This is a genomic window from Streptomyces sp. NPDC058637 (assembly GCF_042717325.1).
Lineage (GTDB): Bacteria > Actinomycetota > Actinomycetes > Streptomycetales > Streptomycetaceae > Streptomyces.
Genome location: NZ_JBHXRD010000021.1, coordinates 1 through 53,241 on the forward strand (window position 1 = coordinate 1; position 53,241 = coordinate 53,241).

The 53,241-nt window shown below is 70.6% G+C and carries 58 protein-coding genes, 1 tRNA gene and 1 riboswitch; of the genes, 23 read left to right on the plus strand and 36 right to left on the minus strand.

What is annotated here, in order from left to right:
* Nucleotides 1-205: 205 nt before the first annotated feature.
* A complete protein-coding gene (locus tag ACFWVP_RS21570; RefSeq protein WP_384498840.1) occupies nucleotides 206-679 on the minus strand; it encodes a MarR family winged helix-turn-helix transcriptional regulator in 474 nt (157 codons plus the stop codon).
* 123 nt (nucleotides 680-802) lie between these two features.
* Here ACFWVP_RS21570 and ACFWVP_RS21575 point away from each other — a divergent pair, with 123 nt between their 5' ends.
* Nucleotides 803-1,681 (plus strand): DODA-type extradiol aromatic ring-opening family dioxygenase, encoded by an 879-nt coding sequence (locus tag ACFWVP_RS21575; RefSeq protein WP_384498842.1) that lies wholly within the window; start codon nucleotides 803-805, stop codon nucleotides 1,679-1,681.
* 78 nt (nucleotides 1,682-1,759) lie between these two features.
* Nucleotides 1,760-2,695 carry an NADP-dependent oxidoreductase gene (locus ACFWVP_RS21580; protein ID WP_384498844.1) on the plus strand — a complete coding sequence of 312 codons (936 nt, stop codon included), beginning with the start codon at nucleotides 1,760-1,762 and terminating at the stop codon, nucleotides 2,693-2,695.
* A 407-nt stretch (nucleotides 2,696-3,102) separates the two neighbouring features.
* Here the strand turns inward: ACFWVP_RS21580 and ACFWVP_RS21585 are convergent, their stop codons facing one another.
* Nucleotides 3,103-3,843, minus strand: a complete 741-nt coding sequence (locus ACFWVP_RS21585; RefSeq protein ID WP_384498846.1) for an SDR family oxidoreductase — start codon at nucleotides 3,841-3,843, stop codon at nucleotides 3,103-3,105.
* 171 nt (nucleotides 3,844-4,014) lie between these two features.
* Here ACFWVP_RS21585 and ACFWVP_RS21590 point away from each other — a divergent pair, with 171 nt between their 5' ends.
* Nucleotides 4,015-4,491, plus strand: a complete 477-nt coding sequence (locus ACFWVP_RS21590) for an RrF2 family transcriptional regulator (protein WP_384499024.1) — start codon at nucleotides 4,015-4,017, stop codon at nucleotides 4,489-4,491.
* Nucleotides 4,492-4,626: 135 nt separating this feature from the next.
* Here ACFWVP_RS21590 and ACFWVP_RS21595 read toward each other — a convergent pair whose 3' ends face one another.
* Together ACFWVP_RS21595 and ACFWVP_RS21600 are read right to left on the minus strand one after the other, a co-directional pair.
* Nucleotides 4,627-5,430 carry an SGNH/GDSL hydrolase family protein gene (locus ACFWVP_RS21595; RefSeq protein WP_384498847.1) on the minus strand — a complete coding sequence of 268 codons (804 nt, stop codon included), beginning with the start codon at nucleotides 5,428-5,430 and terminating at the stop codon, nucleotides 4,627-4,629.
* The gene (locus ACFWVP_RS21600; RefSeq protein WP_384499025.1) at nucleotides 5,417-5,986 is read right to left on the minus strand and encodes a PadR family transcriptional regulator; all 570 of its coding nucleotides are present in this window, start codon (nucleotides 5,984-5,986) and stop codon (nucleotides 5,417-5,419) included. Before ACFWVP_RS21600 ends, ACFWVP_RS21595 begins: the two co-directional genes overlap by 14 nt.
* 112 nt (nucleotides 5,987-6,098) lie before the next feature.
* Here ACFWVP_RS21600 and ACFWVP_RS21605 point away from each other — a divergent pair, with 112 nt between their 5' ends.
* Complete coding sequence (locus ACFWVP_RS21605) at nucleotides 6,099-6,683, plus strand: cysteine hydrolase family protein (RefSeq protein ID WP_384498849.1); 585 nt, start codon at nucleotides 6,099-6,101, stop codon at nucleotides 6,681-6,683.
* Between the two features lie 10 nt (nucleotides 6,684-6,693).
* Here the strand turns inward: ACFWVP_RS21605 and ACFWVP_RS21610 are convergent, their stop codons facing one another.
* Complete coding sequence (locus ACFWVP_RS21610) at nucleotides 6,694-7,506, minus strand: NAD(P)H-binding protein (protein WP_384498850.1); 813 nt, start codon at nucleotides 7,504-7,506, stop codon at nucleotides 6,694-6,696.
* Between the two features lie 85 nt (nucleotides 7,507-7,591).
* Here ACFWVP_RS21610 and ACFWVP_RS21615 point away from each other — a divergent pair, with 85 nt between their 5' ends.
* A complete protein-coding gene (locus ACFWVP_RS21615) occupies nucleotides 7,592-8,017 on the plus strand; it encodes a winged helix-turn-helix transcriptional regulator (RefSeq protein WP_384498851.1) in 426 nt (141 codons plus the stop codon).
* A gap of 157 nt (nucleotides 8,018-8,174) precedes the next feature.
* Here the strand turns inward: ACFWVP_RS21615 and ACFWVP_RS21620 are convergent, their stop codons facing one another.
* The 3 genes from ACFWVP_RS21620 to ACFWVP_RS21630 form a co-directional block, all read right to left on the minus strand.
* Nucleotides 8,175-8,729 carry a peptidoglycan DD-metalloendopeptidase family protein gene (locus ACFWVP_RS21620; protein WP_384498852.1) on the minus strand — a complete coding sequence of 185 codons (555 nt, stop codon included), beginning with the start codon at nucleotides 8,727-8,729 and terminating at the stop codon, nucleotides 8,175-8,177.
* A 394-nt stretch (nucleotides 8,730-9,123) separates the two neighbouring features.
* Nucleotides 9,124-10,422, minus strand: coding sequence for an RNA polymerase sigma factor (locus ACFWVP_RS21625; protein ID WP_384498853.1), 1,299 nt, complete (start codon nucleotides 10,420-10,422; stop codon nucleotides 9,124-9,126).
* Nucleotides 10,423-10,427: 5 nt separating this feature from the next.
* On the minus strand, nucleotides 10,428-10,778 hold the full coding sequence (locus ACFWVP_RS21630; protein WP_384498855.1) for a YciI family protein: 351 nt from the start codon (nucleotides 10,776-10,778) through the stop codon (nucleotides 10,428-10,430).
* Between the two features lie 144 nt (nucleotides 10,779-10,922).
* Here ACFWVP_RS21630 and ligD point away from each other — a divergent pair, with 144 nt between their 5' ends.
* Entirely contained in the window at nucleotides 10,923-11,882 is a 960-nt protein-coding gene (gene ligD / locus ACFWVP_RS21635) for a non-homologous end-joining DNA ligase (protein WP_384498856.1), read from the plus strand.
* 37 nt (nucleotides 11,883-11,919) lie between these two features.
* Here the strand turns inward: ligD and ACFWVP_RS21640 are convergent, their stop codons facing one another.
* Complete coding sequence (locus tag ACFWVP_RS21640; RefSeq protein ID WP_384498858.1) at nucleotides 11,920-12,948, minus strand: Ku protein; 1,029 nt, start codon at nucleotides 12,946-12,948, stop codon at nucleotides 11,920-11,922.
* A gap of 177 nt (nucleotides 12,949-13,125) precedes the next feature.
* Nucleotides 13,126-13,611, minus strand: coding sequence for a GNAT family N-acetyltransferase (locus tag ACFWVP_RS21645; RefSeq protein WP_384498859.1), 486 nt, complete (start codon nucleotides 13,609-13,611; stop codon nucleotides 13,126-13,128).
* Between the two features lie 167 nt (nucleotides 13,612-13,778).
* On the opposite strand from ACFWVP_RS21645, the gene ACFWVP_RS21650 reads away from it, so the two are divergent.
* Both ACFWVP_RS21650 and ACFWVP_RS21655 read left to right on the plus strand, forming a co-directional pair.
* The gene (locus tag ACFWVP_RS21650; RefSeq protein ID WP_384498861.1) at nucleotides 13,779-14,621 is read left to right on the plus strand and encodes a ketose-bisphosphate aldolase; all 843 of its coding nucleotides are present in this window, start codon (nucleotides 13,779-13,781) and stop codon (nucleotides 14,619-14,621) included.
* Between the two features lie 44 nt (nucleotides 14,622-14,665).
* Nucleotides 14,666-15,451 carry a DeoR/GlpR family DNA-binding transcription regulator gene (locus ACFWVP_RS21655; RefSeq protein ID WP_384498862.1) on the plus strand — a complete coding sequence of 262 codons (786 nt, stop codon included), beginning with the start codon at nucleotides 14,666-14,668 and terminating at the stop codon, nucleotides 15,449-15,451.
* 27 nt (nucleotides 15,452-15,478) lie between these two features.
* Here ACFWVP_RS21655 and ACFWVP_RS21660 read toward each other — a convergent pair whose 3' ends face one another.
* Nucleotides 15,479-15,997 (minus strand): hypothetical protein, encoded by a 519-nt coding sequence (locus ACFWVP_RS21660; RefSeq protein WP_384498863.1) that lies wholly within the window; start codon nucleotides 15,995-15,997, stop codon nucleotides 15,479-15,481.
* 278 nt (nucleotides 15,998-16,275) lie between these two features.
* Between ACFWVP_RS21660 and ACFWVP_RS21665 the strand changes: the two genes are divergently transcribed.
* Nucleotides 16,276-16,578 carry a hypothetical protein gene (locus ACFWVP_RS21665; RefSeq protein ID WP_384498864.1) on the plus strand — a complete coding sequence of 101 codons (303 nt, stop codon included), beginning with the start codon at nucleotides 16,276-16,278 and terminating at the stop codon, nucleotides 16,576-16,578.
* Nucleotides 16,579-16,974: 396 nt separating this feature from the next.
* Here the strand turns inward: ACFWVP_RS21665 and ACFWVP_RS21670 are convergent, their stop codons facing one another.
* Nucleotides 16,975-18,504, minus strand: a complete 1,530-nt coding sequence (locus ACFWVP_RS21670; RefSeq protein WP_384498866.1) for a DUF445 domain-containing protein — start codon at nucleotides 18,502-18,504, stop codon at nucleotides 16,975-16,977.
* Between the two features lie 140 nt (nucleotides 18,505-18,644).
* Here ACFWVP_RS21670 and ACFWVP_RS21675 point away from each other — a divergent pair, with 140 nt between their 5' ends.
* The gene (locus ACFWVP_RS21675; protein WP_384498868.1) at nucleotides 18,645-19,898 is read left to right on the plus strand and encodes an SGNH/GDSL hydrolase family protein; all 1,254 of its coding nucleotides are present in this window, start codon (nucleotides 18,645-18,647) and stop codon (nucleotides 19,896-19,898) included.
* Between the two features lie 36 nt (nucleotides 19,899-19,934).
* On the opposite strand, the gene ACFWVP_RS21680 is transcribed toward ACFWVP_RS21675, so the two are convergent.
* From ACFWVP_RS21680 to ACFWVP_RS21695, 4 genes are read right to left on the minus strand one after another with little or no spacing between them, the layout of a single operon-like run.
* Nucleotides 19,935-20,624 carry a DUF1707 domain-containing protein gene (locus tag ACFWVP_RS21680; RefSeq protein WP_384498869.1) on the minus strand — a complete coding sequence of 230 codons (690 nt, stop codon included), beginning with the start codon at nucleotides 20,622-20,624 and terminating at the stop codon, nucleotides 19,935-19,937.
* 48 nt (nucleotides 20,625-20,672) lie between these two features.
* Nucleotides 20,673-21,644 carry an ATP-binding cassette domain-containing protein gene (locus ACFWVP_RS21685; protein WP_384498870.1) on the minus strand — a complete coding sequence of 324 codons (972 nt, stop codon included), beginning with the start codon at nucleotides 21,642-21,644 and terminating at the stop codon, nucleotides 20,673-20,675.
* Nucleotides 21,645-21,653: 9 nt separating this feature from the next.
* Nucleotides 21,654-22,535: an ABC transporter permease gene (locus tag ACFWVP_RS21690; protein WP_384498871.1), complete on the minus strand. Its 882-nt coding sequence runs from the start codon at nucleotides 22,533-22,535 to the stop codon at nucleotides 21,654-21,656.
* Nucleotides 22,528-23,328 carry an ABC transporter permease gene (locus tag ACFWVP_RS21695; RefSeq protein ID WP_384498873.1) on the minus strand — a complete coding sequence of 267 codons (801 nt, stop codon included), beginning with the start codon at nucleotides 23,326-23,328 and terminating at the stop codon, nucleotides 22,528-22,530. Before ACFWVP_RS21695 ends, ACFWVP_RS21690 begins: the two co-directional genes overlap by 8 nt.
* Before the next feature lie 155 nt (nucleotides 23,329-23,483).
* Between ACFWVP_RS21695 and ACFWVP_RS21700 the strand changes: the two genes are divergently transcribed.
* Nucleotides 23,484-25,865 (plus strand): transglycosylase domain-containing protein, encoded by a 2,382-nt coding sequence (locus ACFWVP_RS21700; protein WP_384498874.1) that lies wholly within the window; start codon nucleotides 23,484-23,486, stop codon nucleotides 25,863-25,865.
* Between the two features lie 57 nt (nucleotides 25,866-25,922).
* On the opposite strand, the gene ACFWVP_RS21705 is transcribed toward ACFWVP_RS21700, so the two are convergent.
* The 3 genes from ACFWVP_RS21705 to ACFWVP_RS21715 form a co-directional block, all read right to left on the minus strand.
* Complete coding sequence (locus ACFWVP_RS21705) at nucleotides 25,923-26,243, minus strand: DMT family transporter (protein ID WP_384498876.1); 321 nt, start codon at nucleotides 26,241-26,243, stop codon at nucleotides 25,923-25,925.
* Nucleotides 26,244-26,278: 35 nt separating this feature from the next.
* A riboswitch (guanidine-III (ykkC-III) riboswitch) is annotated at nucleotides 26,279-26,353 on the minus strand.
* Nucleotides 26,354-26,408: 55 nt separating this feature from the next.
* Complete coding sequence (locus ACFWVP_RS21710; protein WP_384498877.1) at nucleotides 26,409-26,747, minus strand: GroES family chaperonin; 339 nt, start codon at nucleotides 26,745-26,747, stop codon at nucleotides 26,409-26,411.
* Nucleotides 26,748-26,808: 61 nt separating this feature from the next.
* Nucleotides 26,809-27,129, minus strand: a complete 321-nt coding sequence (locus tag ACFWVP_RS21715) for a DUF3618 domain-containing protein (protein WP_384498878.1) — start codon at nucleotides 27,127-27,129, stop codon at nucleotides 26,809-26,811.
* A gap of 129 nt (nucleotides 27,130-27,258) precedes the next feature.
* Here ACFWVP_RS21715 and bcp point away from each other — a divergent pair, with 129 nt between their 5' ends.
* The 5 genes from bcp (at nucleotide 27,259) to ACFWVP_RS21740 (ending at nucleotide 31,076) form a co-directional block, all read left to right on the plus strand.
* Nucleotides 27,259-27,726: a thioredoxin-dependent thiol peroxidase gene (gene bcp, locus ACFWVP_RS21720; protein WP_384498879.1), complete on the plus strand. Its 468-nt coding sequence runs from the start codon at nucleotides 27,259-27,261 to the stop codon at nucleotides 27,724-27,726.
* Between the two features lie 108 nt (nucleotides 27,727-27,834).
* Nucleotides 27,835-29,331 (plus strand): glycine betaine/L-proline transporter ProP, encoded by a 1,497-nt coding sequence (gene proP / locus ACFWVP_RS21725; protein WP_384498880.1) that lies wholly within the window; start codon nucleotides 27,835-27,837, stop codon nucleotides 29,329-29,331.
* A gap of 150 nt (nucleotides 29,332-29,481) precedes the next feature.
* Complete coding sequence (locus ACFWVP_RS21730; RefSeq protein ID WP_384498882.1) at nucleotides 29,482-30,108, plus strand: HNH endonuclease; 627 nt, start codon at nucleotides 29,482-29,484, stop codon at nucleotides 30,106-30,108.
* Nucleotides 30,105-30,947: an HNH endonuclease gene (locus tag ACFWVP_RS21735; protein WP_384498884.1), complete on the plus strand. Its 843-nt coding sequence runs from the start codon at nucleotides 30,105-30,107 to the stop codon at nucleotides 30,945-30,947. Before ACFWVP_RS21730 ends, ACFWVP_RS21735 begins: the two co-directional genes overlap by 4 nt.
* Nucleotides 30,948-30,992: 45 nt before the next feature.
* Nucleotides 30,993-31,076, plus strand: a tRNA-Leu gene (locus tag ACFWVP_RS21740).
* A 57-nt stretch (nucleotides 31,077-31,133) separates the two neighbouring features.
* Here ACFWVP_RS21740 and rdgB read toward each other — a convergent pair.
* The 4 genes from rdgB to ACFWVP_RS21760 form a co-directional block, all read right to left on the minus strand.
* On the minus strand, nucleotides 31,134-31,736 hold the full coding sequence (rdgB, locus tag ACFWVP_RS21745) for an RdgB/HAM1 family non-canonical purine NTP pyrophosphatase (protein ID WP_384498886.1): 603 nt from the start codon (nucleotides 31,734-31,736) through the stop codon (nucleotides 31,134-31,136).
* A 20-nt stretch (nucleotides 31,737-31,756) separates the two neighbouring features.
* A complete protein-coding gene (locus tag ACFWVP_RS21750; RefSeq protein ID WP_384498888.1) occupies nucleotides 31,757-32,146 on the minus strand; it encodes a hypothetical protein in 390 nt (129 codons plus the stop codon).
* Between the two features lie 102 nt (nucleotides 32,147-32,248).
* Nucleotides 32,249-32,986 (minus strand): ribonuclease PH, encoded by a 738-nt coding sequence (rph, locus tag ACFWVP_RS21755; protein WP_384498890.1) that lies wholly within the window; start codon nucleotides 32,984-32,986, stop codon nucleotides 32,249-32,251.
* A gap of 133 nt (nucleotides 32,987-33,119) precedes the next feature.
* On the minus strand, nucleotides 33,120-33,353 hold the full coding sequence (locus ACFWVP_RS21760) for a glucose PTS transporter subunit EIIB (RefSeq protein ID WP_014156020.1): 234 nt from the start codon (nucleotides 33,351-33,353) through the stop codon (nucleotides 33,120-33,122).
* A 221-nt stretch (nucleotides 33,354-33,574) separates the two neighbouring features.
* Here ACFWVP_RS21760 and ACFWVP_RS21765 point away from each other — a divergent pair, with 221 nt between their 5' ends.
* Nucleotides 33,575-34,894 carry a PTS transporter subunit EIIC gene (locus ACFWVP_RS21765; protein WP_384498893.1) on the plus strand — a complete coding sequence of 440 codons (1,320 nt, stop codon included), beginning with the start codon at nucleotides 33,575-33,577 and terminating at the stop codon, nucleotides 34,892-34,894.
* 254 nt (nucleotides 34,895-35,148) lie between these two features.
* Nucleotides 35,149-36,414, plus strand: a complete 1,266-nt coding sequence (locus ACFWVP_RS21770) for a PTS transporter subunit EIIC (protein ID WP_384498895.1) — start codon at nucleotides 35,149-35,151, stop codon at nucleotides 36,412-36,414.
* A 74-nt stretch (nucleotides 36,415-36,488) separates the two neighbouring features.
* Here ACFWVP_RS21770 and ACFWVP_RS21775 read toward each other — a convergent pair whose 3' ends face one another.
* Nucleotides 36,489-37,241 carry an MBL fold metallo-hydrolase gene (locus tag ACFWVP_RS21775; RefSeq protein WP_384498897.1) on the minus strand — a complete coding sequence of 251 codons (753 nt, stop codon included), beginning with the start codon at nucleotides 37,239-37,241 and terminating at the stop codon, nucleotides 36,489-36,491.
* Between the two features lie 171 nt (nucleotides 37,242-37,412).
* Between ACFWVP_RS21775 and ACFWVP_RS21780 the strand changes: the two genes are divergently transcribed.
* Nucleotides 37,413-37,883 (plus strand): type II toxin-antitoxin system PemK/MazF family toxin, encoded by a 471-nt coding sequence (locus ACFWVP_RS21780; protein WP_384498899.1) that lies wholly within the window; start codon nucleotides 37,413-37,415, stop codon nucleotides 37,881-37,883.
* A 103-nt stretch (nucleotides 37,884-37,986) separates the two neighbouring features.
* On the opposite strand, the gene ACFWVP_RS21785 is transcribed toward ACFWVP_RS21780, so the two are convergent.
* The 7 genes from ACFWVP_RS21785 to clpS form a co-directional block, all read right to left on the minus strand.
* Complete coding sequence (locus ACFWVP_RS21785; RefSeq protein WP_384498901.1) at nucleotides 37,987-38,937, minus strand: PLP-dependent cysteine synthase family protein; 951 nt, start codon at nucleotides 38,935-38,937, stop codon at nucleotides 37,987-37,989.
* Nucleotides 38,937-39,215, minus strand: a complete 279-nt coding sequence (locus ACFWVP_RS21790) for a MoaD/ThiS family protein (protein WP_384498903.1) — start codon at nucleotides 39,213-39,215, stop codon at nucleotides 38,937-38,939. The genes ACFWVP_RS21785 and ACFWVP_RS21790 overlap by 1 nt, the downstream gene beginning before the upstream one ends.
* Nucleotides 39,216-39,325: 110 nt before the next feature.
* Entirely contained in the window at nucleotides 39,326-39,439 is a 114-nt protein-coding gene (locus ACFWVP_RS21795; RefSeq protein ID WP_015577357.1) for a putative leader peptide, read from the minus strand.
* A gap of 122 nt (nucleotides 39,440-39,561) precedes the next feature.
* The gene (locus ACFWVP_RS21800) at nucleotides 39,562-39,996 is read right to left on the minus strand and encodes a Mov34/MPN/PAD-1 family protein (protein ID WP_384498905.1); all 435 of its coding nucleotides are present in this window, start codon (nucleotides 39,994-39,996) and stop codon (nucleotides 39,562-39,564) included.
* Nucleotides 39,997-40,111: 115 nt separating this feature from the next.
* The gene (locus tag ACFWVP_RS21805; RefSeq protein ID WP_384498907.1) at nucleotides 40,112-41,542 is read right to left on the minus strand and encodes an amino acid permease; all 1,431 of its coding nucleotides are present in this window, start codon (nucleotides 41,540-41,542) and stop codon (nucleotides 40,112-40,114) included.
* A gap of 320 nt (nucleotides 41,543-41,862) precedes the next feature.
* On the minus strand, nucleotides 41,863-42,453 hold the full coding sequence (locus ACFWVP_RS21810) for a DUF2017 domain-containing protein (RefSeq protein ID WP_384498908.1): 591 nt from the start codon (nucleotides 42,451-42,453) through the stop codon (nucleotides 41,863-41,865).
* A 42-nt stretch (nucleotides 42,454-42,495) separates the two neighbouring features.
* Nucleotides 42,496-42,804 (minus strand): ATP-dependent Clp protease adapter ClpS, encoded by a 309-nt coding sequence (gene clpS, locus ACFWVP_RS21815; protein WP_031100168.1) that lies wholly within the window; start codon nucleotides 42,802-42,804, stop codon nucleotides 42,496-42,498.
* Between the two features lie 88 nt (nucleotides 42,805-42,892).
* On the opposite strand from clpS, the gene ACFWVP_RS21820 reads away from it, so the two are divergent.
* Both ACFWVP_RS21820 and ACFWVP_RS21825 read left to right on the plus strand, forming a co-directional pair.
* Nucleotides 42,893-44,221 carry a nicotinate phosphoribosyltransferase gene (locus ACFWVP_RS21820; RefSeq protein ID WP_384498910.1) on the plus strand — a complete coding sequence of 443 codons (1,329 nt, stop codon included), beginning with the start codon at nucleotides 42,893-42,895 and terminating at the stop codon, nucleotides 44,219-44,221.
* A 272-nt stretch (nucleotides 44,222-44,493) separates the two neighbouring features.
* Nucleotides 44,494-45,078, plus strand: coding sequence for an isochorismatase family protein (locus ACFWVP_RS21825; protein WP_384498911.1), 585 nt, complete (start codon nucleotides 44,494-44,496; stop codon nucleotides 45,076-45,078).
* A 14-nt stretch (nucleotides 45,079-45,092) separates the two neighbouring features.
* On the opposite strand, the gene ACFWVP_RS21830 is transcribed toward ACFWVP_RS21825, so the two are convergent.
* Both ACFWVP_RS21830 and ACFWVP_RS21835 read right to left on the minus strand, forming a co-directional pair.
* Nucleotides 45,093-45,437: a hypothetical protein gene (locus tag ACFWVP_RS21830; protein ID WP_384498913.1), complete on the minus strand. Its 345-nt coding sequence runs from the start codon at nucleotides 45,435-45,437 to the stop codon at nucleotides 45,093-45,095.
* Between the two features lie 122 nt (nucleotides 45,438-45,559).
* Nucleotides 45,560-47,959 (minus strand): immune inhibitor A domain-containing protein, encoded by a 2,400-nt coding sequence (locus ACFWVP_RS21835; RefSeq protein ID WP_384498914.1) that lies wholly within the window; start codon nucleotides 47,957-47,959, stop codon nucleotides 45,560-45,562.
* A gap of 383 nt (nucleotides 47,960-48,342) precedes the next feature.
* Here ACFWVP_RS21835 and ACFWVP_RS21840 point away from each other — a divergent pair, with 383 nt between their 5' ends.
* Nucleotides 48,343-48,636, plus strand: a complete 294-nt coding sequence (locus tag ACFWVP_RS21840) for a hypothetical protein (RefSeq protein WP_384498915.1) — start codon at nucleotides 48,343-48,345, stop codon at nucleotides 48,634-48,636.
* 53 nt (nucleotides 48,637-48,689) lie between these two features.
* Here ACFWVP_RS21840 and ACFWVP_RS21845 read toward each other — a convergent pair whose 3' ends face one another.
* Together ACFWVP_RS21845 and ACFWVP_RS21850 are read right to left on the minus strand one after the other, a co-directional pair.
* On the minus strand, nucleotides 48,690-49,352 hold the full coding sequence (locus ACFWVP_RS21845; RefSeq protein ID WP_384498916.1) for an RDD family protein: 663 nt from the start codon (nucleotides 49,350-49,352) through the stop codon (nucleotides 48,690-48,692).
* 126 nt (nucleotides 49,353-49,478) lie between these two features.
* The gene (locus ACFWVP_RS21850; protein WP_384498917.1) at nucleotides 49,479-51,128 is read right to left on the minus strand and encodes an RDD family protein; all 1,650 of its coding nucleotides are present in this window, start codon (nucleotides 51,126-51,128) and stop codon (nucleotides 49,479-49,481) included.
* Nucleotides 51,129-51,344: 216 nt separating this feature from the next.
* Between ACFWVP_RS21850 and ACFWVP_RS21855 the strand changes: the two genes are divergently transcribed.
* Nucleotides 51,345-51,821 (plus strand): SsgA family sporulation/cell division regulator, encoded by a 477-nt coding sequence (locus tag ACFWVP_RS21855; RefSeq protein ID WP_384498919.1) that lies wholly within the window; start codon nucleotides 51,345-51,347, stop codon nucleotides 51,819-51,821.
* Between the two features lie 47 nt (nucleotides 51,822-51,868).
* Here ACFWVP_RS21855 and ACFWVP_RS21860 read toward each other — a convergent pair whose 3' ends face one another.
* A complete protein-coding gene (locus ACFWVP_RS21860) occupies nucleotides 51,869-53,236 on the minus strand; it encodes an FAD-binding oxidoreductase (protein WP_384498921.1) in 1,368 nt (455 codons plus the stop codon).
* Nucleotides 53,237-53,241 lie beyond the last annotated feature (5 nt).

Genomic DNA, 53,241 nt, shown 5'->3' on the forward strand with positions numbered 1-53,241 from the left:
GAGCGGGGCGGCGCCCGTGTCGGCGCGTCGGCGTCGGCCCTGCTCTCGTGGCATCACCCGTCCAGGTGGTGCACGGTCACGTCGCCGCGTACGGCTCCGCCGCCGATGAGGCCCGCACCGTCCACGGCGCCGACGGAGCCGACGGAGCTGATGGAGCCGACAGAGGTGACGGAGCCGACGAAAGCCCCCGCCCGAGGGGCGGCGCTCAGCCTCCTTCGGAGTCCTGGCGCACGGTGGCCGCGATGCGGGTGAGCGCGGCCCCCAGGTGGCGGCGCTGCGCGGCGCTGAGCGGGTCGAACACGAGCCGCTTCACCTGCGCGACGTGCGCCGGTGCGCTCTCGACGAGTTTCTGCCGGCCCGCGTCGGTCAGGGCCGCCAGGGTGTACCGCCCGTCGCCGGGGTCGGGGCGGCGGACCACCCAGTCGCGGGCTTCGAAGCGGTCCATCACCTTCGACAGGCGGGGCTGGGTGCTGTCGCAGACCCGGGCCAGGTCACTGAGCCGCATCGTGGCCTCGTCGGCCATGGACAGCTGGGCCAGGACCCCGTACTCGAAGTTGGAGATGCCCGCGTCTCGCTGCAGCTGGCGGTCGAGGGCCGCCGGGAGGGCGATGACGACCGTGAGAAGCGCCTGCCACAGATCCTGCTGGTCGTCGTCGAGCCAGGGCGACTGAGTGTCCATGAGCCCCATCATACTTGCCCAGGCAACTCGCATCACTTGCCTGGGCAACTCATGATGGGCTACCTTCTGACTTGCCTCGGCAAGTGAAAACACTTTCCCTGGCAAGTGAAGGAGTTGATCTCGATGACCTCCATGAGCAGCCCGGCCACGCCCTTCCCGTCGCACACACCAGCCGCGGCCTACGACGATCTCCTTGCCCGGGTCCTGCCACAGGCGCGCGAGCATCGGCTGTGGGAGCCCACCGACGGGCCTCTGCCCAGCCTCTTCGTCAGCCACGGCGCCCCGTTCACCCTCGACGATCCGCGGTGGCTCAAAGACCTCTTCGACTGGGCCCGGTCGATGCCCAAACCCCGGGCCGTCGTCGTCATCTCGGCCCACTGGGAACGGGCACCGGTCGCGATGTCCCGGGCCGGGGCCGGCACCCCGCTCCACTACGATTTCAGCGGCTTCCACCCCCGCTACAAGACCCTTCCCTACGCGACCCCGGACGCCACCGACCTGGCACGGCGACTCACGGGCCTGCTGGGCCGGACGCCGGTGCACGAGTTCGCCGACCGCGGCCTCGACCACGGCGCCTTCATCCCGCTCATGGCCATGTATCCCGCGGCCGACGTCCCGGTCGTGCAGTTGTCGATGCCCAGCCTCGACCCCGGCGCCCTGCTCGAACTCGGGGCACGCCTGCGGCCCCTGCGCGACGAGGGCATCCTCGTTCTCGGCTCGGGCTTCATGACGCACAGCTTCGCCGTCTTCCGCCGGCCGGAACTCGCCGCCGACACCGCGGCCTTCGACGCATGGGCCGTCGACGCCCTCGCTCGGGGCGACGCCGACGCCCTCACCGACTACCGCAACAAGGCACCCGGCGCCGCGGTCGCCCATCCGACGGCCGAGCACTTCGTCCCGCTGCTGCTCACCGTCGGCGCCGCCGACGACCCCGGCAGCGCCGTGAGCGCCATCGACCGCATGGTGATGGGCAACTCGACCCGGTCGATGCAGCTGACCTGAGCGCCTCGACGCGCTTCACCTTCCCGCCTGATCGCCCCATCCGTTGGCGACGGCATCGACACACCCTGGAGAAATGCCGTGAAGGCAGTACGTTTCCACGAGTTCGGCAGCAGTGAGGTCCTGCGTTTCGAGGACGTCGACCGTCCGGTACCCGGCACCGGGCAGGTGCTGGTGCGGGTGGCGGCCACCTCGTTCAACCCGGTCGACGACCACATCCGCGCCGGTGTCATGGCCGAGATGCTCCCCATCGCTCTTCCGTACGTGCCGGGGATCGACCTGTCGGGCACCGTCGCCGGACTCGGTGCGGACGTGACCGGACCGGAGATCGGTGACCGGGTCGTGGCGATGCTGCCGCTCGACTCCGCCGGAGGCGCGGCCGAGTACGCGCTCGTCCCGGCCGGGTCCCTGGCCCCGGCGCCCCGGACCATCGAACTGGTCGACGCCGCGGCGCTGTCGCTGACCGGCCTGGCGGCCTGGCAGACGGCGTTCGAGCTAGCCGAGCTGAAGCCCGGTCAGACCGTCCTGATCAACGGGGCGGGGGGCGCGGTGGGCAGCCTCGTGGTGCAGCTCGCCGTCGACGCGGGGGCGCGCGTGACGGCGGTGGACGCGCCGCAGCACGCCGACCGCCTCAAGGGCTACGGGGCGGACCGGGTCGTCGGCCCCCTCGACCTCGCCGCGGGCCCGGCCGCCGTGGGCGGTCCGTTCCAGGTCGTGGTCAACCATGTGCGGGTCTCCCCGGAGGAGCTCGCCCAGCTGACGGACTACGTCGCCGACGGCGGGGCCGCCGCCAGCACCGCCGGCCCGATTCCCGAGGACCCCGCCCGGGGGGTGCGCAGCGCGAGCCTGTGGGTCCGCAGCGACGGAGCCCAGCTGGCCGAACTGGTCGCCAAGGTGGACGCAGGCAAACTCCGGGTCCATGTCGCCGCCCGCCGCCCGGTGGCCGAGCTGGCCGCCGTGCACGAGGACGCCGGTGCCGGGCGGCTGCTCGGCAAGACGGTCGTGCTCGCTCCCTGATCACGCCCTGACCGCACCGACCGGGCCGCCCGCCGTTCGCTCTCCCACCGGTGGGCGGCTGCCCGGAGGTTCGACAGCGGCCGCACCCACGACCCGTCGGCATCGGCGAGGCCGTGCGTGCGGCCGTGCGTCGGACTGTGCTGTGCGTCAGGCTCCGCGTCACGCCCGCGCGTGAGCCCCGGCGCCGGCGCCGGGGCTCACGCATGTCGCCCGACCGGGTGGCCCCCGGTGTGTTGCGCGACCGGGGCACTGTCGGACCCGTCCGGCATGCTGCGGAACATGACCGACGTCGACTTCTGGCGGCTCATCGAGGCCTGCGGGGCCGCCGCCCCGACCCGGAGGCGGAGCTGCTCGCAAACGTTCCCGCACCCCGCGCGGAGGCCGACTGCGGGATGCGGGGCGGCTGTTCAGGAGGCGAGCCAGTCCCGGTAACGGGTGGGGGCGATACGGGCGTCGTCGCCGTCCTTGGGGATGATCGCGTCCCCCTTCACCGCGGCGAACATCCCGGCCCGGTCGTCCGTCGTGACGGTGCGCTTGTCGCCCCGGGCCGCGAGCGTGATCCGGCCGAGCTCGTCGAGCGGGAAGACGTCGGCGCCCGCCACGTGGCGCGTACCGCCGAGGGGACTGCCCACGGCCACGTCCGCGACGGCCTGGGCGACGTCCGCCGCCGCGATGGGCCGGAGCGGGGTGGCGGGCAGGCGGACGGTCTCCTCGTCGGCCGTCCAGGACAGCACGGCGTCCATGAACTCGAAGAACTGCGTGGCACGGACGATCGAGTACGGGACGGGCCCCGCCTTGAGGATGTCCTCCTGGAGGACCTTCGCCCGGTAGTAGTCGAGCTCCGGCACCAGCTCCACCCCGACGATGGACAGGACGACGGCATGCCCGACGCCCTCCTTCGCCGCGGCTTCGAGGAGGTTGTCCATCGTCTGCCGGAAGAAGGCCGAGGAGGCGTCGTCGAAGGTGGGCGAGTTCGTCAGGTTGACGACGACGTCGGCGCCCGCCAGAGCCGACGCAAGGCCCTCCCCCGTGAGGAGGTCGACGCCCGTGGACAACGCGTGGGGTTCCGCTTCGTGCCCGCCCGCCTTCAGGACCTTCACGACCCGCGAGCCGATGAGCCCGGTTCCGCCGATCACTGCGATCTTCATGTCGTACCTTCCGCTGCACTGCAGGAGGATTCCAGGAGACATCATGCATATGTCGGAATTATCCCGACCACATGACACCCTACCCCTAAACTCGGACAAGTTCTATCCGAGATACTACTCGGACAAACTTTGACCGGGTAGAAGGGGGGTGACTACTGTGAAGTGGTGAAGATGTCAGGTGGAGTCGAATGGGCGTTGCACTGCTGCGTCGTGCTCACGACCAGCAGTGACGCGGTCCCCGCCGCCCGGCTGGCCGAACTGCACGAGGTCTCGGGCAGCTACCTCGCCAAGCAGCTCCAGGCCCTCTCCCGGGCCGGTCTGGTGCACTCCACGCAGGGGAAATCAGGCGGCTACGCCCTGACCCGGGATCCGGAGACGATCACCGTGCTGGACGTCGTCCACGCCGTCGACGGAGCCGGACCCGCCTTCGTCTGTACGGAGATCCGGCAGCGGGGGCCCCTCGCGACCCCGGCCTCCGCCTGCACGACCCCGTGCGCGATCGCCCGGGCCATGGGCGCCGCCGAGGCCGCGTGGCGCGACGCGCTGGCGGCGATCACGATCGCGGATCTCGCCCGCGACGTCGACTCCGACTACGGCCCCCGGGCGATGACGGGCATCCGCACCTGGCTCACGGCCCAGGACGGCTGAAACCGTCCGTCCGGAGGGGGCCCTTCCCGTCCGGACGTTTGTCCGTCCGTCCGGAGGGAACGTCCGTCCCGTCCGGAGAGGGGACCCGCCCCGCCGTCCGGCCGGGGGAATCCGCGCCCCGGCCGGAAACCGGGTCTACAAGGAAGCCGACGGCGGGGCTGCCGCCGCGCCCAGCGGCAGGAGCTCCGGGCGCTTCGCCATGCGGCCGTCACCGGAGGACGTGCCGCGCAGTCGGCGGCCGAGCCACGGCCCGAGGAATCCGGCCGCCCAGCGCACCTCGGCGCCCGCCGCCGCCAGACCCCTCGGGTGCGCCTGGGCCGGCAGGGGCAGCGTCCACGACTCGTCGCTGCCCGGCAGCTGGAGGGCGTACGCGGCGGCGGCGGCGATCCGGGTGTGGCCCAGGGAGCTGGCGTGGAGGCGGTCCTCGCTCCACAGGCGCGGGTCGGTGGCGACGGCCAGCGGGGCGAAGTCGGCGACCGTGACGCCGTGCCGGGCTGCGGCGGCCCGGATGCGGGCGTTGATGTCGAACACGCGGGAGCGGACCGGCCGGGCGATCGGCGCGATCTTCGCGACGTCGGGGAAGGTCAGCGTGACCACATGGGCACCGGCCGCCGTCAGCGCGGCGAACATCTCCTCCAGGTGTCCGGCCACCTCCTCCGCGTCGAACTTCGGCCGGAGCAGGTCGTTGACCCCGGCGACGACGGACGCCAGGTCGGGGCGCATGGCCAGTGCGGGAGCGAGCTGCTCCGCGCGGACCTGGGCGGCGACCCGTCCGCGTACCGCCAGATTGGCGTACCGGACACCGGGGTTGACCGCGCCCAGGTGTTCGGCGAACCGGTCGGCCCAGCCGCGCAGGCCAACGGTGTCGTCCCCGTCACCGACGCCCTCGGTCTGGCTGTCCCCCAGGGCGACGTAGCGCAGGTACTCACCGTTCGGCATGACTGGTCTGCCTCTCTCTCAGTACGGCCGCGATCCGCAGGCACCACGCCCGGTGCTCCCGCTCGAAGGACAGGCCGCGCAGGCAGGTCAGATACGGGCCGATGCGCTCGCCGCTCCGCAGGAACTCGTCCTCGTCCGCGTCGCCGCGCAGCCGGAGCAGCAGTTTGTCGAGCATCTCGATCTTGGCGTCGGCGGCGGCGGCCCGCTCCTCCAGCTGCCCGATCACCGATGCCGTGCCGATGCGGTCGGCGGCCTGCACCTTGACCAGCAGGTCGTCACGGATGAACGAGGGCCTCGACACGTCGGCGGCGAACCGCTCCAGCTCGGCCTGACCGGCGTCGGTGACCCGGAAGAGGCGTTTGTTGGGCCGGGATTCCTGGATCACCTGCCGGCCGACGACCAGCCCTTCCTTCTCCAGCTTGGCCAGCTCGGTGTAGAGCTGCTGAGGCACGGCGTGCCAGAAGTTCGCCACGCCGATGTCGAACGCCTTCGCCAACTGGTATCCGCTGTACTCGCCGTCAAGCAGCGCCGCCAGCACGGCATGCCGCAGGGCCATCGCCGTACCCCTTTCGCTCTCCGTGTCCGTCACCCGGTCCCATCCTACTCAAGAATATGCCTAGTCATATGCTTGAGTACCGAGAATCGGTGTCCATGGTGATGATGACGGCATGAGAAACCGCTCGATTCCCGTAGAGGCACTGATCGTCGTGGACGTCCAGGCGGCATCCGTCACCGGCGACGGTTCACTGCCCGGGGCCGCCCGGCTGCTGGACCGGACGGCGGACCTGATCGCCCGGGCACGTGAGGGCGGGGCGGTCCTCGTCCACATCCAGAACGACGGTCCCGCCGGTGCGGGCGACGCGCCGCACACGCCCGGCTGGGAGCTCCACCACCCCGTCCGACCGGGCCCCACGGAGGCCGTGATCCGCAAGACGCACGACGACAGCTTCGAAAACACCTCGCTGGGCGGCCTGTTGACCGGCGCCGGCGTACGGTCGCTCGCGGTCTGCGGCCTGATGTCGGAGATGTGCGTCCAGGCCACGGCCCGTACGGCACTGGCCCTCGGATACCGCGTCGTCCTGCCGTACGACGCCCACGCGACGCACGACATACCGGCGGAGCCCGGTATCAGCGAGGCGGTCCCGGCCGCCGTGGTCTCCCGGGTCGCCGCGTGGCCGCTCAGCAGGGACGCCGACGTCACCGCCCGGGCCGCCGACGTCACGTTCACGGCCCCGGCCGCCGCCCAGGGGTGAGGGCCGGGGACTACGCCACGCCCGCCGCCAGCGGGGACCGGGGCGCACGGCCCAGGAGTTCACGCAGGTCGCCCCCGGTCCGGGCCATGAATCCGGCGGCGATCGCGGAGTAGGTGCCGGTCAGCATCGGCACCTGGAACGCCTCCGCGCCGGAGGCGGCAAGGTGTGCGCGGGCCTGCGCGAGCGTGCCCGGTTCATAGGTGACGTGCGGGCCGTGCGCCCTCGCGAGGTCGGCACCGCCCACCGTCTCCTCGCCCACGAGTTCGTAGACACGACCCACGTGGGCGGGCGTCTCCAGCACCACGCGGACCGCCGCCTCGGCCAGGTCGGCGCGTGCGACGGCGGCGAGCCGGCCCTCCCCGAGCGGGGCGGTGATCCTGCCGTCCGCGGACGGGGCCGCGAGTGCCGCCAGCAGTTCCGCGTAGAGACCGTTGCGCAGAACGGTCCAGCTCAGCCCGCTCGCGCGGAGCCGCCGCTCGGTCCAGCGGTGCGGCAGCGCGTACGGGAGGTGATCGCCGTCGGCGGTCAGGCTGGTGTACACGATGTGGCGCACGCCGGCGGCGCGGGCCGCGTCGATCGCGGCTCCGTGCCGGGCCGTGACGGCATCGTCCTCGCCGTAGCCCGCCGAGATCATCAGCAGCACGTCCACGTCGGCGAAGCCCTCCGCGAGGGAATCCGGATCGTCGAAGTCGATGCGGCGTACGGGTGAAGAGGCGGCGAGCCGCCCCGGATCGCGAGTGCCGAGGACGACGTCGTCGCGGCCGGCCAGGTGCTCGGCGACCAGTGTGCCCAGAGCGCCCGTGGCGCCGGTGACCAGGATCATCAGGATCTCCCCGTTCAGGTAGGTTCTTTTCGGTAACCAGTACCATCCTGCGGATTTCGGCCCGCGCCCGTAAGGAGGCACTTCCATGTCGGTGGGGCACACGGAGGTAACCGGTGAGACCGGGAACGAACCGGTCGTGACGTGCGGCGACGAGCACGAGGACTGCGGGATCCGTGATGTGCTCGACCGGATCGGCGACAAGTGGTCGGTCCTGGTCGTGGTCCAACTCGCCGCGGGTGTCCACCGCTTCCGTCAGCTGCAGCGCGCGATTCCCGGCATCTCCCAGCGGATGCTGACCCTCACCGTGCGCCGGCTGGAGCGGGACGGGCTGGTGACCCGGACCGTGTACCCGACGGTGCCCCCACAGGTCGAGTACGAACTCACCGCGATGGGTCACAGCCTGACGTACCTGGTCAAGGCCCTCGCCGACTGGTCGGCGGAGCACCGCGACCCGATCGCCCACGCACGCCGCGCATGGGACGCCACGCACCCCGACGCCGGAATCCACTGATCGAGGGCGATCCGGCTGTTCCGGCAGGAGCCGCTCCCGCGCGGCCTCGACCACAACCGGACCGGTCCCCGTACGGCTTGCTACCGGGCGGGGACCGGGGGCCGCTCGAGTACCGTTCCCGTGCCGTTCCCCGCGGGGAACGGCACGGGCCGCCGGATCAGGCGTAGTAGTTCACGCTGACCGGCCTGGTTCCGGTGTACGGCGTCCAGCCCTGGATGGTGGCGGGCAGGCCCACGCGGTTGTTGCAGTTGATCACCTGGAAGTGCAGGTGCGGGCCCGTGGAGGCACCCGTGCTGCCCGAGTAACCGACGATCCGGCCCTGCGGGACCCAGTCACCCGGTTCGTAGAACGACCGGTTCAGGTGGGCGTAGTGGGTGCACTGGCCGTTCGAGTGCCTGATGATCACCTCGATGCCGTTCTGCCAGTACGGCGACCAGTTCGAGATGACGATGGTGCCCGCCTGTGCGGCGGACACCTCGTAGTTGGCGGGAAGCCCGAAGTCCCAGGCGTACTCGTTGTACGGGCCCGTGTGCGAGTACGTGCCCTCCGGCCCCTGGGTGACCGTGTAGGCCTCCCCCGCCGGGTAGGGCAGCTCGTAGTAGTAGTCCACGGCGGCGGCCGGGGTCGCCCCCGTCATCGTGATGCCCACCGCCGTCAGCAGCGCACTCGCCGCAACGGCCGTGCGGCGAAGGGCCGTTCTCACTCCGCTCATGTGCGTCTCCGTTCGTGTTCCACGAGAACCGGACTCCGCGTCCCTGCCGGGGGCGGAGAGGAGGCAAGGATTGGCCCGGCCGACCCGTCGCACAAGGCCTGGGAGAATATCCGGCAAGAACCTGTAAGAACCTTCAAGGGCCCCTGATTGGTCTCGACCACTGACCCGCCCCACGCGCCGCCCGCCCGCATTGGCGCAGGCCAACGGCGCCGTGACCGGAATCGGAAGGCAAAAGTCCAGGTGAGCGGCGCCCGCCGTCGGTCACCCGCGCACGGCGTCCGGCCCGTTCGCCGGAAAGTGCGCCCGGGAGGTACGTCCACCCCCGTTCACCCTCGCCGGAAAGGTGGTCCGGGCAAGAGCGGAACGAGAGCACCGGGAGAGCCCGGAGAGCGGGTCACCCCTCGCGGGGCCCCGGCCCGGCCCCGGGCTCCGACTCGGCCAACCGCCGCCGTGCGTAAGCGCGTTCGGGTTCCGTGCCCGCCAGCCGCAGCGCCTCGCGATACGCCTCCGCGGCCTCCGCCCCGCGGCCGAGGCGGTGCAGCAGGTCGGCCCGGGCCGTCGCGTACGGATGGTAGGCCCGCAGCCGGGGCTCGTCGGCGAGCCCGTCGAGGAGGACCAGGCCGGCTTCCGGTCCGTCCCGCATCGCGACGGCCACCGCCCGGTTGAGGGCGACGACCGGCGACGGGTCCAGCGCCCTCAACACGTCGTACAGCGCCACGATCTGCGGCCAGTCGGTGGCGGCGACCGAATCGGCCTCGTCGTGCAGGGCGGCGATCGCGGCCTGCACCCCGTACGGCCCGGGCGGGCCGCCCGCCAGTGCGGTGACCACCAGTCGGGAGCCCTCCTCGATCATCGCGCGGTCCCAGCGGCCCCGGTCCTGGTCGTCGAGCAGCACGATCGAACCGTCGGGCCCCGTCCTGGCCTCGCGCCGGGCGTGGACCAGCAGCATCAGGGCGAGCAGCCCGGCCGTCTCCCGTTCGGCGGGCAGCAGTGCCCGCAGGATCCGGGCCAGCCGGATGGCCTCCTCCGCCGGTCCGGTCCGCCGCAGGTCGGGGCCCGAACTGGCCGCGTACCCCTCGGTGAAGATCGAGTAGAGGACCTGGAGGACCCCCGGCAGGCGGTCCGGCAGCTCGTCGGCGCCGGGGACGCGGAACGGGATACGGGCCTCGCGGATCTTTTTCTTGGCCCGCACGATCCGCTGCGCCATCGTCGCGGGCGGGACGAGGAAGGCCCGCGCGACCTCGGGGGTCGTCAGACCGGCGAGGCAGCGCAGGGTGAGCGCGCCACGGTCCTCGGGACCGAGCGCCGGATGGGCGCAGGTGAAGAAGAGCTGCAGCCGCTCGTCGGGCAGGCCGCCGTCCGCGTCGGCGGGCGGGACCGGGCCGGCCCGGTCCGCCTCGATCTGGAGGACGGCCAGCCGGGCGGCGTACGCCTGGTCGCGCCGCAGCCGGTCGACGGCCTTGCGCCGGGCCGTCGTCAGCAGCCAGGCACCCGGCCTGGCCGGTACGCCGTCGGCCGGCCAGTGCACCAGGGCCGCCTCGATGGCCTCGGAGGTGACCTCCTCGGCCAGGTCGAGATCGCCGTAACGGCGGACGAGGGAGGCCAGCAGCCGGCCGCGTTCCTCCCGGAAGACCGCGGCGACGGACGACGCGGCCAACGTCTGCCCTCCGGCCCCGGCGGTTCCCTCGTCCATCACCGTCAGGCCCCGAAGTCGGCGACCGGGCGCACCACGACCGACCCGCTGCCCCGCGCGCCCGGACACCGGGCCGCCCAGTCGAGGGCGGCGTCGAGGTCCGGCACGTCGATGACGAGGAAGCCGCCCAGGACCTCACGGGTCTCGGCGAACGGCCCGTCCGTGACGGTCCGGTCCCCCGTGGGCCCGACGCGGACCGTCGTGGCGGTGACCAGGTCGGCGAGCGACTCCCCGGAGACCAGGATCCCGGCGTCCTTGACCTCCTTGTCGTAGCTCATCCAGTCCTCGACCGTGCACTCGGCGGCGCCACCGTTCTCGTCGGTCGCACCGCTGTGGATCAACAGCATGTACTTCATGGTCCGGCTCCTGTCTGCTTCTGACGTCTCCCGTACACGTTTCCCGCGTACACCATGACGACGTACGGGCCACGCCCGGATCGACACGCCCTCGGAAGATTCTTCGTCCCGCTTCTCCGCACGGCCGGCTGGGAGGCTTCCGTCATGGCCACTCTGCCCCGGATCGCCCCGATGCTCGCGACTCCCGGTCCTCTGCCGCCCGCGGCCACCGACGACCGCTGGGCGTTCGAGGTGAAGCAGGACGGCCAGCGGGCCATGGCCTATCTGCCGGGCGACGGCTCGGTGGAACTGCGGGCGCGGTCGGGGACGGACATCACGGCGGCCTACCCGGAGCTCGCGGGGCTCGGGGCCGCGCTCGGCGGTGTACCGGCCGTGCTGGACGGCGAGATCGTCGCGCTGGACAGCCAGGGGCGCAGCGACTTCGAGCGGCTGCAGTCACGGATGGGCCTGTCCGGGTCCCCGGTGAAGGCCGCGCGCATGGCGGAGCGGGTCCCCGCCCACCTCGTCCTGTTCGACGCCGTGTTCCTGCGCGGCAGGGACCTCGTACCGCTGCCGTACACGGAGCGGCGTGCCGCGCTGGAGGCGCTCGGGCTGGCCGGATCCCACTGGTCGACGCCCGCCGTCGTCGTCGGGCACGGCGCGCAGGCCCTGGACATGACCCGGGAGGCCGGGCTGGAGGGCGTGATCGCGAAGCGGCTGACCTCCGTGTACGAGCCGGGGGTCCGTTCCCGCACCTGGGTCAAGATTCGCCATGTCCGCACCATGGACGTGATCGTCGGCGGCTGGGTGCCGGGCCGCGGCCGGCTGGGCGGTCTGCCGGGGGCGCTGCTGGTCGGGGAGCGGCACGAGGGCGGCCTCCGGTACGCGGGCAGTGTCGGGACGGGGTGGAGCGACGCGGAACGGACCAGGCTCGCCGGGCTGCTCTCCGTCGCCGCGATCGACACGTGCCCCTTCGACGAGGTGCCCCCGGTCGTCGGCGCGCGGTGGGTGCTGCCCAGGCTGGTGGGCGAGGTGCGGTACGCGACCCGGACCAGGGCGGGAAGACTGCGTCAGCCCTCCTGGCACCGCCTCCGCCCCGACCTCGCACCGGACGACCTGCGGTGACGGGGACGGCGAAGCGGTTCCGCGTACCGACTCGGGGTCAGGAGGCCGTCCGCTTCCTCGTGGCCGTCTTCTTCGCCGCCTTCCCACCGGTGCTCGCCTTCGCCGTCCTCCCCGCAGCCTGCTTCCCGGTGGCTGTCTTCCTGGCGGCCGTCTTCCTGGCGGCCGTCTTCCTGGCGGTCGTCTTTCCGGCGGCCGTCTTCTTCGCGGTCCTCTTGCGCGTGCCGGGCCTCATCTCGTGCACCGTCGCGTGCTCGTCCTCCGCCTGCTCGTTCTCCGCCTGCTCGCCCCGCGTCTCGCGCGCCGCCTTCACCGAGGCGTTGAGCGCGGCCATGAGGTCCATGACCTTGCCCGTCTCCTCCTCCTCGCCCTCGCGCGGCTCCGGCAGCTCCTTGCCCTCGGACTTGGCCGCGATCAGCTCCTCCAGGGCCTCCCGATAGCGGTCCCGGAAGCCGGAGATGTCGTCGAGGGCCATGGTGTCGGTGAGCTGGACCGCCCGCTCGATCTCGTCCTCGTCCAGCTCGACGTCCCCTGGGGCCAGGGACTGCGGGCTGCGGATCTCGTCAGGCCACCGCATGGCGTGCAGCACGATCGCGTCGTCCCGCACCCGCAGCAGACCGAGCCGCTCCCGGTTGTGCCAGGCGAACTTCGCGACGGCGACCTTGTCGCTGCGCTCCAGCGCCTTGCGCAGCAGGGTGTACGGCTTCGCCGCGACCTGGCCGTCGACAGCGAGGTAGTAGCTGTCGCTGATCCGGACGGGATCGACCGTGTCCGCGTCGACGAACGCGACGATCTCGATGGCCTTCGCCGTCGGCAGCGGCATCCGGTCGAGTTCCTCGTCCGTGACGGGCACCGTCCGGTCCTTGCCGATCTCGTACCCCTTGCCGATCTCGTCCTGCGAGAGCTCCTCGCCGTCGATCTCGCAGACCTTGCGGGTACGGATCCGGCCCATGTCCTCCAGGTGGTACCGGTGGAAGGAGATCGAGTGGTTCTCGGTGGCGGACACCACCTTGATCGGGATGGTGACCAGTCCGAAGCTGATCGCTCCGGTCCACAGGGGCCGCGGCATCCAGTACCTCCAGACCCCCCTGGTGGCTGGGCCGGGAGGTGGACCGGGGCGCCCGGAAGGGAGAACCGACCCGAGAGGGTCAAGGCGCGGCCGGGCCACCGCCCGTAATTCCGATCCTCGCGCCGGGAGCCCGGTCCCGCATGTGGATCACGGACGGGAGCCTCCCACACGCCCCCGTCAGACCCGCGGCAGATCCAGCTCCCCCACGACCTGGTCCCCGCTCATCTCCCCCGTCCTGCGGAAACCCAGCCGCAGGTAGAAGTCCTCGGGCCCGTGCTCCGCCGCCGGCCAGGTCACCGTCGCGCGCCGCCCGCCGCGCCGCAGGATCTCCTCGCACACGCCGTCCACCGCGAAGCGCCCGTATCCCCTGCCCTGTTCACCGGCGGCGACGGCCGGCCGCCAGAGTCCGGAGCGCGGCCGGTCGTGCGGGCTCGCCGGGTCGAACCGCACGTCGAGGAAGGCCATCACGAAGCCCACCGGCCGGTCGTCGTCGAAGACCAGCCGCGGCCAGGCCGTCCCGGGCCGGACGTACGCCTCGGCCGGCGACCGCGCGAGGGGGGAGACGAACCGCTCCTGCTCAGGGGCGACCGCCAGGCGGCACGCGTCGAGCACGTTGTCGGGAGTGAGCTTCTCCAGACGGAGCGAAGCCGTTGCCGATGTCATCCGGGCACCGAACGGGCGCCTGGCGGGGCATGGCCACCGAGTACCTCCGGCGGAGCGTCCCCGGCCCCGCCGCGCCGAGCTGCTATTTTCACAGCTGATCGGAACAGGCTATAACTGAGCAACTTCGAGCACCATCCGCCAGGATTCATGCATCTGCGAAGGAAGCCATGCCGCTCATATCCACCGGGGACATCGCACACGCCGCCCGTACGCGATCGACGGGCCTCGGGGCCTTCAACGTCGTGCAGATCGAACACGCGCAGGCCATCGTCAGCGGGGCGGAGGCGGCCGGGCTACCGGTGATCCTGCAGATCAGCGAGAACACCGCCCGCTACCACGGCTCCCTCGAACCGATCGGGCTCGCCTCGCTCGCCCTCGCACGCAAGGCCCGCGTTCCGGTGGCCGTCCATCTCGACCACGCCGAGTCGGCCGGCCTGGTGCACGAGGCCGTCGGGCTCGGCTTCACGTCCGTCATGTTCGACGCGTCCACGCTCCCGTACGACGACAACGTCTCCGCGACCCGTGCCGTCACGGAGTACTGCCACCGCCGGGACGTCTGGGTGGAGGCGGAACTGGGCGAGGTCGGCGGCAAGGACGGGGCGCACGCGCCCGGCGTGCGGACCGATCCCGAGGAGGCCCGCGCGTTCGTCGGCGCCACCGCCGTCGACGCCCTCGCCGTCGCCGTCGGCAGCTCGCACGCGATGCTCACCCGGGACGCCGTCCTCGACTTCGCCCTCATCTCCCGGCTGCGCGACGCGGTGGGCGTGCCGCTGGTCCTGCACGGCTCGTCCGGCGTCGGGGACTCCGGGCTGGCCAGGGCCATCGGCGCGGGCATGACGAAGGTGAACATCTCCACCCACCTGAACAAGCTGTTCACCCGGACCGTCCGCGCCTACCTGGACGCCCACACAAAGACGGCCGACCCCCGCACGTACCTCGGCCCGGCCCGCGACGCCGTCGCCGTCGAGGTGACACGCCTGCTGGGGGTGCTGTCCCGGCCCTCGCGATAAGGTTCGGCGGCGAACGAGGAGGTAGGGCGAACAAGGAGGAAAAGGTGGCGGCACACACACGCTGGACCCGGTTGCTGGAGATCCTCGGCGACCAGGGGCACCTCGACGTGCTCGACGCGGCCGAACAGCTGGGCTGCTCCGCCGCCACCGTCCGGCGTGACCTGGACGAGCTCGCCCGGCAGAACCTCCTGACCCGCACCCGTGGCGGCGCCGTGGTGAGCACCGTCGCCTACGACCTGCCGCTGCGCTACAAGGCGGCCCGCAAGGCCGACGAGAAGCAGCGCATCGCCAAGGCCGCGGCCGAACTGATCCCCTCGGGCTCCACCGTGGGCATCAACGGGGGTACGACGACCTCCGAGGTGGCCAGGGAACTGGCCGTACGGCCGGAACCTTCGGGCGTAGGCGGAGGCATCGCGCTGACCGTCGTGACCAACGCGATCAACATCGCCAACGAGCTCGCCGTCCGCCCCCAGGTGAAGATCGTCGTCACCGGCGGAGTGGCCCGGCCGAACTCGTACGAACTCGTCGGCCCCCTCGTCGACACCGTCCTGCGGACCCTCGCGCTGGACTACACGATCCTCGGCGTGGACGCCGTGCACCCCCGCTTCGGCGCCGCCACCCACGACGAGTCGGAGGCCGGTGCCAACCGGGCGCTCGCCGAGTGTGCCGGCACCGTGATCGTGGTGGCCGACTCGTCCAAGCTGGGCCGCCGGGCCTTCGCCCAGGTGTGCGAGACGGACGCCGTGTCGATCCTGGTCACGGACAAGGGCGCCCCCGAGGACATCGTCGAGGAGTTCACCGCCCTCGGGATCGACGTACTGCGCGTCTGACGACGCCCCGGCAGCCGTGACGCCACGTCAGCGGTAGTCCTCCGGGTGGCCCTGCATCCAGGTGTCGATGCGGTCCCGGGTGCCGAGCAGCTCGGTGCGGTGCTTCTCCAGATTCGGGGTGGAGACATCGCCGTCCAGCGTCGAACGCAGTGTGCCCACCCAGGCGATGGGCTCCTCGAAGTGGCCCGGCCCCTTCTTGTCCGCCTTCATCGCCTTGTCCAGACGGCTCAGTTCGTCGTTGACCCGGCCCAGGAAGTAGGCGCAGTTACCGTCCCCGGGGGCGCAGCCGTCCTGGTAGGTCGCCTGGAGCCCGGCGAAGGCGTCACGGACCAGCTGCGGCGCGTTCGGGTCCCCCTGGATGATCAGCGTGGGCGACGGCTCCGGCATCCGAGACGCCTTGTCGGCCGCCGCGGCTGCCACGGACGGGTCCACGTACGGGACGTCACCGCCGAGCCCCTCGCCGGTGTCCGCCCGTGTACAGCCCACCAGGCACACCGCCAGAAGCCCGGCCGGAATCGCGGCACGCAGGCCGGTACGGATCAACATGAGGTCCCCCTCGTCGTCTTGGCCCAGACCTTATCGCTACCGGCCGGTCAGCCCGTGAGCCTCGGCACCACGGGGCGGCCGAGCCGGTCGAGCGGAGCCGAAGTGCTTCACCACCAGCGACGCGCTCACCCCGGCGTCGGCCGCGATCGCCTCTTCCGGTGCCCGCGCCGCGGGAACCCGGGCGGTCGTGCGCCCTCCGGAACCGGCGCGCGTTAGCCTCGGACCGCTCGACCTGTACGACCTGTACGACGAGAACGAAGGAAACGAAGGTGGCGGCGATGGCGAAGGTTCCGACAGCGGCGGTGGCGGCGAGCGGGCTCGTCGGCGGATACGGAATCGCCCGGTGGACGGGGAACCGCCCCCTGGGCGGGGTCGCGCTGGCCGCCGCCGGATCGGTGGCCGCCTACGGGTGGAACCGGCAGGCCGGGACCCGGGCGGCCGTCGGGCTGACCGTCGCGTACGTCGCCGCGTTCGCCGGATCTCACCCGCTCGCCAAGAAGGTCGGCGCCTGGCCCGCGGTGTTCGCCGTGGCCGGCGGTGTGGCGGCGGCCTCGTGGGCGGTCACGCGTCGCGGCGCCTGACGCCGCACCGGCGGAGAAAGTCGGTGCCCGGGGATTGAACACGGGCGCCGCGGGGTGCGTACTGAACAGCGACTCCCCCGCGTGACCCGGGGGCGTGCCCGTACGGCAGGACGGACACGCCCCCGGAGCCCATCCCGGGGCGGAGCGCGACCGGGGCGGACCGGCCGTCACGCATCATCCCGGGCGGACGACCCGCACCACGGCCCAGCGGCCTTCCCCGGACGCGACCGGCACGCACCCCGCACGTCCCCGGAGCCATGCCTGGGCGCGACCGGGGCGGACCGCCGCGCCCGCCGGAGCACTCAGGCACGAGGACCGGCGCGTACGAGCGCCGCACGTCCCCGGGGGGCGCGACCGCGCCGCGCCCCCGCCCCTCCGCAGGCTCCCTCTGCGGCGTTACGCGCCCAGCGCTCGCGACACCGTGTAGATCACCAGACCGGCGAGCGCACCCACCACCGTGCCGTTGATCCGGATGAACTGCAGGTCCCGGCCGATGTTCGCCTCGATCTTCTTCGACGTCTGGTCCGCGTCCCAGCCGGCGACCGTGTCGCTGATCAGCGACGTGATCTCCGTACGGTACGTCGTGACGACGTACACCGCCGCGTCCTCCAGCCAGCCCTCCAGCTTGGCCTGCAGCCGCTCGTCCGTAGCCAGCCTGGCACCCAGCGACATGAGCGAGGCCCGGGCCCGCAGACGCAGCTCGCTCCGCTCGTCCTCGGCCGCCGCGATGATCATCGAACGGACGGAGGACCACGCCGAGGCGATGACGTCCTGCACCTCACCGCGCCCCAGGATCTCCGACTTCAGCCGCTCCACCCGGGCCCGGGTGTCCGTGTCCGTCTGGAGGTCGGCGGCGAAGTCCGTCAGGAACGTGTCGATCGCGCCGCGCGCCGGGTGGCCCGGCATGTCGCGCATCTCCGTGACGAAGCGCAGCAGCTCCTTGTAGACCCGCTCCCCCACCCGCTTGTCGACGAACCGCGGTGTCCAGCCCGGCGCCCCGCCCTGCACCGCGTCCATCACCGATTCGCCGTGCTCGACCAGCCAGTCGTGCGCCCGTACGCAGACGAGGTCGACGACCCTGCGGTGACCGCCGTCCGAGACGATCCTCTCCAGCATCTTCCCTATGCCCGGACCGACCTCCGCCGCGTCCGCCCGCCGGGTGATCGCCTCACCGACCACCGCCTGGACGTCGGAGTCCCGCAGCACCGTCAGCGCACCGCGCAGCGCGGTGGCCAGCTCGGCGGTGACCCGGTCGGCGTGCTCGGGCTCGGCCAGCCAGGCGCCGAGCCTCGCACCGACGCCCAGTGCGTGAATCCGGTCACGAACGACGTCCCCGGAGAGAAAGTTCTCCCCCACGAAGGAACCGAGTGACTCCCCGAGCTGGTCCTTCTTGGTGGGGATGATGGCGGTGTGGGGGATGGGCAGGCCGAGCGGGCGCCGGAAGAGCGCCGTGACGGCGAACCAGTCCGCCAGCGCACCGACCATCCCCGCCTCGGCGGCCGCCGCGACGTAGCCCGGCCAGCCGTCCACTCCGGAGTTCTTCGCCCAGGTCGCGAGGACGTACACGAGCGCGACGAACAGGAGCAGACCCGTGGCGGTGGCCTTCATACGGCGCACACCGCGCCGCTTCTCCTCGTCGGCGGCGGTGTACGCGAACACGGCGAGCGGCGTGGCCCGCCGCCCGGTGCCGGCGGTACCCCCGGAAGGGCCGCCCACGCTCGTGCTCCCGCCCCCGGCACCCGCACCGCCGACCGCCCCGGGGTCGTCCGTCCCGGTGCCGTCCGTCCCCGGTGTGTCCGGGCGCCCGGACGTCAGGGGCCGCACCCCCGGCTCGTCACCGCCCCCGGCCCCCGGTGCCGGTCCCGGCCTGCCGGGCCCGCCGCCTCCCGCTCCGGGCTCCGTCCCTTGCCCCGCGTCCTGTTCCATCCGCTCCACCCGTCCGCGTACGCGACACCCCGTGCCGTACGCATTGTCCCTACCTCACCTACTCCCGGGCCGCACGTCGAGTTCCCCGGGGCCTGTCGCATCATGAGACCAGTCCGAACACCGCAAGGAGAAAACCGCACATGCCCAGGCGCCAGGGGTATGCCCTGCTCATCGCCCTCGTCGCAGGCACCGCCGTGCTCGCCGCCGCCGTCGCGTTCGGCACCGCTCGGCTGACCGCGGAACGGCAGCCGACGGCCTCCGGGTCCGGAGCACAGGCCGCGGCGCGCAACCCCGCCGCGCCGGCCAACTCCACCGGCACCTGGGTCGTCACCTGGACCGGAGCACCCGTCACCGGCGAGCCCCACACCGGGAACGGCTTCCCCGGCCGCACCATCCGTAACATCGTGCACACCAGCGTCGGCGGGGACGCCGCCCGCATCACCCTGTCCAACCTCTTCGGCACGACCCCGCTCGTCATAGAGCAGGCCACCGTCAACACCCGCCCCGTGACCTTCCGCGGCCTTCCCACCGTCACCGTCGCCGCGGGCCGGCAGATCGTCAGCGATCCGGTGACCGTCCCCGTCGCACCCGACGCCGAACTCGTCGTCGCCCTGCGCACCCCGCAGGCCGGCGGACCCGTCACCCATCACCCCAACACCCACCGGACGTCCTACCTCGACGACACCGACGGCACCTGGCGGACCACCACGTGGCGCTACCTGACCGCCGTCGACGTCCGCAACGACATCTCGCCCGGCGCCGTCGTCGTGATCGGCGACTCCCTCACCGCGGGCAGCGGCTCCACCACCGACGCCGACAACCGCTGGCCGGACGTCCTCGCCGGCCGCCTGGACCACCGCTACGGAATCGCCAACCAGGGCATCGCGGGCAACCGCCTCCTGCGCGACAGCCCCAGCTACGTCAACGGCCGGGGCGGCCGGGCCGGCGTCCACCGCTTCGAACGCGACGTGCTCTCCGTCGCCGGCGCGAAGACCGTGATCATCGCCCTCGGCATCAACGACGTCCAGCAGACCCCCCAGGAGCCGGACCCGCAACGCATCGTCGACGGACTCCGCTCCCTCACCGAACGCGCCCACGCACGCGGACTCCGCGTCATCGGGACGACCCTGACACCGTTCCAGGGCTTCCCCACCTGGACACCCGAACGCAACGCCGTACGCCTCGCGGTCAACGCGCAGATCCGGGCCGGCGGGATCTTCGACGACTTCGTCGACTTCGACCGGGCCGTACGCGACCCCTACGCGCCCAACCGGATCCTGCCCGCCTACGACTCCGGCGACCGGCTCCACCTCAACGACACCGGCTACCGGACCCTGGGCCGCCTCGTCGACCTCGACACGGTCGCAGGAACACCGAGATCCGACGCGTTCTGACCACACCTCCCCCCGGGAACCCTTCCGGGGCGCTTCTCAGAAACCGTCGGGCTTCTCCAGCCGCCGCCGCTCCGCCTCCTTGAGACGCTGCCGCTGCGCCTTGTTCCACTTCCGGTCCACACCGACCCCGCCCATCAGCGCGAATCCGGTCACCCGCACCCGCGGCGCGCCCGGAGCCGGGTCGCCGTGGTCGGCGTCCTTCGTCTGCTCGTCGAACCCGCCCATGACCCCGATGCCGTTGACCTGGAGGTGCACGTTCGGCGGGACCTTCACCTGCAGCCCGCCCATGATCGCGAAGCACCGGATGACGACATCGCGGTCCTCGAAGTCCGCCTCGCGCAGATCGATCTCGCCGCCGCCCCACATCGCGAACGCGGTGAACACCCGGCCCACCGTCCAGCGCCCCTTGCGGCCGAACCCGCCCCAGAAGGCGACCGCCCACGTCGAGGTGGCGGGCCCGCCGATCCGGCGCGACCAGTCCACGTCCACGGACGAACCGCCGGACACCACCGCCGGACCCACCGGGGCGACCGCCGTACCGGGCACCGGGAGATCACTCACCAGCGGCACTAACTCCCCGTGCGTACGCGCCTTGTACGTCGCGTCGAGCCGCTGCTCGAACTCGTCCATCTCCAGCCGGCCCTCGGCCACGGCCTCCCGCAGGGTCTCGGCGACCCGCTCACGTTCCGCATCGGAGGCACGCATGTCCGGACGTTCACTTGTCATATCGCGCAGCCTATAGAGCAACCCGGAGACCGGCCCAGAGCGAGACACCTACAGGCGCGAACCCGTCGCGTACATCTTCGCGATCACCGCCTCGATGTCCGGCTCCCGCACCGAGAGGTCCACCAGCGGATAGTCCGCCGCGATCCGCGCCACCAACGGCGCCGCGGACGCCGACGCGGGAAACGCCAGCCACTGCCGGGGCCCCTCCACCTTCACCACCCGCACCGAGGGCTCCCCCAGCTCGATCGGCGGCAGCACCCGCTCCAGATCCACCACGAGCGTCCGCTCGCTCTCCCCCACCTCGTGCAGCCCCGCCAGCGCACCGTCGTACACCAGACGACCGTGGTCGATCACCATCACCCGCTTGCACAACTGCTCGATATCGGTCAGGTCATGGGTCGTCAGCAGCACCGTCGTGGACCGCTCCTCGTTCAGGTCCCGCAGGAACTCACGCACCTTGGCCTTCGACACCACGTCCAGACCGATCGTCGGCTCGTCCAGGTACAGCACCTCCGGATCGTGCAGCAGCGCCGCCGCGATGTCGCCCCGCATCCGCTGCCCCAACGACAACTGCCGCACCGGCACGTCCAGCAGCTCGCCAAGGTCCAGAAGCTCCACACACCGGTCCAGGTTCTCCCGGTAACGCCGGTCAGGAATCCGGTACATCCGGTGCATCAACCGGTACGAGTCACGCAACGGCAGGTCCCACCACAACGTCGTACGCTGCCCGAACACCACACCGATCCGGTGCGCCAGCTTCGTACGCTCCCGCGAAGGATCGATGCCCGCCACCCGCAGCCGGCCGCCGCTCGGGGTGAGGATCCCCGTCAGCATCTTGATCGTCGTCGACTTGCCCGCCCCGTTCGGGCCGATGTACCCGACCATCTCACCGCGCGGCACCCGGAAGCTGATGCCGTCCACCGCACGCACCTCGTGCCGCTCCCGGCGCAGGAAACCCGCCTTGCGGCGTACGTCGAAGACCTTCTCGACCCCGTCGAGCTCGATGAAGTCCATGTCCATGCCCACTCCTCAGCTTCCCGTACTGCGATACGCCCGCAGCCCCGCCCGCCAGGCCAGCCCCGCAAGCACCCAGCACAGCCCCGCCACCAACGGCGGCAGGAACGCCACCCACTGAGGCAGCCCCAACGGATAGTCCCTGTCCAGCACATACAGCGCGGGCAGCCAGCTCACGAACGCCAGCGGCACCACGAACGTCACCCCCCGCACCAGATCCCGCGCGAAGACCGACGGCGGGTACTGGAGCAGCGTCGTCCCCCCGTACGTGAACGCGTTCTGCACCTCCGAGGCGTCCTGCGCGAAGAACTGGAACGCCGCGCCCCCCACGAACACCGCCCCGAAGATCGCCGCACCGCTGAGCACCATCACCGGCAGCATCAGCACCTTCAGCGGGGTCCACGCGATGTCCAGCGTCGCCAGGGCATAGCCCAGCACCAGCAGCGCCTGCGTGATCCGGCCCAGCCTGCGCAGCGCGAACCGGTCCGCCGCCACCTGTGCCAGCACCGGCACCGGCCGCACCAGCAGCGTGTCGAGCGTCCCGTCCCGCACCCGCTGCCCCAACCGGTCCACCGACCCCAGCAGCAGATCGCACAGCCCGAACGCGGTCGCCGACACCCCGTACAGGAAGGCGACCTCCGGCAGCGTGTAACCGCCCAGCGCGTCCACGTGCGAGAACATCAGCATGATCGTGACGAAGTCGGCCCCGGTCATCACGAAGTTGCCGATGGTCGTCATCACGAACGACGCCCGGTACGCCAGCGTCGAACGCAGCCACATCGCCACGATCAGCCCGTACGCCCGCACCCCCTCGACCAGCCGCGACCGGTCGGCGAACGCGGTCTCCGGCCGCTCCGGCTCCCGCGCGGCCACCCTCTCCGTCCCGACCTCAGCCACCCTGCACCACCACCCTCCTGGTCGCCACGGACTGCAGCAGCCGCCCCACCAGCAACAGCGCCACCGCCCATCCCGCCTGGAAGGCGTACGCCTTCACCAGACCCCACCCCGTGCGCTTGCCCAGGAACACATCCGCCGGGACCTGCAGCAACGACGACCACGGCAACGCCCGCGCCACCTCGCCGAGCACCCCCGGGAACAACGTCAGCGGCAGCAGCATCCCGGAGAAGAACAACCCGGCCAGCATCGCCATCTGGAGCGCGCCCGCCCCGTCCATCAGCCAGAACGCCGACAGCGCGATCAGGAAACGCAGCGCGAAGCTCACCACGACCCCCAGCAGCACCGACACCAGGAACGCCGGCCACGTCCACAGCGACCCCGGCAGCGCCAGATCGAAGGCCAGCGCCCCCAGCACCATCGGCACGATCCCGCGCGCCAGCAGGTGGAACACCGCCCGGCCCAGATCCCCCGCCAGCCACCACATCTGCAGGTCCGCCGGCCGGTAGAGATCGACCGCGATGTCACCCGTACGGATACGCTCCGTCAGATCGCTCTCGAAGCCGCCGCCCATCATCGCGCAGGTCATCAGCAGGGCCTGCCCCAGCCACACGTACGTCAGCGCCTCGGACTGGTCGTAACCGCCCAGCTGCGGACGCTCGTCCCACAGGGCGATGTAGGTGTAGGCCAGGATGAAGCCGAAGACGGTGTTCGTGAACACCCCCGCCGCCGTCGCCGCCCGGTACGTCGCATGCCGCCGGAAACCCCCGGCCGCCACCACCGCGTAGAGCCGCACCGCGCCCCCTCCCCCGCTCGCCGAGCCAAAGCGCACGACCCTAGTCGACCGCGCTGACCCGCCGCGACCCTTTTTCACGGGGAGCGGTGCGGGGGTTATTCGACTGAAAAGTGCACTATGGGATAACTGTCCGCAGCCGAGGAGCCTCCACAGCCATGAGCCACGAGCCACCGCAGAACAGCGGAGACACTGGTCAGCAGGGCCCCGCGGGCTGGCCGCCGCGTGACCCCACGGCCGCGGCAGCCACCCCGGGCCCACAGCCCCCGGACGGCGCGCACCACCGCGAAGGGCGCACAGAACGCGTCAGGCGGCCCAGACGCACCGGTTGGCGCCGGGCCGTCCCCACCTGGCGCACGACCCTCGGCGGCGCCCTCCTCCTCGGCCTCCTCCTCGTGGGCGGATTCCTCGTCGGCTACCAGCTCGTCGGCATCCCCGCCGCCAACGCCAGCGCCACCGCCCAGTCCAACGTCTACCTCTACGCCGACGGCACCGTCATCGCACGCGACGGCGAGATCAACCGGGAGAACGTCCCCCTCCACCGCATCCCCCGCACCGTCCAGCACGCCGTACTCGCCGCCGAGGACCGGGACTTCTACTCCGAGCCCGCCATCGACGTCAAAGCCATGACCCGCGCCGGCTGGAACACCCTCACCGGCAAAGGCCGCCAGGGCGGCTCCACCATCACCCAGCAGTACGTCAAGAACTACTACCTCGGCCAGGAACAGACCCTCGTCCGCAAGGCCAAGGAATTCTTCATCTCGATCAAACTCGGCCGCGAACAGAGCAAGGACGAAATCCTCGAGGGCTACCTCAACACCAGCTACTTCGGCCGCAACTCCTACGGCATCCAGGCCGCCTCCCACGCCTACTACGGCAAGAACGCCGAAGACCTCGACACCGGCGAAGGCGCCTACCTCGCCTCACTCCTCAACGCCCCCAGCGCCTACGACGTCGTCGCGCACCCCGAGAACGAACAGGCGGCCCTCGCCCGCTGGAACTACGTACTCGACGGCATGGTCAAGGAGAACTGGCTCGGTACCGCCGAACGCGGCGCCATGACCTTCCCCGTCCCCGGCCCCGCCAAGCCCGCCACCGCCCTCTCCGGCCAGCGCGGCTACCTCGTACAGGCCGTCGAGGACTACCTCACCGGCAACGGGATCGTCGACGAGAAGACCCTCGCCACCGGCGGCTACCGCATCACCACCACCCTCCAGAAGAAGAAGCAGAACGCCCTCGTCGAAGCCGTCGAGGAGAACGTCCTCTCCCACACCAGCGAGGACCGCGAGGCCGACCGCGACGTCCGCGTCGGCGGCGCCTCCATCGACCCCGCCACCGGACACGTCGTCGCCATGTACGGCGGCATCGACTACACCAAGCAGTACGTCAACAACGCGACCCGCCGCGACTACCAAGTCGGCTCCACCTTCAAACCGTTCGTCCTCGCCGCCGCCGTCGCCAACGGATCCACCACCCAGGACGACCGGGCCATCACCCCCAACACCCGCTACGACGGCACCAACGAACGCACCGTCCAGAGCGCCGCCGGACCCACCGACTACGCACCCGCCAACGAGGACGACGTCGACTACGGCTCCCTCACCGTCCGCGAAGCCACCGACAAGTCCGTCAACGCCGTCTACGCACAGATGGCCCAGGACGTCGGCCCCGCCGCGGTCAGGGACACCGCGATCGCCCTCGGCATCCCCCGCACCACCCCCGACCTCACCCCGTCCCCCTCCATCGCCCTCGGCCCCGCCACCGCCAGCGTCGTCGACATGACCGCCGCGTACGCCACCCTCGCCGACCACGGCAGACAACGTCCGTACACCCTCGTCGCCAGGATCAGCAAGAACGGCACCGCGCTCGGCCTGCCCTCCCGCACCACCCGGCAGGCCGTCAGCCGCGAAGCGGCCGACACCACCACCTCCGTACTGCGGAGCGTCGTCGAAGGCGGCACCGGCACCGCCGCCCGCGCCGCGAACCGCCCCTCCGCGGGCAAGACCGGCACCGCCGAGGAGGACAAGGCCGCCTGGTTCGCCGGCTACACCCCCGACCTCGCCACCGTCATCGCCGTCATGGGCCAGGACCCCGCCACCGGCGTACAGAAACCCCTGTACGGAGCGCTCGGCCTCGCCCGCATGAACGGAGGCGGCCCACCCGCCCGGACCTGGGCCGCGTACACCGCCGCCGCACTCGAATCCAGCGAAGCACAGGAATTCGAACTGGAAGCCGAGGAAGGCCCCGAGGAACTCGATCCCGACGAGGACACCGGGGAAACCGGACAGCCCGACGAGAACGAGGCCGAGGACGAGGCCGAGGAAGCCGGCAACACCGAGTCCCCCGCGTCCGACGGCCCGCGCCGCCGCCGCACCGGCCCCACGGCCGCCCCGGAAACCCCCGCAGCCACCACCCCGGCACGCACGCCCCCGAGCGCCCCAGCACTCCGGGAACCCACACCCGCCGCCCCGGGCCCACCCGAACGCGACCGCTTCGAGGACGACGGCTTCATCGAAGGCGCACGGGGCCCGGGCCGCTGACCCGTCAGCGGCCCGGGCGTCGTCAGTACCCGGACGTCAGGTGCCTGGACATCGACATCAGTGCCCGGACGTCGCCTTCAGACCCACCACCGCGACCAGCAACAGACAGACGAAGAGGATACGGGCCGCCGTCACCGGCTCGTTCAGGACCACCATGCCCAGCACCGCGGCACCCGCCGCACCGATCCCGACCCACACCCCGTACGCCGTACCGATCGGCAGCGTCTTCGCCGCGTGCGACAGCAACACCATGCTGGCCACGATCCCCAGCCCCGTGAACACACTCGGCCACAGCCGCGTGAACCCCTCGGTGTACTTCATCCCGATCGACCAGCCCACTTCCAGCAGACCGGCCACGATCAACAGAACCCACGCCACGACAGACCTCCACGACGAAACACGCGATCAACACGGATGCGTCGTCTTTGCGGAAACCCGGTACGGCGCGTCTCGTCGGGATCCATCCACCGTAGCAAAAGGAGGCGGACAGCCAAAAGGCCTGGTGACAGCAGTCACCAGGCCACCCGCACCCACAGATCCGGCCTACAGATACAGCCCGGTCGAATCCACCGACCCCTCGAACCGGTCCGCGGCCACCGCATGCAGATCCCGCTCCCGCATCAGCACGTACGCCACGCCCCGCACCTCGACCTCCGCACGGTCCTCCGGGTCGTACAGCACCCGGTCACCCGGCTCCACGGTCCGCACGTTCTGACCGACCGCGACCACCCCGGCCCACGCGAGACGCCGGCCGACCGCCGCCGTAGCCGGAATCAGGATCCCGCCGCCCGAACGCCGCTCGCCCTCGGGCGAATCGGACCGGACCAGCACACGGTCGTGCAGCATCCGGATGGGCAGCTTGTCGTCGGTGTCGTTGCTCACGCCCCGAAACCTACCTGCCCCACACCGGCCCGTACGTCCCCGGGCACCCCGGAATCCTCCCTCAGCGCCTCTTCCGCCGCGCCGGCACCGTCAGCAACACCACCGCGCCGACCACCAGCAGCGCCACCGGGATCACCCGCTCCAACCGCGGCGAGCCGTCCTCCGACACGAACTGGGCCTTCACGTCCGACACCGACCGGTTCACCGCGACGTACGCACGCCCCGCCGTCCGGTCGACCGTCGACGCCACCTTGGCCTTCGCGTCACCGATGATCGTCTTCGGGTGCACCCGCACCCCGATCTCGTCCAGCACCACCGCAAGCTGCTCACGCCTGCTGATGATGTCCGCCTCGATCTGCGCAGGGGTCCTGGTATCCGACACTGCGCCGCCTCCGTGGTCGTCGTCGGGTAAACCTTCATCGACAGTCTGTCAGCTCGACCGCCCGTACACCCGGCGGCACCCCCTATTACGCTCGGTCCCACACACCCCGCGTGCCACTCGAGGAGAAACATGAGCGAGCGACTCCAGGCCGGCGACACCGCTCCCGCCTTCACCCTTCCGGACGCCGACGGCAACGAGATCTCGCTCGCGGACCACAAGGGCCGCAAGGTCATCGTCTACTTCTACCCAGCCGCGCTTACCCCGGGCTGCACCAAGCAGGCCTGCGACTTCACCGACAACCTGGACCTCCTCGCCGGAGCCGGGTACGACGTCATCGGCGTGTCCCCCGACAAGCCCGAGAAGCTCGCCAAGTTCCGCGAGAAGGAAGACCTCAAGGTCACACTGGTCGGCGACCCCTCCAAGGAGACCCTGGAGGCGTACGGCGCCTACGGCGAGAAGAAGCTCTACGGCAAAGTGGTGACGGGCGTCATCCGCTCGACGATCGTCGTCGACGAAGAGGGCAGGGTGGAGCGGGCTCTCTACAACGTCAAGGCGACCGGCCACGTAGCCAAGATCATCAAGGATCTCGGCATCTGAGGTGAACAACCTGTGAGCGACTTCGCAATCGTGCACGGATTCGGTTTGCGACCGCCATGACCGCGCAGAAGCCTTTCCTGGAACCCCCTTCGAGGAAAGGAACCGGCCATGGCGGCCCCCGACCCCCACCAGGCGGCCGACCCGGAAGCGGTCAAACGTCATCCCGCGCTCTTCCGCGCCATCAGGAAGCGCCGCAACCCCCGGCTCCGTCGGACCGACATCACCGTCACCGACGACCAGGCGGTCAAGCGCGCGGTCAAGGCGGCGTCGCTCGGTAACGCCATGGAGTGGTTCGACTTCGGCATCTACTCCTACCTCGCCGTCACCATCGGGCACGTCTTCTTCCCGTCGGGGAACGACACGACGCAGCTCCTCTCCTCCTTCGCGACCTTCGCCGTGGCCTTCCTCGTACGCCCACTCGGGGGGATGTTCTTCGGACCCATGGGCGACAAGATCGGCCGCAAGAAGGTCCTCGCCCTCACCATGATCCTCATGGCGATCGGCACCTTCGCGATCGGGCTCATCCCCTCCCACGGCACGATCGGCCTCTGGGCCCCCGCCCTGCTGATCCTCTTCCGGATGCTCCAGGGCTTCTCCACGGGCGGCGAGTACGGCGGCGCCTCCACCTTCATCGCCGAATACGCCCCCGACAAGCGCCGCGGCTTCTTCGGCAGCTTCCTCGAATTCGGCACCCTGGCCGGCTACGTGGGCGCCGCGGGCCTGGTCACCGCCCTGTACGCCCTCCTGGACACCGGCCAGATGGAGTCCTGGGGCTGGCGCATCCCGTTCCTCGTCGCCGGCCCCCTCGGCCTGGTCGGCCTCTACCTGCGTCTGCGCCTGGACGAGACCCCCGCGTTCCAGAAACTGGAAGGCGGCACGGCACACGCGAGCGAGGCCGCGAACGGCGTCGAGTCCACCGCCAAGGGCGACCTCGCCAAGATCTTCCGCGAGTACTGGCCGACGCTGATCCTCTGCATCGCCCTGGTCGGCGCGTACAACATCACCGACTACATGCTGCTGTCGTACATGCCGACGTACCTCTCCGACGAACTCGGCTACAGCGAGACACACGGCCTGCTGATCCTGCTCGCCGTGATGGTCTTCCTGATGCTGATCATCAGCCAGGTCGGCAAGCTCTCCGACCGCTTCGGCCGTAAGCCCCTGCTGATGACGGGCATGCTCGGCTTCCTCTTCCTCTCCCTGCCCGCGTTCCTCCTGATCCGCCAGGACGGCATCCCGGCGATCACGATCGGCATGCTGATGCTGGGCCTGTCCCTGGTCTGCATGCTCGGCACGATGTCCGCGGCCCTCCCGGCCCTGTTCCCCACCAACGTCCGCTACGGCTCCCTGTCGGTCGGCTACAACCTCTCGGCGTCGATCTTCGGCGGTACGACTCCGCTGGTGATCACCGCCCTGATCAGCTGGACCGGCTCGAACCTGATGCCCGCGTACTACGCGATGGCGGCGGCGCTGGTGGGCGTGATCGCGGTGGCCTGCATGAAGGAAACCGCCAACCAGCCCCTGGCCGGCTCCCCGCCCTCGGTGGAGACGGCGGAGGAAGCGGCGGAACTGGTCCACGCCCAGAGCCCGGACCCGAAGTTCTGACCCGCGCTCCTCACGGGAGGGGTCCGTACCGCCTCCTCTGAAGCGGTACGGACCCTTCCGCATCTCGTCGCATTCCGGACGTGACCATCCGATTAACGGTTCGTTGCGCCGTACGAGGCTGCGAACGCGCGGCCGGATACGGAGGGATGCATGTCGCTTCGGTACACGCGCGAACTGCTCGAAGAGGCAGCGTGCAGGACGACCAATGCCGATGATGCGGTGCGGTGGTGCGGTGGGACGCCCACGCCGGGAAGCCGGAGATACCTACGGAACAAGGCCGCCCAGTGGGGACTGGACATCTCTCACTTCACTGACGCGCGAGTACGCCACACCGAAGAAAAGCTACGTGAACTGGTTGCCCGCTCCTCAAGTGTGGCCGAGGTCGTACGCCACTTGGGTATCAGCCCCGTGGGCGGCAATCAGGCGCACATCAGCCGCCGTATCGCCGCACTCCGGATCGATACATCGCACTTCCTGCGAACTCCGCCCCACAGGCCCAAAGGGGCCCTGGGAGACCGTCTGATTCTCGGTTCGCCCTCGGACGGCCGGGTCCCCGGCGAACGGCTGCGCCGAGAACTCGTCCGCAAGGGAATGGAGGATACGTGCGCCGCGTGCGGCAACGAAGGCGTATGGCAAGACCTGCCGCTCCGGCTCGAAGTGGATCACATCAACGGCGATTGGTGGGACAACCGTCCGGAGAATCTCCGGATCCTGTGCCCCAACTGCCACGCCTCGACGGATACGTACCGCGGCCGCAAGCGCAGGCGGGCAGCTTGAGTAAGTACCCCCGAGCCCTGCTCGAACAAACCGCCGCTACCGCTACCAGCCTCGTCGACGTCCTGCGCCGCCTCGGTGCACCACTGGGCAGCAGGACCAGCCGTTACGTACGCGGCCGGCTCGAGCATTACGGCATCGACACGTCGCACTTCGAACAGGAGGCCCTGCCGGATCGAAAGCGCCAGGCGTACCCGGAAGAACTCCTGGCCGAAGCCGCCGCCCACTCGTGCAGCATCCGGGAAATGTTCCAGTACACGGGCCTGCAATCGAGCGACAGTCCGTACGGCCATGTGCGCGGCAGGATTGACCGCCTGGGAATCGATACCTCCCACTTCACCAGCGGACGCCGACACGGAACGCCTTCCACGACCCGCCACGAACTCACAGCCGCCGTCGCCGAGTCACGCAGCCTCGCCGGCGTCTTGAAACTCCTGGGCAGGGCCGACAACGGCGGCGCCCGCGCCCGCCTGAAAAGGGATATCGAGACGTACGGCCTGTCAACCGCCCATTTCATCGGCCAGCACCATGCTCTTGGCACACGCTCCCCGTACCGCAAGACCGCAGCCGAAATCCTGCTCCGCATGGAAACCGGAGCACCCCGGACGAGCACGGCACTCCTACGACGAGCACTCGACGATCTCGGAGTTCCCCACGAGTGCGCGATATGCGGCACCGGTGACACGTGGAGGGAGAGACGCCTCGTGCTGGAGATCGACCACATCAGCGGCGACCGGCTCGACAACCGGGCGGCAAACCTGCGCTACCTGTGCCCGAATTGCCACACGCTGACCGGCACATGGTGTCGTAACCGGTTCCGAACCGGGGCAGCGGCCGATTAGCCTCTTCCTGCCCACGACCGTCCCCCTTGTAGACTGCCGAGGCGTGCGCGAGTGCTGGAACTGGTTAGACAGGCTGGTTTTAGGTACCAGTGCCCTAGTGGCGTGAGGGTTCGAGTCCCTTCTCGCGTACTTCACGAGAGGCTCGGCTCCTATCCGGTAGGAGTCGAGCCTTTCGCACGCGGGGCGTCAGCCCACCAGTTCCCGCACCACCGGCACCAGTGCCCGGAACGCCTTCCCCCGGTGGCTGATCGCGTTCTTCTCCTCCGGGGTCAGTTCCGCGCAGGTCCGGGTCTCACCGTCGGGGACGAGGATCGGGTCGTAGCCGAAGCCGTGGGCTCCGGCCGGGACCCGGCGCAGGGTGCCCGTCAGGCGGCCTTCGACCACGCGTTCCGTGCCGTCGGGGAGGGCGAGGGCCGCGGCGCAGGCGAAGTGGGCGCCGCGGTGCGGGGGGTCGATGTCGCCGAGCTGGGCCAGGAGCAGGTCCAGGTTGGCGCGGTCGTCGCCGTGGGTGCCGGCCCAGCGGGCCGAGAAGATGCCGGGGGCGCCGCCGAGCACGTCGACGCAGAGGCCGGAGTCGTCGGCGACGGCCGGGTGGCCGGTGGCGCGGGCCAGGGCGTGGGCCTTGAGGAGGGCGTTCTCGGCGAAGGTGACGCCGGTTTCCTTGACGTCGGGGATGTCGGGGTACGCCTCCGCGCCGACGAGGTCGTGGGTGAGACCCGCGTCGGCGAGGATCGCGTGGAGTTCGGTGATTTTCCCGGCGTTGCGGGTGGCGAGGATCAGGCGCGTCATGTCCTGATTATGGCCGGGTGCTAGGGCGTGCAGACGTTGGCGATCTCGGTGGCGGCGTCCGTGACCGGGGCGATGTCGGGGGTGGCGTCGCCCCTCTCGATGGACTCGCGGACGTTGGTGACCCCCGCCTGGAGGTCGTCGACGGCCTTGCCGAGGTCGGCGTTGTCCGTGGTGTCGCCGAGGTCCTTGAGCTCCTTGTCGATCTGGTCGAGGGCTTCGGTGGCCTGGGTCGGGTCGTCGGAGGCGGTGGAGACGGCCTTCTGGAGGTTGTCGACGCTGGTGGCGATGGCGTCGGCGGTACGGACGCAGTCCAGGGCCTTGTCGACGGCTCCGCAGCCGACCGCTGCGGTGAGCGTGAGCAGTGTGGCCGTGACGGCGAGTGCGGTGCGGTGGTGGCGGCGCGAGGCCATGGAGCGGTCCCTCCCCGGGATTCGATACGTGGACGGGCGCACGGTTCGACCCGTGCGCCCGTATTCGTATCGACGTTTCGTGGTGGCTATTTGGTTCCTTCTTTACTCACCGAGGGTGCGGGCGAGCGCCTCTTCCTGGAGCTTGGCGAGGTCGGTGCAGCCGGCGGTGGCGAGGTCGAGGAGGGCGTTGAGCTCGTCGCGGTCGAAGGGCTGGGCCTCGGCGGTGCCCTGGACCTCGACGAAGCGGCCGTCTCCGGTGCAGACGACGTTCATGTCGGTCTCGGCCCGGACGTCCTCCTCGTAGCGGAGGTCGAGGAGGGGGATGCCGTCGACGATGCCGACGCTGATCGCGGCGACGGTGCCGGTGAGGGGCTTGCGGCCGTGTTTGATGATCTTCTTGCCCTGGGCCCAGGCGATGGCGTCGGCGAGGGCGACGTAGGCGCCGGTGATGGCCGCGGTGCGGGTGCCGCCGTCGGCCTGGAGGACGTCGCAGTCCAGGACGATGGTGTTCTCGCCGAGGGCCTTGTAGTCGATCACGGCGCGGAGCGAGCGGCCGATGAGGCGGCTGATCTCGTGGGTGCGCCCGCCGATCTTTCCGCGTACGGATTCGCGGTCGCCGCGGGTGTTCGTGGAGCGGGGCAGCATGGAGTACTCGGCGGTGACCCAGCCCTCGCCGCTGCCCTTGCGCCAGCGGGGGACGCCTTCGGTGACGGAGGCGGTGCAGAAGACTTTGGTGTCGCCGAAGGAGATGAGTACGGAGCCTTCGGCGTGCTTGCTCCATCCGCGTTCGATGGTGACGGGGCGGAGCTGTTCGGGGGTGCGGCCGTCGATGCGAGACATCTGCCGAGCCTATCGGCTGGCGGGGACGGCTCCGTTCGGGTGCACCGCAGGCCCCACTCCTCGGCCGGGGACGGGCGGGTGCGGGGCCTGCGGGTGTGGCGCGGACCTGGGTGGGTCGGCCGGGGTCAGCCGGTCACATCATGTCTTCGATGTCGGCGGCGATGGGGTCGGCGTCGGTGCCGATGACGACCTGGATCGCGGTGCCCATCTTGACGACGCCGTGGGCGCCGGCGGCCTTGAGTGCGGCTTCGTCGACCTTGCTGGGGTCGTGGACTTCGGTGCGGAGGCGGGTGATGCAGCCTTCGATCTCGTCGATGTTCTCGATACCGCCGAGCCCGGCGACGATCTTCTCAGCCTTGCTGGCCATGTCCTACTCCCTGGTCTGTGCGTGCGGGGGCGGCCCACCATGGGTCCCGTTTCGTCACGGTAACGCACGGTTGGCCCAACTTCACGGGCGGGTAACCGCGCTGTCCCCAATGATGACGATCACCGGCGCCCTGCCTTCCGGCCGGGCTCCGCACCGTACCGCAACTGGTCTACACCAGTGTGCACCGACCGCCAACCCTGGCGTGTTCCAGGAGGATGCCGATGAGCTCCAGCAGCGCAGCAGGTGCGGCAGTGCCGCGGAAGAAGTGGTGGAACGGCCTCTTCCAGGGTCTGCAGAAGATGGGCCGCAGCCTTCAGCTGCCGATCGCCGTGCTCCCCGCGGCGGGCATCCTGAACCGGCTCGGCCAGCCCGACGTCTTCGGTGACGACGGTCTGGGCTGGACGAATATCGCCAAGGTGTTCGCGGCGGCGGGCGGGGCCCTGCTCGACTCGGGGCTCGGGCTGCCGCTGCTCTTCTGTGTCGGTGTCGCGATCGGCATGGCGAAGAAGTCGGACGGTTCGACGGCGCTCGCGGCGGTCGCGGGTTTCCTCGTCTACTACGCGGTGCTGCACGCGTTCCCGGTCGACTGCGCGGAGGGTTCGGACTTCAGCGGGGCGGGCATGTGGGGCGGCGTCTGCGTCGCCGAGGACACCACGGTGACCGCCGCCGCCTATCAGAACCCCGGGGTGTTCGGCGGCATCGTCATGGGGCTGATGTCGGCCTGGTTCTGGCAGCGGTACCACCGGGTCAAGCTGGTCGACTGGCTGGGCTTCTTCAACGGGCGCCGGCTCGTGCCGATCATCATGGCGTTCGTGGGGCTGGTGTTCGCGGGTCTGTGCGCCTGGCTGTGGCAGCCGGTCGGTGACGCCCTGGTCAGCTTCTCGGAGTGGCTGGTGGATCTGAACTGGCTGGGCTCCGGCATCTTCGGCATCGCGAACCGGGCCCTGCTCGTGTTCGGTCTGCACCAGTTCCTGAACACGTTCGTCTGGTTCCAGTTCGGTGACTACACCAAGCCCGACGGTACGGTCGTGCACGGTGACATCAACCGGTTCCTGGCGGGCGACCCGACGGCCGGCCAGTTCACCACGGGCTTCTTCCCGATCATGATGTTCGCGCTTCCGGCGGCGGCGCTGGCGATCTACCACTGCGCCAAGCCGCACCGGCGCAAGGCGGTCGGCGGAATGATGGTCTCGGTGGGTCTGACGTCGTTCGTCACGGGCATCACGGAACCGATCGAGTACTCGTTCCTCTTCGTCGCGCCCCTGTTGTACGTGATCCACGCGGCCCTGACCGGTGTCTCGATGGCGGTGACGTGGGCGCTCGGGGTGAAGGACGGCTTCAGCTTCTCGGCGGGTCTGATCGACTACGTCATCAACTGGAGTCTGGCGACCAAACCGTGGCTGATCATTCCGATCGGGCTGGCCTTCGCGGTCGTGTACTACGCGATCTTCCGGTTCGCGATCACGAAGTTCGATCTCCAGACGCCCGGGCGGGAGCCCGACGAGGTGGAGGAGGAGATCGAGAAGAACCTCACCAAGTAGGCCCTTCCGGCCTTCGGGCGCGGCTCGGCACGGCCCTCGGACCTGACGGTCCGGGGGCTTCGCCGTGTCACCGAGGGTGGTGGACGGACTACACCGCAAATTGAAGGTTCCTTATCTAACCCTCACCGTGCTAAAACTGGTCTACACCACTCAGTGGTCCAGACCACGCGGCTGTTTTCCCCGTCGCGTTCCTCGAGTCGTCGCCTCCCCGGTAACCCGTCCCCGGCGACGCCTTGCCTTACCGGAGGAAGTTCATGAGTACGGAAACCGCTGCCCCGGCGGCTCCCGCCAAAAGGCGGGGTGCCGGCGTGTTCCAGGGCCTGCAGAAGATCGGGCGCAGCCTCCAGCTGCCGATCGCCGTCCTGCCTGCGGCGGGCATCCTGCTCCGCCTCGGCCAGCCCGATGTCTTCGGGGCGGAGGGCCTCGGCTGGGGCAAGGTCGCCACGGTCTTCGCGACCGCCGGTGACGCCGTCTTCGCCAACCTGCCGCTGCTGTTCTGCGTCGGTATAGCCATCGGCTTCGCCAAGAAGGCCGACGGTTCCACCGCACTCGCCGCCCTGGTCGGCTTCCTGGTCTACAAGAACGTGCTGACCGCGTTCCCGACCTCCGACGCCGTCGTGAACACCACGGCCAACAAGGGTGTCGACGTCGCTGCGACGTACAACGACCCCAAGGTCTTCGGCGGCATCATCATGGGCCTCCTGGCCGCCGTCATCTGGCAGCGCTACCACCGCACCAAGCTGGTGGACTGGCTCGGGTTCTTCAACGGCCGCCGTCTCGTCCCGATCATCATGGCCTTCGTGGGCACCGTCATGGGCGTTCTCTTCGGTCTGCTCTGGGAGCCGATCGGTGACCTCATCACCAACTTCGGTGAGTGGATGACGGGTCTGGGCGCCGTCGGCGCCGGCGTCTTCGGTGTCGTCAACCGTGCGCTGCTGCCGGTCGGCATGCACCAGTTCGTGAACACGGTGGCCTGGCAGGAGATCGGCTCCTTCACGGACTCCGCCGGTGGCGTGTGGCACGGCGACCTGCCGCGCTTCTTCCACGGCGACCCCACGGCCGGTCAGTTCATGTCCGGCTTCTTCCCGATCATGATGTTCGCGCTGCCCGCCGCCGCCCTGGCGATCACACACACGGCCCGGCCCGAACGCCGCAAGGCCGTGGGCGGCATGATGATGTCCCTGGCGCTGACCTCGTTCGTCACCGGCATCACGGAGCCGATCGAGTTCGCGTTCATGTTCATCGCACCGCTGCTGTACGTCATCCACGCGGTGCTGACCGCCGTGTCGATGGCCGTCACGTGGGGCCTGGGCGTGCACCACGGCTTCAGCTTCTCCGCCGGTGCGATCGACTACTTCCTGAACTGGAACCTGGCGACGAAGCCGTGGATGATCATCCCCATCGGTCTGGTCTTCGCGGTGGTCTACTACGTGGTCTTCCGCTTCGCCATCACGAAGTTCAACCTCACCACCCCGGGCCGTGAGCCCGAGGAAGAGGTCGAGGACCTCACCAAGGCGTAAGCCCTGGCAGGCGCACGACGAAGCCCCACCTCCCGCCCCGGGAGGTGGGGCTTCCTCGTGCGTGGGGCCGGGGATCAGACCTCGTACACCGCTCCGGGGACGGCCAGCTCCACCGGGCCGTCGTAGGCCTCGCGGGCGTCGCCGAGGTTGCGTTCGGCGTCCGTCCACGGGGGGATGTGGGTGAGGACGAGGCGTCCGGCTCCGGCGCGGGCGGCGTATTCGCCGGCTTCGCGGCCGTTGAGGTGGAGGTCCGGGATGTCTTCCTTGCCGTCGACGAACGACGCTTCGCAGAGGAACAGGTCCGCACCGTCGGCGAGTTCGGTGAGGGCGTCGCAGGTGCCCGTGTCGCCGGAGTACACCAGGGTGCGGCCGTTGTGCTCGATGCGGATGCCGAAGGAGTCGACAGGGTGGAAGAGCTTCTCCGTGCGGACCGAGAAGGGGCCGATGTCGAAGGATCCCGACTTGAGTGTGTGGAAGTCGAAGACCTCGCCCATCGCGTGCTCGGACGGGGTGTCGGCGTGTGCGGTGGTCAGCCGCTGCTCGGTGCCTTCGGGGCCGTACACGGGGATGGCTTCGGGGCGTCCGCCGTCGAAGCGGTAGTAGCGGACGACGAAGTACGCGCACATGTCGATGCAGTGGTCGGCATGGAGGTGGCTGAGGAAGATGGCGTCGAGGTCGTAGAGACCGACATGGCGCTGCAGCTCGCCGAGGGCGCCGTTGCCCATGTCGAGGAGCAGCCGGAAGCCGTCGGCCTCTACGAGGTAGCTCGAGCATGCGGAACCCGCGGACGGGAACGAGCCTGAGCAGCCGACGACGGTGAGCTTCATGGAGCGTGAACCTCCGAGGCGTGGGAACGGGGAGGGTCGTGCGGTTCGTCGAGCGTAAGGCGCGAAACCGCTGGTCGCTCCTCCAGGGCCTGCCGTTGTGGGGGAACTCACCTGTGCTGTCACCGGTTCGATGGAAGGCCGGGTGCCGTCCGGCGCCGGTACGGTCGGGATATGAACACATGGTGGTGGGTGGCGCTGGTCGCCGTGGTCCTGCTGGCTCTCGTCGCGACGGTGACCGATGCGCGGGGGCGGGGCGGTCGGGGGCCGCGGCGTCCCGGTGGTCGGACCCGGCCGCCGGGACGGGCGCCGGAGCGGGGGCGGCCGGGGCCGCACGGGGTTCCCCGGCCGGGGGAGATCTGGTGGGCGGACGTGCCGTACGAGGACGGGCCCGGGTCGAAGGACCGGCCGTGTCTGGTGCTGTCGGTGCGGGGTGGCACGGCGGTCGTCGCCAAGATCACCAGCAAGCATCATGAGGAGCGGCCCGGGGTGATCGCGTTGCCGCCCGGGACCGTGGGGGACGCGCGGGGGCGGCGGAGTTTCCTGGAGACGGACGAGCTGCGGGACGTGCTCGTGTCGGGGTTCCGCCGGAAGGCGGGCGAGCTGGATCCGGGGATGTGGGCGCGGGTCCGCGGGCGGGGGTGACGCGGAATGCCGGAGAGCGCCGGACGGGCTGGGTTTCCCAGTCGGTCCGTCGCTCTCGGGTGTGGTGCGTCCGGTGCGTGGGGGCCGGGCACCGGCCCGGCCGTCAGGCCCAGAGCTGGCCTTGCAGGGTTTCGATCGCGGCCTCCGTGGTGGGGGCGGTGTAGACACCTGTGGACAGGTATTTCCAGCCGCCGTCCGCGACGACGAAGACGATGTCCGCCGACTCCCCCGCCTTGACGGCCTTGCGGCCGACGCCGATGGCCGCGTGGAGTGCGGCACCGGTGGAGACGCCCGCGAAGATGCCCTCCTGCTGGAGGAGTTCGCGGGTGCGGGTGACCGCGTCGGCGGAGCCCACGGAGAAGCGTGTGGTGAGTACCGACGCGTCGTAGAGCTCGGGGACGAAGCCCTCGTCGAGGTTGCGCAGGCCGTACACGAGGTCGTCGTAGCGCGGCTCGGCGGCGACGATCGTGATGTCCGGCTTGTGCTCGCGCAGGTAGCGGCCGACACCCATGAGGGTGCCGGTGGTGCCGAGGCCCGCGACGAAGTGGGTGATGGACGGGAGGTCGGTGAGGATCTCGGGGCCGGTGGTGGCGTAGTGGGCGCCGGCGTTGTCCGGGTTGCCGTACTGGTAGAGCATCACCCAGTCGGGGTGCTCGGCGGAGAGTTCCTTGGCGACGCGTACGGCCGTGTTGGAGCCGCCCGCGGCGGGCGAGGAGATGATCTCGGCTCCCCACATGGTGAGCAGGTCGCGCCGTTCCTGCGAGGTGTTCTCCGGCATGACGCACACGATGCGGTAGCCCTTGAGCCTGGCCGCCATGGCGAGCGAGATGCCGGTGTTGCCGCTGGTGGGCTCCAGGATCGTGCAGCCGGGTGTCAGACGGCCGTCCTTCTCCGCCTGCTCGACCATGTGGAGCGCGGGGCGGTCCTTGATCGAGCCGGTGGGGTTGCGGTCCTCCAGCTTGGCCCAGATGCGGACGTCCTCGGACGGGGACAGTCGCGGGAGGCGGACGAGGGGGGTGTTGCCCACGGCCGCCAGCGGGGAGTCGTACCGCATCAGCGCATGCCGCCGGCGACGGCCGGGAGGATGGTGATGCTGTCGCCGTCGGCGAGCTTGGTGGAGATGCCGTCGAGGAAGCGGACGTCCTCGTCGTTGAGGTAGACGTTCACGAAGCGGCGGAGCTGCTCGCCGTCGACGATGCGCTCACGGATGCCGTTGTGGCGGCTCTCCAGGTCGACGAGGAGGTCGGCGAGGGTGTCACCGCTGCCTTCGACCGCCTTGGCGCCGTCGGTGTAGGTGCGGAGGATGGTCGGGATGCGGACCTCGATGGCCATGGCGTGGGCTCCTGTCGAAAGCGGGGAGGTGGCGTGGGGCGCGCGTTTGGCCCCCCGCGCAGGGGGTGGTGCGTACGTGGTGGCTCGGACCGCGGCTCAGGCCGTGCGGCTCACGGGCATGCCGCGGCGGGACACATCGCGCTGGAGAGCCGGCACAGGTCGACGTGCAGCCGCGCGACGAGCAGCATGCCCGGCGTCTTGTCGCTCACGTCATGGGGAACCATGGGCTCATCGTATCGATTCCCGCCCCGGAACCCGGAGTGTGATCCCACATAGTGGATGGTGAGCGTTCGCCAGTTGGACAAGGGGTGGGGGCGGAGCGCGCGGCGCACCGCCCCCAGAGGGGTCAGGCCGCGGACGGGTACGCCTCGACGACCTCGACGTCCTCCTCCGTGATCTCGCCGTCCACGATGCGGTACGAGCGGAACTGGAAGGGGCCGGCGGCGTCGGCGTCCGCGGTGGAGACCAGGACGTAGTGGGCGCCGGGCTCGTTGGCGTAGGTGATGTCGGTGCGGGAGGGGTAGGCCTCGGTCGCCGTGTGCGAGTGGTAGATGATCACCGGTTCCTCGTCACGGTCGTCGAGGTCGCGGTAGAGCTTCAGCAGGTCCGTCGAGTCGAACTCGTAGAACGTGGGCGAGCGCGCGGCGTTGAGCATCGGGATGAAGCGTTCCGGGCGGCCTGTCCCGGCCGGACCCGCGACCATGCCGCACGCCTCGTCGGGGTGGTCGGCACGGGAGTGCGCCACGATCTGGTCGAACAGCGCCTGGGTGATGGTCAGCATGGCGCCCAGGATAAGCAGACGGGCCCTCCCGTACCGAGGAGTGGTGCGGGAGGGCCCGGATGCCGGACACGGGCCGTTGGGGCGGCCGGTGTCCTCGGGTACGCCGTGGCGCGGGTCAGCGCTTGGCGAAGGACGTGTTCTGGGGGTTGCGGGACTTGAGCGTCAGGTAGGAGACGCCGAGGACGAGTCCCCAGAGCGGCGCGCAGTACAGCGAGATCCGGGCGTCCTCGTCGATGGCCATCATGACGATGACCAGGCCGATGAACCCGAGGGCGAACCAGCTGCTGAACGGTGCGCCGGGTGCCTTGAAGGAGGACTGGGGCAGTTCGCCGCGGTCGGCCTTGGCGCGGTAGCGGATCTGGCAGACGAGGATCATGATCCAGGCCCACATGCCGGAGATGGTGGCGAAGGAGACGACGTAGTTGAACGCGTCGCCCGGCCACTGGTAGTTGATCCACACGCCGACGAGCATGAGGGCGGCGGAGAAGGTGGTGCCGGCCAGCGGGAGGCCGTTCTTCGTCAGCCTGGTGAACGCCTTCGGCCCCTGCCCGTTGAGTGCGAGGTCACGCAGCATGCGGCCGGTGGAGTACATGCCGGAGTTGCAGGAGGAGAGCGCGGCGGTGAGCACGACGAAGTTGACGATCGCGGCGCCGACGCCGAGGCCCATCTCCTCGAACGCGGCGACGAACGGCGAGACACCGGGCTCGAACGTGCTCCACGGGACGACGGAGAGGATCATGATCAGCGCGCCGACGTAGAAGACGGCGATACGCCACGGGACGGTGTTGATGGCCTTGGGCAGGACGGTCTTGGGGTCCTTGGACTCGCCCGCGGTGACGCCGACGAGTTCGACGGCGAGGAAGGCGAACATGACGATCTGCAGGGTCATCAGCGTGCCGCCGATGCCCTGGGGGAAGAAGCCGCCGTCGTTCCACAGGTTGGCGACGGTCGCGGTGTCACCGGCGTCGGAGAAGCCGATCGTGAGCACACCGGCGCAGATGAGGATCATGCCGATGATCGCGGTGACCTTGACCATCGAGAACCAGAACTCGAGCTCGCCGAACAGCTTGACCGAGATCAGGTTGGCGCCGTAGAGGATGACGGTGAACACCAGCGCGGACAGCCATTGCGGGATATCCCACCAGTACGTCATATAGGTGGCCGCGGCGGTGACTTCGGTGATTCCGGTGACGACCCAGAAGAGCCAGTAGGTCCATCCGGTGACGAATCCGAAGAAGGGGCCGAGGAATTCGCGTGCGTACTCCGAGAAGGAGCCTGACACCGGGCGGTACATGAGGAGTTCGCCCAGGGCCCGCATGATGAAGAAGATGACCAGACCCGCGATGGCGTACGCCAGGATGAGGCTGGGCCCGGCCCGGTCGATGGCCTTTCCGGCACCGAGGAAGAGTCCTGTGCCGATGGCGCCGCCGATGGCGATCATCTGGATCTGACGGGCTCCCAGTCCTCGCTGGTAGCCCTCGCCGGTGCCGGTGTCCACGGCCTCGGGGCCGTCCGCCTGTCCCTTGTCGACCTGCGCCGATGTCATGGTGGTGCGCCTTTCTCCACGCTGATCCGCGCCCGCGTGGGCGTCGGATCAGGTCCTGATCCCCCCGGATATGGATGGAGTGCCGCCGGCGTTCGGCCGGCTCGTAGCGCCCCCGGGGACAGGGGTGGCGTCCCCGGGCGGTCGTGAAGATTTATCACGGTCGCCCGGTTCGGCCATCGGACATTATGTGGCGCACGCCACAGGAAAAAGCGGACAAGGGTTTCCAGCCGCTGCAAAGAAGGCCATTCAGGTGACGGGATCGTTATTCGGATTTGAGGCTCCGTTGAGCGAAACCCGGAGCCGGCCCGCACCTCTGCCGCTTACTGCTTCGGCATCATCGTTTCGATGAGTGTTTCCTGGAGTGCGCCGAGCCAGAGATAGGCCATCACCATCGGCTTGCGCGGATCGCTGTCGGGGAGGCGGTAGAGGGAACCGTCCTGGCCCTCGTCCTCGTCGGACACCTCCAGGCGGGTGCCGATGGTGAGCCTGAGGTCGTTCAGGGACCCCAGCCAGCTGCGGCACTCGTCGGCGCCGAGCCGGAGCACCGCCCCGCCGTCCCCGCCGGGGCTGAGGCCGTCCAGGGTGCGTACGACGGTGAGGGCGTCCTGACGCTTGCGGGAGCGCAGGTCGTTCTCCGTGAAGCGTCGGAACTCGGCGGACGCCTCGCGGAGCTCCTTGTCCTCGTCCCCATACGCCTCGGGGAAGAGTCTGGCCAGTGCCGGGTCGGAGGGCGGTTCGCTCGGCCCTTCGGCGAACAGGGCGGCGAGCGGGTCCTCGCCCTCGACGGCTTCGTCGCCGGGACCGATCAGTTCCAGCAGCTGGACGGCGAGGGAGCGCAGGATGGCGATCTCGACCTCGTCGAGCGCGACGGCCGCGCCGCCGCCGGGGGTGGCCTCGAAGTGGCCGGCCATGAATTCTCCGATGGTGGTCGGGCGGAGGGGGCAGAGCTCGGGTCAGTTGCGGTCCTGGGTCAGCGTCGCCCAGAGGCCGTAGCCGTGCATGGCCTGGACGTCGCGTTCCATCTCCTCGCGGCTGCCGCTGGAGACGACCGCGCGGCCCTTCTGGTGGACGTCGAGCATGAGCTTGTGCGCCTTGTCCTTGGAGTAGCCGAAGTAGGCCTGGAAGACATACGTCACATAGCTCATGAGGTTGACCGGGTCGTTGTGCACCAGCGTCACCCAGGGGACATCGGGCTCAGGGACGGCGAAGGTCTCCTCGGCCGATTCGGGACGTTCGATCTCTACGGGGGCAGCAACGCTCACCTACCCCATGCTGCCACCAGGAAGGGTCCCGCGCATAAACGGAGGTCACATCTCGTCACTTTGACGAATAGGGGGTAGCATCCCCGGCATGAACTCAGCGGACCTTGGGCGACGGGTCGGTGTCCCGTCGACCGCGCTCTTCACCGACCAGTACGAGCTCACGATGGTGCAGGCCGCACTGAAGGCGGGCACCGCCGACCGGCGCTCCGTCTTCGAGGCCTTCACCCGGCGACTGCCGGAGGGACGGCGCTACGGGGTCGTCGCGGGCATCGGGCGGGTGCTGGACGCGGTGGAGAACTTCCACTTCGACGACGAGATGCTCGCCTTCCTGCGCGACCAGCGGATCGTGGACGCCCCCACGGTCGACTGGCTGGCGGACTACCGCTTCGGCGGCGACATCTGGGGCTACCCGGAGGGCGAGGTGTACTTCCCCGGGTCGCCGCTGCTGCGGGTCGAGGGCTCCTTCGCCGAGTGCGTGCTGCTGGAGACCGTGATCCTGTCGATCCTGAACCACGACTCGGCGATCGCCGCCGCGGCGTCCCGGATGTCGGCCGCGGCGAGCGGCCGCAGGCTGATCGAGATGGGCGCGCGGCGCACCCACGAGCTGTCGGCGGTGGCCTCGGCACGCGCCGCGTACATCGGCGGCTTCCACACCACCTCCGACCTGGCGGCCGGCTTCCGCTACAACATCCCGACCGTCGGGACGAGCGCGCACGCCTTCACCCTGCTGCACGACAGCGAGCGCGACGCGTTCCGGGCGCAGGTGGACTCGCTGGGCCGGGGCACCTCGCTGCTGGTCGACACGTACGACGTGACCGAGGCGGTCCGTACGGCGGTGGAGATCGCGGGGCCGGAGCTCGGCGCCGTACGGATCGACTCGGGCGACCTGCTGCTGGTCGCGCACCGCGTGCGGCAGCAGCTGGACGAGCTGGGCGCCACGGAGACGAAGATCGTGGTGACGTCGGACCTCGACGAGTACGCGATCGCGTCGCTGGCCGCCGCGCCCGTCGACGCGTACGGAGTGGGCACGCAGTTGGTCACCGGGAGCGGTCACCCGACGTGCTCGATGGTCTACAAGCTGGTGGCGCGCGCGGCGTCCGCCGATCCGGCCGATCCGCTGCTGCCGGTCGTGAAGAAGTCGCTGGGCGCGAAGTCGTCGCGGGGCGGGCGCAAGTGGGCGGCGCGCCGGCTGGACGAGCACGGCGTGGCCGAGGCCGAGGTGATCGGCACGGGCCCGGTCCCGGCGGAGCTGGCGGACCGGCAGCTCCAGGTGGAGCTGGTCCGGGGCGGCGAGGTGGTCGCCCGGGAGCCGCTGGAGGCCGCGCGTGACCGGCACGTCACGGCGCGTTCGGGCCTGCCCATGTCGGCGATCCAGCTGTCGCGGGGCGAGCCGGTGATCCCCACGGAGTACGTGTGACGGACGCCCCCGGGGCGACGCGGCGCACCGGGGGCGTCCGGGGAGCGCGGCCGTTCCCCGGGCACCGGCCGGGCCCGGGGGTGCGGGCCCCCGGGCGGCCCGCGGGCCCGGCCCCGCGGGCCCGTGAGGCCCGCGGCGCGGGGGGCGCAGACCCGGAAGGTGTGACCCCTCCCGCGGGGCCTGCCGAGTCTCTAGGCTCGACGGCATCCCCACCCGTTCCCACGACCGCCGTCCCCTCTCCACCGTCGAACCCCCACCGAAGGACACCCGTCATGCATCGCGCCTTGATCGTCGTCGACGTTCAGAACGACTTCTGCGAGGGCGGCAGCCTCGCGGTGGCGGGCGGCGCCGATGTCGCCGCCGCCATCACCGACCTGATCGGCGAGGCCCAGCCCGGCTACCGCCATGTGGTGGCCACCCGCGACCATCACATCGACCCGGGTGACCACTTCTCGGCGGAGCCCGACTTCGAGCACTCCTGGCCGGCGCACTGCGTCGCCGGTACGGAGGGCGTGGGCTTCCACCCGAACTTCGCCCCGGCCGTCGCCTCCGGCGCGATCGACACCGTCTTCGACAAGGGGGCGTACGCCGCGGCGTACAGCGGTTTCGAGGGCCTCGACGAGAACGGGACCGGGCTCGCGCAGTGGCTGCGGGACCGTTCCGTCACGGCCGTGGACGTCGTCGGGATCGCCACCGACCACTGCGTACGGGCGACGGCGCTGGACGCGGTCCGTGAGGGCTTCACCACGCACGTGCTGCTGGACCTGACCGCCGGTGTCGCCGAGGGGACCACGGACCGGGCCCTGGAGGAGCTCCGCGCCGCGGGTGTGGTGCTGTCCGGCAAGCCGGTCGTCTGACCGCTCCCGGGGCCTCAGGCCGCCGGGCGGACCGGTCCCGCGTGGCCGGTGGGTCCCAGCAGGGCCCGGATCGGGTGCCAGAGCTCCTGGCCGGTCTGTGGCGCGGTCCGCCACAGGAGCCCGTCCGGATGGTGCAGCACGGCGGTGATCTCGTCCGGGGTGGGCGGCTGGGTGTTGCCCCGGAGGTAGACGGAACGCAGCCCCAGGTTGCGCAGCCTGGTCAGGGCGCGCGCCCGGTTGGCCGCGTGGACCAGCACCCGGACCGGGGCTCCGGGCCCGGCTCCGTCCGCCGGACGGTTCAGGGCCAGTGCCACCACCACCGTGCCGTTGGGCAACCTGCAGAAACCTCCGCCTGCCATGCTGTGCGCTCCCCCGTGAGACATCGCGTCAATAAGGATCGAACAAGACGCACCTAAACACGATCGGCCGCCGCCCGCTAGAGGGCGACGGCCGATCATGTTCTGACCTGCGGTTTTGCTGACTACTTGCCCGAGGGGCCGACCTTCACGGTGATCGTCGAGCCACTGAGGGGCTCGTTGACGATCGCGATCCGGGTGTTCGTGTCAGTCACCTTGACACTTCCGGTCGGGTTCTCCGCGTACCAGTAGGTGCCCTTGCGGTCGTCGAAGGCGGGGACACCCAGCGACGGCTTGATCTTCAGCGGCACGTCCGCGTTGTGCAGCGTGAAGCCCTTGTTCGGGTACCGGCTGAACGGCGCGTCGAACGGCTGGATCTTGTTCCGGAGGACCGTGCCGTTGGACCACTTGAGCGGCTCGGCGTGCGAGTCCACCGGCAGGATCAGGCCCTGGCCGTGGTGCTGCGAGGTGTTGTTGTCCTTCTGGGAGGTGTCCCAGAGCCACACCATCAGACCGTTCTGGTACGAGTAGTGCTCGACCCAGTCCGGACGGGTGGTGGAGAAGCCGAAGTTGTACGGGCCGACCTCGAGGGTCTTGTCGTACGACACGTACTGGCGGTTCTCGGCGATGTAGTACTGCGGGTAGTCGTTGGTGAACGACTCACCGATCCGCGAGAAGCCCTTGGCGGTCCAGCCGTTGTCGTCGCCCTCGGCGTTGTCCGTGAAGAGCACGGCGCCGTCGGCGGTGACCGTGATGGCGTCGGCCGTGAAGCCCTTGCCGCCCGCGCCGCCGTCCGTCTGGTAGCGGAAGCGGAGGTCGACCTTCTTGCCCGCGTAGGCGTCCAGCGGGTACGAGAGCTTCCTGACCGCGCCGGAGACGTCGGTCAGGGCCGGCTTGTCGCTGGCGTCGCGCGGAATGGCCTTGCCGTCGGCGGTGCCGTCGAGCGCGGTCCAGGAGGAGCCGCCGTTGTCCGAGACCTCGGTGTAGAGGTAGTCGTAGTCGGCCTCGATGTCGTACCAGCCGGACAGGTCCAGCGAGGCGGACGTCCTGCCGGTCAGGTCGACCGGGCGGGTCAGGGTGTTCGACAGGTCGTCACCCATGTCGCTCCACCACTGCTTCGAGCCCTCGGCGGGCTTCGCGACGGTCGTGGTGACGGTCTTCTCGGGCAGCTCGACGACGAGCGCCTGCTTGTTCTTGGTGTTGTACTCCGCGACACCCAGCTTGTGCGTCGACTTCGTGGCGGCCTTGGCCGTGTCGTAGTCGAGCCAGCCGAGCTGCAGCTTGTCCCAGGCGGTCATGTCGCCGGGCAGGTTGCCGATCTCGCCCTGTCCGGTGCCGAGCCAGGAGCCCGCCGACATGAGGGACCAGAAACCGACCGAGTTCTCGCCGCCGCCGGAGGTGTCGTACAGGTCCGGCAGGCCGAGGTCGTGGGCGTACTCGTGGGCGAAGACGCCCAGGCCGCCGTTCTCGGGCTGCGCGGTGTAGTCGCCGACCCAGATGCCCGTGTCGCCGATCTCCGCGCCGCCGGCCTTGTTGCCCGCCGGGCCGGTCGCGCCCGCGTTGGTGCCGTACGCGTACCAGCGGTGCGCCCAGAGGGCGTCGGTGCCCTGGGCGCCGCCGCCCGCGGACTCGTCCTCGCCGGCGTGGACCAGCTGGAAGTGGTCGATGTAGCCGTCGGGCTCGTTGAAGTCGCCGTCGCCGTCGAAGTCGTAACGGTCCCACTCGTCGTATCCGGCGAGGTCCGTCTTGATCTGGTCGAGCGTGCGGCCCTTGGCCTTCTGGTCGGTGACCCACGCGTTGACGCCGTCGCGGACCGTGTCCCAGACGTTGGCGCAGTTGCTGGAACCGCAGTAGTTGGAGCCGTAACGGGCCTCGTTGTACGGGACCTTGACCCAGTCGGAGACCTCGCCGTCGACGGAGTAGCGCCCGGAGGACGTCTTCTCGTAGTACGTCTTGAGCGAGTCCTTGCCCTTGCCCTCACCGAAGTAGAGGTCCTGGAAGTGGGCCTGGTCGTAGTCGGCCTGCCAGGCGGTGCTGTTGTCCTTCGCCGGGTCCGGCTCGGCTATCTCGTTGTGCAGGGGGCCGGGCGTGCCCCCGTACTTCTTGACGGGCGGCTCGGGGCCGTCACCGTCGGGGTCGAACATCGTGGTGTCGTCGACCTGGTCGCCGAACTCCACGAGGATGGTGAAGATCTTGTCGGTCTTCTCCCGGCCCAGCTCGACGTACTTGCTCTTACCGAGCTTGACGACCTTGGAACCGCCGCGGGTCGACACCTTCTTGTCGCCCGCGAGCACCTGCTCCAGCGCGGCCTGACGCCGAGCGTCCTGCTCCTTGCTGAAGGGGCCTTCCAGGTCGTGCTCCCCCGCCTTGACCGGTGCGGGGTCGCGGCGGTCGACGATGGAGGCGCCGGATCCTGACGTCCTGTCATCCGCCTGGGCGGTGGCGAAGGCCGAAGCCGTCGCGGCGGTGGCGGCCAGCGCCACGGCCACCGCGGTGGCGCGTAGCGCCCGTATCTGAGTGGTCACTTGATGCAGTCCTCCCCGGCGTTCGCGTCCGCGGCCAGGGGGGTGGAGAGGGCCGCGCGCGTTGACGCGTCACAAGTGACGACATTCGATCGGAGTTATGAGAGAAAAGACAGATCTTGACTTGCACACACCAAGTGCACTATGCGGGAGTCGCTTCCCGGTATCCGGACGTTCACCCTGAGCCCGCCGCCGGAGGACGACCGGCGCGCCGAACCGTCCGATTGCCGACCGCGTGACTCGATGCGCCCCCCGTGCACCGGTACCGTGGGTTAGGTCACGCTTACTACCTGTTCCTCACGGGCATCCACCGTCATAGGGTCGATCGACAGTGCGAACGTGTTGAGAGACTGCCCCCATCCGACACCCCGAGGACGGATACCGCCATGCCGCGTCCGACTGCCGCACAGTTCTCCTACGGTTCGGTCACCGTCATCGTCTCTACCCTCGCCATGCTGCTGCTCTCCCGCACGGAGTCAGGCCTCGGTGTGGCCGTCGTCTGCAGCGCGGCGCTGGCCCTCGGTCTGCTGGTGGCTCTGACCGTGCCCCTGCCCAAGCGCGCGAGGACGGCTCCGCGGACCACCGCGCCGGCCACCGCGCGTACACGCCGTCCGGCCGAGGACGTCGAGCTCGCCGACGCCCAGCAGGAGCGGGTGGGCGGGCACTCCCTGCGCCGCTGAACGGCCTCCGGGCCGCCGCGGCCTGAACGGACGCGACCTCAGGGGACGTGGCCTCAGGGGACGTTGACCACCACTGTCTTGGCCGCCTTGTCCTGCAGGCACTGCCGGTAGGGCTTGTCGGTGAACATCAGCACGATGTTGATGAGCCACCACAGGCACGGGCAGCACAGCAGCGCGGGGAGCCAGAGCACGACGGCCCGCATCAGCGCGGATCCGGTGTCGGGAACCGTGCCGTCGTTGAGCATCGCGACGCGCATCTTCAGCAGCCGCTTGCCGAGCGTCCGGCCGTCCTTGTGGGTCAGATACGTGTCGTAGGCGACGTAGACGACCAGGCCGATCAGCGACCAGATGAGCTGATGGCCGCTGTAGGAGTTGCTGATGGCGTCACCGAGGTCGTCGTCGCCGTTGTCCGAGGTGACGTCGACCGCCCCGCCGAACGGCAGCGAGATCAGGTACAGCGGGATCGAGATGATGAGGAAGTCGATCAGCCGCGCCAGGATCCGCTTGCCGGGCTCGGCGAGCGGCGGCATCCCGGCCAGCGGATCGGCCCCACCGTACGGGCCTCCGCCGCCGTACGGACCGGGGTCGTACGGCGGCGGGGGCGGCTCGCTGCCGTAGGGCGAACCGCCCGGAGGGGGACCCTGCGGCGGCTTCTTGGAGAAGGGGTCGTCCTCGGGCGGCTGACCGGGCGGCGGCGGAGGCGGTTCGTTGCTCATGGGGGCAGTGCACCCCGGGCCGCGAAGGCCCGCAACGGCTGAGGTGCTTTCGGGGGACGAAGCGTCAGCACACGGGCGTACGGGGCCGCTCCACGGCGTACGGACCGGCCCCCGGTGCCCCCTCCGCTACTCCTGGCCGGCCACGAAGGTGCGGGCCGCCTTGTCGTGCCAGCACTGGCGCCAGGGGCGGTCGACCAGACACCACAGCACGTTGACCACGCCGACGACGAGCAGGCCCAGCACCCCGTACACGAGCCAGCGGCGCAGCGCCGCTCCGAAAGTGGGCGGCCCGTGGGACTCGATGTCCCGCACCTCCAGGCCGCAGAGTTTCTTGCCCAGCGTGCGGCCCCACTTGGCGGTGGGCAGTGCCTCCAGGACGAGGCCGAGCACCAGGAAGATGCCGAGCACCGCACCGAACAGCCCGGCCGTGGTGGAGTCCAGGAGCCAGACGGTGACCGTCTCACCGGACTGCTTCGCCGCCTCGATCTTCCCGTCGATGTGGTCCGCCGCCCGCGTGACCAGCGGGAAGCCGATCGCGCCGACGAGCGCGCCGAGCACGACCGTGTCGACCAGGCGGGCGGCCAGCCGCTTGCCGAGCCCGGCGGGCCTGGCGGACGCCTGGGCCCTGGCCAGCTGCTGGAAGTGGTCTTCGACCGGCGGCTTCCAGGGGACGACGGGCTGCTGCTGCCCCGGCCGGCCGCCCTGCTGCTGCGCGGGCATCGGGTGGGGCTGCTGCGGCTGCGGTTGCGGCTGTTGAGGGGCCGTCCGCTCCGGCCGGGCGAGCTGGTGCGCCTGCTGGGCCCAGGACGCGGACCCACCGCCGGGGCCGGGGGTCATGGGATTCTGCGGGCTGCTCGGGCTCTGCGGGCCCCGTGAGCTCTGAGGGCCCTGTGGGTTCTGCGGGCTGCCCGGGCTCTGCGGGTCCGTCCACGCCGGGGCGTGCGCCTGGGGCGGTGCGGGGGACGGCTCGGGCGCCGGGGCGGGCGCCTGCGGGGCCGTGGTGCGCGGGGCGGGTGCCTGCGGGGCGGGCGTGCGCCGGGTGGTGGCGGGGGGCACGGCGCGGATCGTCATCGTGCCGTCGGCCGGATTCTCCTCGCGCGGCCGCGGGGGCCGGGTGGTGCCTGTCGGTCCCGAGGCGCGCATGGTGACCGTACCGTCGGCGGGCGGACGGCCCGTGTCACCCCCGGGTCCCCGGTCGCCGGACGGGGGGCGCACGGCGACGGCGCCGTCGCTGGTCTCCCCGGTACCGGGGCCCGTACCGCCGCCGTCCCGCATGCCGGGCAGCGCTCCGCGCGTCGGGTCCTGGACGGCGGACCGACGCGGATCGGCGGGGCCACTTTCCGCAGGCGCGGGGGCCGGTCCGTCCGCCGTACGCGGGCCGGGGCCGCCCCACGAGACCCGGTGGTCGCGTTCGCCGCCGAAGCCGGTCTGCCGGGAGGTGTCGGCCTGCCAGGCGGACGACGGTTCGGGGCGGCTGCCGGCCGTGCCCGCTCCGCCGCGTCCGTCGGACGCGGCGGCCTCCTCGACGTCGTCGAGGTACATCGGCCCGGTCTCGTCGACCGGGGCCGGCCGCTGCGCGGTGTGGAGAGGGGCGGCGTCCGCCGCCGGGGCGGGCTGCGCCGCCGGGGTAGTTCCGCCCTGCTGGGGCGCGGGCCGGCTCGTGCCGGGAACCCATGACGCGCCGTTCCAGTACCGGACGTATCCGGGAATGGACGGGTCGGGGTAGTACCCCTCGCGGGGGCTTTCGTCACCGGGTGCCGGGGTTGGGGCGCTCATCACCGTGGTCCCGTATCTCTATAGGCCTCAATACAAGGGTCCACATCTATCAGACCACCGCGTATCCCCGGGCCCGTCCTGCCGTTTGGACCACGTTCCGGGACCGGAGAAGTTTTTCTGGAAAGCCGCGTCATGGATCGCCGGGGGGTCGCTCTCTCCTTGTGCGGACCGGTCAAGGGACCGGCCCCTACGAGCATCGGAAGGTCGTGCACCCTCATGCAGCACATCGTGGAACGCGAGCTGGAACTCAGGCTGGTCCTGTCACCCGAGCGGGCCATCCCCGTGCCCGCCCGGCTGTCCTACCTGACGGACGACCCGTACGCGGTGCACATCACCTTCCACATCGGCTCCGAGACGCCCGTGCACTGGACGTTCGCCCGTGAGCTGCTGGTGGACGGGGTGTTCAGGCCGTGCGGGCACGGGGACGTGCGGATCTGGCCGACGAGGGTCGACGACCGCGGTGTCATCTGCGTCGCGCTCACCTCGCCCGACGGGAACGCCCTCCTGGAGATGCCGTCGGCCGCCGTGGCCGCCTGGGTGGAGCGGACCCTGCGGGTGGTGCCGCCGGGGTCCGAGAGCTCCCTGCTCGGCCTGGACGACGCGCTCGCGGAGCTGCTCACCCCGCTGCCGGCCGACGACCTGTGGCTGAGCGACCCCTGGTCCTCGGACGAGCCGCAGGACGGGGACGTCTGAGTGGGCGGGGAGGTCCGGGTGGGACGGGGAGGTCCTGATGCGGCGGGTCAGAACAGCTTGCCGGGGTTGAGCAGCCCCAGCGGGTCGAAGGCCGCCTTGATACCGCGCTGCAGCTCGACCCCCACCTCGCCGAGTTCGCGGGCGAGCCACTCCTTCTTCAGGACTCCGACGCCGTGTTCGCCGGTGATGGTGCCGCCGAGTTCGAGGCCCAGCGCCATGATCTCGTCGAAGGACTCGCGCGCCCTGCGGGACTCGTCGGCGTCGGTGTGGTCGAAGCAGACGACGGGGTGCGTGTTGCCGTCGCCCGCGTGGGCGACGACGCCGATGGTCAGGTGGAACCTGTCGGCGATGGCTGCGGTTCCCTCGATCATCGCGCCGAGCCTGGAGCGCGGTACGCACACGTCGTCAATCATCGTGGCGGGCTTGAGGGTCTCCATCGCGGGCAGCGAGAGCCGGCGTGCCTGGAGGAGGAGTTCGGACTCGGCCGCGTCGTCCGCGGGCACGACCTCGGTGGCGCCCGCCTCACGGCACAGCAGGCCGACGGCGGTGAGATCGGCGGTCGGGTCGGGCGTGTCGAAGGCGCAGAGCAGCAGCGCCTCGGTGGATTCGGGGAGGCCCATGGAGGCCATCGCGTTGACGGCACGCACGGTTGTACGGTCCATCAGTTCGAGGAGTGACGGCGTGTGTCCGCGTTCCATGATCCGGCACACCGCGTCGCACGCGGCGGTCGCCGAGGGGAATTCGGCGGCGAGCACGAGCTGCTGCGGCGGCTGTGGCCGCAGCGCGAGGACGGCCTTGACGACGACACCGAGGCTGCCCTCCGATCCGACGAAGAGCCGGGTCAGGTCGTATCCGGCGACGCCCTTGGCCGTGCGCCGGCCCGTGTTCAGCAGGCGTCCGTCGGCCAGGACGACCTCCAGACCCAGGACGTACTCGGCGGTGACGCCGTACTTCACGCAGCACAGTCCCCCGGACGCCGTGCCGATGTTGCCGCCGATGGTGCACATCTCCCAGCTGGACGGGTCCGGCGGGTAGCACAGGCCGTGTTCGTTGACGGCGCGGGACAGCGTGGCGTTGATGACGCCCGGCTCGACGACCGCGATCCGGTCGACCGGGCTGATCTCCAGGATCCGGTCCATCTTCACCAGGGAGAGCACGATGCAGCCGTCGGTGGCGTTGGCCGCGCCCGACAGGCCCGTCCTCGCCCCCTGGGGCACCACGGGGACACGCAGCGCCGTGGCGGTCCGCATGACGTGCTGGACCTCCTCGACCGTGCGCGGCAGGACGACGACGGCGGGGGCACCGGCGTCGCAGAAGCTCGCCATGTCGTGGGCGTACGAGGCGGTGACCTCCGCGTCCGTGATCAGTGCCTCGGCCGGAAGACCCGCGCGCAGTTGTTCGAGGAGAGCGTCCATGATCC

Bases quoted from the DNA above. Each gene is read 5' to 3' on its own strand.
- ACFWVP_RS21570 (WP_384498840.1), bottom strand. From the start codon at position 679: ATGGACACTCAGTCGCCCTGGCTCGACGACGACCAGCAGGATCTGTGG.
- ACFWVP_RS21575 (WP_384498842.1), top strand. From the start codon at position 803: ATGACCTCCATGAGCAGCCCGGCCACGCCCTTCCCGTCGCACACACCA.
- ACFWVP_RS21585 (WP_384498846.1), bottom strand. From the start codon at position 3,843: ATGAAGATCGCAGTGATCGGCGGAACCGGGCTCATCGGCTCGCGGGTC.
- ACFWVP_RS21590 (WP_384499024.1), top strand. From the start codon at position 4,015: ATGTCAGGTGGAGTCGAATGGGCGTTGCACTGCTGCGTCGTGCTCACG.
- ACFWVP_RS21595 (WP_384498847.1), bottom strand. From the start codon at position 5,430: ATGCCGAACGGTGAGTACCTGCGCTACGTCGCCCTGGGGGACAGCCAG.
- ACFWVP_RS21600 (WP_384499025.1), bottom strand. From the start codon at position 5,986: ATGGCCCTGCGGCATGCCGTGCTGGCGGCGCTGCTTGACGGCGAGTAC.
- ACFWVP_RS21605 (WP_384498849.1), top strand. From the start codon at position 6,099: ATGAGAAACCGCTCGATTCCCGTAGAGGCACTGATCGTCGTGGACGTC.
- ACFWVP_RS21610 (WP_384498850.1), bottom strand. From the start codon at position 7,506: ATGATCCTGGTCACCGGCGCCACGGGCGCTCTGGGCACACTGGTCGCC.
- ACFWVP_RS21615 (WP_384498851.1), top strand. From the start codon at position 7,592: ATGTCGGTGGGGCACACGGAGGTAACCGGTGAGACCGGGAACGAACCG.
- ACFWVP_RS21620 (WP_384498852.1), bottom strand. From the start codon at position 8,729: ATGAGCGGAGTGAGAACGGCCCTTCGCCGCACGGCCGTTGCGGCGAGT.
- ACFWVP_RS21625 (WP_384498853.1), bottom strand. From the start codon at position 10,422: ATGGACGAGGGAACCGCCGGGGCCGGAGGGCAGACGTTGGCCGCGTCG.
- ACFWVP_RS21630 (WP_384498855.1), bottom strand. From the start codon at position 10,778: ATGAAGTACATGCTGTTGATCCACAGCGGTGCGACCGACGAGAACGGT.
- ligD (WP_384498856.1), top strand. From the start codon at position 10,923: ATGGCCACTCTGCCCCGGATCGCCCCGATGCTCGCGACTCCCGGTCCT.
- ACFWVP_RS21640 (WP_384498858.1), bottom strand. From the start codon at position 12,948: ATGCCGCGGCCCCTGTGGACCGGAGCGATCAGCTTCGGACTGGTCACC.
- ACFWVP_RS21645 (WP_384498859.1), bottom strand. From the start codon at position 13,611: ATGACATCGGCAACGGCTTCGCTCCGTCTGGAGAAGCTCACTCCCGAC.
- ACFWVP_RS21650 (WP_384498861.1), top strand. From the start codon at position 13,779: ATGCCGCTCATATCCACCGGGGACATCGCACACGCCGCCCGTACGCGA.
- ACFWVP_RS21660 (WP_384498863.1), bottom strand. From the start codon at position 15,997: ATGTTGATCCGTACCGGCCTGCGTGCCGCGATTCCGGCCGGGCTTCTG.
- ACFWVP_RS21665 (WP_384498864.1), top strand. From the start codon at position 16,276: ATGGCGAAGGTTCCGACAGCGGCGGTGGCGGCGAGCGGGCTCGTCGGC.
- ACFWVP_RS21670 (WP_384498866.1), bottom strand. From the start codon at position 18,504: ATGGAACAGGACGCGGGGCAAGGGACGGAGCCCGGAGCGGGAGGCGGC.
- ACFWVP_RS21675 (WP_384498868.1), top strand. From the start codon at position 18,645: ATGCCCAGGCGCCAGGGGTATGCCCTGCTCATCGCCCTCGTCGCAGGC.
- ACFWVP_RS21680 (WP_384498869.1), bottom strand. From the start codon at position 20,624: ATGACAAGTGAACGTCCGGACATGCGTGCCTCCGATGCGGAACGTGAG.
- ACFWVP_RS21685 (WP_384498870.1), bottom strand. From the start codon at position 21,644: ATGGACATGGACTTCATCGAGCTCGACGGGGTCGAGAAGGTCTTCGAC.
- ACFWVP_RS21700 (WP_384498874.1), top strand. From the start codon at position 23,484: ATGAGCCACGAGCCACCGCAGAACAGCGGAGACACTGGTCAGCAGGGC.
- bcp (WP_384498879.1), top strand. From the start codon at position 27,259: ATGAGCGAGCGACTCCAGGCCGGCGACACCGCTCCCGCCTTCACCCTT.
- proP (WP_384498880.1), top strand. From the start codon at position 27,835: ATGGCGGCCCCCGACCCCCACCAGGCGGCCGACCCGGAAGCGGTCAAA.
- ACFWVP_RS21730 (WP_384498882.1), top strand. From the start codon at position 29,482: ATGTCGCTTCGGTACACGCGCGAACTGCTCGAAGAGGCAGCGTGCAGG.
- rdgB (WP_384498886.1), bottom strand. From the start codon at position 31,736: ATGACGCGCCTGATCCTCGCCACCCGCAACGCCGGGAAAATCACCGAA.
- ACFWVP_RS21750 (WP_384498888.1), bottom strand. From the start codon at position 32,146: ATGGCCTCGCGCCGCCACCACCGCACCGCACTCGCCGTCACGGCCACA.
- rph (WP_384498890.1), bottom strand. From the start codon at position 32,986: ATGTCTCGCATCGACGGCCGCACCCCCGAACAGCTCCGCCCCGTCACC.
- ACFWVP_RS21760 (WP_014156020.1), bottom strand. From the start codon at position 33,353: ATGGCCAGCAAGGCTGAGAAGATCGTCGCCGGGCTCGGCGGTATCGAG.
- ACFWVP_RS21765 (WP_384498893.1), top strand. From the start codon at position 33,575: ATGAGCTCCAGCAGCGCAGCAGGTGCGGCAGTGCCGCGGAAGAAGTGG.
- ACFWVP_RS21770 (WP_384498895.1), top strand. From the start codon at position 35,149: ATGAGTACGGAAACCGCTGCCCCGGCGGCTCCCGCCAAAAGGCGGGGT.
- ACFWVP_RS21775 (WP_384498897.1), bottom strand. From the start codon at position 37,241: ATGAAGCTCACCGTCGTCGGCTGCTCAGGCTCGTTCCCGTCCGCGGGT.
- ACFWVP_RS21780 (WP_384498899.1), top strand. From the start codon at position 37,413: ATGAACACATGGTGGTGGGTGGCGCTGGTCGCCGTGGTCCTGCTGGCT.
- ACFWVP_RS21785 (WP_384498901.1), bottom strand. From the start codon at position 38,937: ATGCGGTACGACTCCCCGCTGGCGGCCGTGGGCAACACCCCCCTCGTC.
- ACFWVP_RS21790 (WP_384498903.1), bottom strand. From the start codon at position 39,215: ATGGCCATCGAGGTCCGCATCCCGACCATCCTCCGCACCTACACCGAC.
- ACFWVP_RS21795 (WP_015577357.1), bottom strand. From the start codon at position 39,439: ATGGTTCCCCATGACGTGAGCGACAAGACGCCGGGCATGCTGCTCGTC.
- ACFWVP_RS21800 (WP_384498905.1), bottom strand. From the start codon at position 39,996: ATGCTGACCATCACCCAGGCGCTGTTCGACCAGATCGTGGCGCACTCC.
- ACFWVP_RS21805 (WP_384498907.1), bottom strand. From the start codon at position 41,542: ATGACATCGGCGCAGGTCGACAAGGGACAGGCGGACGGCCCCGAGGCC.
- ACFWVP_RS21810 (WP_384498908.1), bottom strand. From the start codon at position 42,453: ATGGCCGGCCACTTCGAGGCCACCCCCGGCGGCGGCGCGGCCGTCGCG.
- ACFWVP_RS21820 (WP_384498910.1), top strand. From the start codon at position 42,893: ATGAACTCAGCGGACCTTGGGCGACGGGTCGGTGTCCCGTCGACCGCG.
- ACFWVP_RS21825 (WP_384498911.1), top strand. From the start codon at position 44,494: ATGCATCGCGCCTTGATCGTCGTCGACGTTCAGAACGACTTCTGCGAG.
- ACFWVP_RS21830 (WP_384498913.1), bottom strand. From the start codon at position 45,437: ATGGCAGGCGGAGGTTTCTGCAGGTTGCCCAACGGCACGGTGGTGGTG.
- ACFWVP_RS21840 (WP_384498915.1), top strand. From the start codon at position 48,343: ATGCCGCGTCCGACTGCCGCACAGTTCTCCTACGGTTCGGTCACCGTC.
- ACFWVP_RS21845 (WP_384498916.1), bottom strand. From the start codon at position 49,352: ATGAGCAACGAACCGCCTCCGCCGCCGCCCGGTCAGCCGCCCGAGGAC.
- ACFWVP_RS21850 (WP_384498917.1), bottom strand. From the start codon at position 51,128: ATGAGCGCCCCAACCCCGGCACCCGGTGACGAAAGCCCCCGCGAGGGG.
- ACFWVP_RS21855 (WP_384498919.1), top strand. From the start codon at position 51,345: ATGCAGCACATCGTGGAACGCGAGCTGGAACTCAGGCTGGTCCTGTCA.
- ACFWVP_RS21860 (WP_384498921.1), bottom strand. From the start codon at position 53,236: ATGGACGCTCTCCTCGAACAACTGCGCGCGGGTCTTCCGGCCGAGGCA.